This is a genomic window from Peribacillus simplex (assembly GCF_030123325.1).
In the GTDB taxonomy this organism is placed as follows: Bacteria; Bacillota; Bacilli; order Bacillales; family DSM-1321; genus Peribacillus; species Peribacillus simplex_D.
In genome coordinates, this window is the sequence record NZ_CP126106.1 from 1,295,585 (window position 1) to 1,352,345 (window position 56,761).

Annotated in this window: 60 protein-coding genes and 1 tRNA gene (2 of these 61 cut by a window edge); 41 read left to right on the top strand and 20 right to left on the bottom strand. The window is 39.5% G+C overall.

Features of this window, described 5'->3' with window-relative positions:
- The 3 genes from cls to pepF all read left to right on the top strand — a co-directional run.
- Positions 1–596: the 3' end of a cardiolipin synthase gene (cls, locus tag QNH43_RS06235; RefSeq protein WP_283917183.1), read on the top strand. It extends 913 nt beyond the left edge of the window; the window shows 596 of its 1,509 coding nt (coding positions 914–1,509); its start codon lies off the left edge, out of view; the stop codon is at positions 594–596.
- A gap of 93 nt (positions 597–689) precedes the next feature.
- Positions 690–1,898 carry a competence protein CoiA gene (locus QNH43_RS06240; protein ID WP_283917184.1) on the top strand — a complete coding sequence of 403 codons (1,209 nt, stop codon included), beginning with the start codon at positions 690–692 and terminating at the stop codon, positions 1,896–1,898.
- Between the two features lie 190 nt (positions 1,899–2,088).
- The gene (pepF, locus tag QNH43_RS06245) at positions 2,089–3,906 is read left to right on the top strand and encodes an oligoendopeptidase F (protein WP_283917185.1); all 1,818 of its coding nucleotides are present in this window, start codon (positions 2,089–2,091) and stop codon (positions 3,904–3,906) included.
- Between the two features lie 937 nt (positions 3,907–4,843).
- Here pepF and QNH43_RS06250 read toward each other — a convergent pair.
- From QNH43_RS06250 to QNH43_RS06265, 5 genes are all read right to left on the bottom strand, one after another.
- Positions 4,844–5,737 carry a ClpXP adapter SpxH family protein gene (locus QNH43_RS06250; RefSeq protein WP_434060158.1) on the bottom strand — a complete coding sequence of 298 codons (894 nt, stop codon included), beginning with the start codon at positions 5,735–5,737 and terminating at the stop codon, positions 4,844–4,846.
- On the bottom strand, positions 5,734–6,138 hold the full coding sequence (locus QNH43_RS06255) for a globin domain-containing protein (protein WP_076367109.1): 405 nt from the start codon (positions 6,136–6,138) through the stop codon (positions 5,734–5,736). The genes QNH43_RS06250 and QNH43_RS06255 overlap by 4 nt, the downstream gene beginning before the upstream one ends.
- Positions 6,139–6,376: 238 nt before the next feature.
- A complete protein-coding gene (locus tag QNH43_RS27620) occupies positions 6,377–6,742 on the bottom strand; it encodes a lytic transglycosylase domain-containing protein (protein WP_349654804.1) in 366 nt (121 codons plus the stop codon).
- Entirely contained in the window at positions 6,708–7,034 is a 327-nt protein-coding gene (locus tag QNH43_RS27625; protein WP_349654805.1) for a hypothetical protein, read from the bottom strand. Before QNH43_RS27625 ends, QNH43_RS27620 begins: the two co-directional genes overlap by 35 nt.
- Before the next feature lie 31 nt (positions 7,035–7,065).
- The gene (locus tag QNH43_RS06265) at positions 7,066–7,644 is read right to left on the bottom strand and encodes a CYTH domain-containing protein (protein ID WP_283917186.1); all 579 of its coding nucleotides are present in this window, start codon (positions 7,642–7,644) and stop codon (positions 7,066–7,068) included.
- Between the two features lie 317 nt (positions 7,645–7,961).
- On the opposite strand from QNH43_RS06265, the gene QNH43_RS06270 reads away from it, so the two are divergent.
- Genes QNH43_RS06270 through QNH43_RS06280 form a run of 3 tightly spaced genes read left to right on the top strand, consistent with a single transcriptional unit; the run spans position 7,962 to position 10,359 of the window.
- Entirely contained in the window at positions 7,962–8,582 is a 621-nt protein-coding gene (locus tag QNH43_RS06270) for a GTP diphosphokinase (RefSeq protein ID WP_034314484.1), read from the top strand.
- 50 nt (positions 8,583–8,632) lie between these two features.
- Positions 8,633–9,427: an NAD kinase gene (locus QNH43_RS06275; protein WP_283917187.1), complete on the top strand. Its 795-nt coding sequence runs from the start codon at positions 8,633–8,635 to the stop codon at positions 9,425–9,427.
- A 17-nt stretch (positions 9,428–9,444) separates the two neighbouring features.
- Complete coding sequence (locus QNH43_RS06280) at positions 9,445–10,359, top strand: RluA family pseudouridine synthase (RefSeq protein ID WP_283917188.1); 915 nt, start codon at positions 9,445–9,447, stop codon at positions 10,357–10,359.
- Positions 10,360–10,449: 90 nt separating this feature from the next.
- Here the strand turns inward: QNH43_RS06280 and prpE are convergent, their stop codons facing one another.
- Positions 10,450–11,193 carry a bis(5'-nucleosyl)-tetraphosphatase PrpE gene (gene prpE, locus QNH43_RS06285; RefSeq protein ID WP_283917189.1) on the bottom strand — a complete coding sequence of 248 codons (744 nt, stop codon included), beginning with the start codon at positions 11,191–11,193 and terminating at the stop codon, positions 10,450–10,452.
- Positions 11,194–11,315: 122 nt separating this feature from the next.
- Between prpE and mgtE the strand changes: the two genes are divergently transcribed.
- The 11 genes from mgtE to QNH43_RS06340 all read left to right on the top strand — a co-directional run bounded on the left by mgtE (position 11,316) and on the right by QNH43_RS06340 (position 18,489).
- Entirely contained in the window at positions 11,316–12,686 is a 1,371-nt protein-coding gene (mgtE, locus tag QNH43_RS06290; protein ID WP_434060184.1) for a magnesium transporter, read from the top strand.
- Positions 12,687–12,819: 133 nt separating this feature from the next.
- Entirely contained in the window at positions 12,820–13,593 is a 774-nt protein-coding gene (fabI, locus tag QNH43_RS06295; RefSeq protein ID WP_283917190.1) for an enoyl-ACP reductase FabI, read from the top strand.
- A 322-nt stretch (positions 13,594–13,915) separates the two neighbouring features.
- Positions 13,916–14,230, top strand: a complete 315-nt coding sequence (locus QNH43_RS06300) for a hypothetical protein (RefSeq protein ID WP_283917191.1) — start codon at positions 13,916–13,918, stop codon at positions 14,228–14,230.
- Between the two features lie 11 nt (positions 14,231–14,241).
- The gene (locus QNH43_RS06305; RefSeq protein WP_283917192.1) at positions 14,242–14,817 is read left to right on the top strand and encodes a hypothetical protein; all 576 of its coding nucleotides are present in this window, start codon (positions 14,242–14,244) and stop codon (positions 14,815–14,817) included.
- Positions 14,818–14,831: 14 nt separating this feature from the next.
- On the top strand, positions 14,832–15,197 hold the full coding sequence (locus tag QNH43_RS06310) for a DUF1360 domain-containing protein (RefSeq protein ID WP_283917193.1): 366 nt from the start codon (positions 14,832–14,834) through the stop codon (positions 15,195–15,197).
- Positions 15,198–15,487: 290 nt separating this feature from the next.
- Positions 15,488–15,985 carry a YhcN/YlaJ family sporulation lipoprotein gene (locus QNH43_RS06315; protein ID WP_283917194.1) on the top strand — a complete coding sequence of 166 codons (498 nt, stop codon included), beginning with the start codon at positions 15,488–15,490 and terminating at the stop codon, positions 15,983–15,985.
- A gap of 15 nt (positions 15,986–16,000) precedes the next feature.
- Positions 16,001–16,471 carry a stage V sporulation protein AC gene (gene spoVAC / locus QNH43_RS06320; protein ID WP_283917195.1) on the top strand — a complete coding sequence of 157 codons (471 nt, stop codon included), beginning with the start codon at positions 16,001–16,003 and terminating at the stop codon, positions 16,469–16,471.
- Between the two features lie 3 nt (positions 16,472–16,474).
- Positions 16,475–17,500, top strand: a complete 1,026-nt coding sequence (gene spoVAD, locus QNH43_RS06325) for a stage V sporulation protein AD (protein ID WP_283917196.1) — start codon at positions 16,475–16,477, stop codon at positions 17,498–17,500.
- A 16-nt stretch (positions 17,501–17,516) separates the two neighbouring features.
- On the top strand, positions 17,517–17,873 hold the full coding sequence (gene spoVAE / locus QNH43_RS06330; RefSeq protein ID WP_076367087.1) for a stage V sporulation protein AE: 357 nt from the start codon (positions 17,517–17,519) through the stop codon (positions 17,871–17,873).
- Positions 17,874–17,975: 102 nt separating this feature from the next.
- On the top strand, positions 17,976–18,125 hold the full coding sequence (locus QNH43_RS06335; RefSeq protein ID WP_283917197.1) for a YjcZ family sporulation protein: 150 nt from the start codon (positions 17,976–17,978) through the stop codon (positions 18,123–18,125).
- 109 nt (positions 18,126–18,234) lie between these two features.
- Entirely contained in the window at positions 18,235–18,489 is a 255-nt protein-coding gene (locus tag QNH43_RS06340) for a sporulation-specific transcription regulator SpoVIF (RefSeq protein WP_034314458.1), read from the top strand.
- A 283-nt stretch (positions 18,490–18,772) separates the two neighbouring features.
- On the opposite strand, the gene QNH43_RS06345 is transcribed toward QNH43_RS06340, so the two are convergent.
- Positions 18,773–21,046, bottom strand: a complete 2,274-nt coding sequence (locus tag QNH43_RS06345) for an ATP-dependent helicase (protein WP_283917198.1) — start codon at positions 21,044–21,046, stop codon at positions 18,773–18,775.
- Between the two features lie 151 nt (positions 21,047–21,197).
- On the opposite strand from QNH43_RS06345, the gene QNH43_RS06350 reads away from it, so the two are divergent.
- Positions 21,198–21,482 carry a hypothetical protein gene (locus tag QNH43_RS06350; RefSeq protein ID WP_283917199.1) on the top strand — a complete coding sequence of 95 codons (285 nt, stop codon included), beginning with the start codon at positions 21,198–21,200 and terminating at the stop codon, positions 21,480–21,482.
- A 56-nt stretch (positions 21,483–21,538) separates the two neighbouring features.
- On the opposite strand, the gene QNH43_RS06355 is transcribed toward QNH43_RS06350, so the two are convergent.
- The 5 genes from QNH43_RS06355 to QNH43_RS06375 all read right to left on the bottom strand — a co-directional run bounded on the left by QNH43_RS06355 (position 21,539) and on the right by QNH43_RS06375 (position 24,441).
- Positions 21,539–22,027 (bottom strand): spore coat protein, encoded by a 489-nt coding sequence (locus tag QNH43_RS06355; protein WP_283917200.1) that lies wholly within the window; start codon positions 22,025–22,027, stop codon positions 21,539–21,541.
- A 231-nt stretch (positions 22,028–22,258) separates the two neighbouring features.
- Positions 22,259–22,522, bottom strand: coding sequence for a hypothetical protein (locus QNH43_RS06360; protein WP_283917201.1), 264 nt, complete (start codon positions 22,520–22,522; stop codon positions 22,259–22,261).
- Between the two features lie 157 nt (positions 22,523–22,679).
- Positions 22,680–23,108 carry a GNAT family N-acetyltransferase gene (locus tag QNH43_RS06365; RefSeq protein ID WP_076367075.1) on the bottom strand — a complete coding sequence of 143 codons (429 nt, stop codon included), beginning with the start codon at positions 23,106–23,108 and terminating at the stop codon, positions 22,680–22,682.
- A gap of 4 nt (positions 23,109–23,112) precedes the next feature.
- Positions 23,113–23,628, bottom strand: a complete 516-nt coding sequence (locus QNH43_RS06370; RefSeq protein ID WP_283917202.1) for a YjcG family protein — start codon at positions 23,626–23,628, stop codon at positions 23,113–23,115.
- Between the two features lie 90 nt (positions 23,629–23,718).
- The gene (locus QNH43_RS06375; protein WP_076367071.1) at positions 23,719–24,441 is read right to left on the bottom strand and encodes an alpha/beta hydrolase; all 723 of its coding nucleotides are present in this window, start codon (positions 24,439–24,441) and stop codon (positions 23,719–23,721) included.
- Between the two features lie 189 nt (positions 24,442–24,630).
- Here QNH43_RS06375 and QNH43_RS06380 point away from each other — a divergent pair, with 189 nt between their 5' ends.
- Positions 24,631–25,188 (top strand): phosphatidylglycerophosphatase A family protein, encoded by a 558-nt coding sequence (locus QNH43_RS06380; RefSeq protein ID WP_034314446.1) that lies wholly within the window; start codon positions 24,631–24,633, stop codon positions 25,186–25,188.
- A gap of 17 nt (positions 25,189–25,205) precedes the next feature.
- Here QNH43_RS06380 and QNH43_RS06385 read toward each other — a convergent pair whose 3' ends face one another.
- A complete protein-coding gene (locus QNH43_RS06385; protein WP_076367067.1) occupies positions 25,206–25,427 on the bottom strand; it encodes a hypothetical protein in 222 nt (73 codons plus the stop codon).
- 782 nt (positions 25,428–26,209) lie between these two features.
- On the opposite strand from QNH43_RS06385, the gene QNH43_RS06390 reads away from it, so the two are divergent.
- From QNH43_RS06390 to QNH43_RS06400, 3 genes are all read left to right on the top strand, one after another.
- Positions 26,210–26,800 (top strand): hypothetical protein, encoded by a 591-nt coding sequence (locus tag QNH43_RS06390; protein ID WP_283917203.1) that lies wholly within the window; start codon positions 26,210–26,212, stop codon positions 26,798–26,800.
- On the top strand, positions 26,800–27,357 hold the full coding sequence (locus QNH43_RS06395; RefSeq protein WP_283917204.1) for a hypothetical protein: 558 nt from the start codon (positions 26,800–26,802) through the stop codon (positions 27,355–27,357). The genes QNH43_RS06390 and QNH43_RS06395 overlap by 1 nt, the downstream gene beginning before the upstream one ends.
- Positions 27,358–27,851: 494 nt before the next feature.
- Positions 27,852–27,923, top strand: a tRNA-Val gene (locus QNH43_RS06400).
- 367 nt (positions 27,924–28,290) lie between these two features.
- On the opposite strand, the gene QNH43_RS06405 is transcribed toward QNH43_RS06400, so the two are convergent.
- Positions 28,291–29,250: a hypothetical protein gene (locus QNH43_RS06405; protein WP_283917205.1), complete on the bottom strand. Its 960-nt coding sequence runs from the start codon at positions 29,248–29,250 to the stop codon at positions 28,291–28,293.
- A gap of 181 nt (positions 29,251–29,431) precedes the next feature.
- On the opposite strand from QNH43_RS06405, the gene sigH reads away from it, so the two are divergent.
- The 3 genes from sigH to QNH43_RS06420 all read left to right on the top strand — a co-directional run bounded on the left by sigH (position 29,432) and on the right by QNH43_RS06420 (position 31,937).
- Complete coding sequence (sigH, locus tag QNH43_RS06410; protein ID WP_434060159.1) at positions 29,432–30,157, top strand: RNA polymerase sporulation sigma factor SigH; 726 nt, start codon at positions 29,432–29,434, stop codon at positions 30,155–30,157.
- A 515-nt stretch (positions 30,158–30,672) separates the two neighbouring features.
- Complete coding sequence (locus tag QNH43_RS06415) at positions 30,673–31,089, top strand: hypothetical protein (RefSeq protein ID WP_283917207.1); 417 nt, start codon at positions 30,673–30,675, stop codon at positions 31,087–31,089.
- Between the two features lie 677 nt (positions 31,090–31,766).
- A complete protein-coding gene (locus QNH43_RS06420) occupies positions 31,767–31,937 on the top strand; it encodes a hypothetical protein (protein ID WP_155726552.1) in 171 nt (56 codons plus the stop codon).
- A gap of 483 nt (positions 31,938–32,420) precedes the next feature.
- Here the strand turns inward: QNH43_RS06420 and QNH43_RS06425 are convergent, their stop codons facing one another.
- Positions 32,421–33,242 carry an STAS domain-containing protein gene (locus QNH43_RS06425; protein WP_283917208.1) on the bottom strand — a complete coding sequence of 274 codons (822 nt, stop codon included), beginning with the start codon at positions 33,240–33,242 and terminating at the stop codon, positions 32,421–32,423.
- Between the two features lie 492 nt (positions 33,243–33,734).
- Here QNH43_RS06425 and QNH43_RS06430 point away from each other — a divergent pair, with 492 nt between their 5' ends.
- Both QNH43_RS06430 and QNH43_RS06435 read left to right on the top strand, forming a co-directional pair.
- Positions 33,735–34,088, top strand: a complete 354-nt coding sequence (locus QNH43_RS06430; RefSeq protein ID WP_283917209.1) for a hypothetical protein — start codon at positions 33,735–33,737, stop codon at positions 34,086–34,088.
- A gap of 341 nt (positions 34,089–34,429) precedes the next feature.
- Positions 34,430–34,777 carry a VOC family protein gene (locus QNH43_RS06435; RefSeq protein WP_283918297.1) on the top strand — a complete coding sequence of 116 codons (348 nt, stop codon included), beginning with the start codon at positions 34,430–34,432 and terminating at the stop codon, positions 34,775–34,777.
- A gap of 240 nt (positions 34,778–35,017) precedes the next feature.
- Here QNH43_RS06435 and QNH43_RS06440 read toward each other — a convergent pair whose 3' ends face one another.
- Entirely contained in the window at positions 35,018–36,025 is a 1,008-nt protein-coding gene (locus tag QNH43_RS06440; RefSeq protein WP_283917210.1) for an SMI1/KNR4 family protein, read from the bottom strand.
- Between the two features lie 403 nt (positions 36,026–36,428).
- Here QNH43_RS06440 and QNH43_RS06445 point away from each other — a divergent pair, with 403 nt between their 5' ends.
- The 3 genes from QNH43_RS06445 (at position 36,429) to QNH43_RS06455 (ending at position 39,034) form a co-directional block, all read left to right on the top strand.
- Entirely contained in the window at positions 36,429–36,749 is a 321-nt protein-coding gene (locus QNH43_RS06445; protein WP_283917211.1) for a hypothetical protein, read from the top strand.
- Positions 36,750–37,665: 916 nt separating this feature from the next.
- Positions 37,666–38,403 (top strand): tRNA pseudouridine(38-40) synthase TruA, encoded by a 738-nt coding sequence (gene truA, locus QNH43_RS06450; protein ID WP_076367043.1) that lies wholly within the window; start codon positions 37,666–37,668, stop codon positions 38,401–38,403.
- A 106-nt stretch (positions 38,404–38,509) separates the two neighbouring features.
- Positions 38,510–39,034 (top strand): type 1 glutamine amidotransferase domain-containing protein, encoded by a 525-nt coding sequence (locus QNH43_RS06455; protein ID WP_076367041.1) that lies wholly within the window; start codon positions 38,510–38,512, stop codon positions 39,032–39,034.
- A 143-nt stretch (positions 39,035–39,177) separates the two neighbouring features.
- On the opposite strand, the gene QNH43_RS06460 is transcribed toward QNH43_RS06455, so the two are convergent.
- The gene (locus QNH43_RS06460; protein ID WP_283917212.1) at positions 39,178–39,870 is read right to left on the bottom strand and encodes a DUF421 domain-containing protein; all 693 of its coding nucleotides are present in this window, start codon (positions 39,868–39,870) and stop codon (positions 39,178–39,180) included.
- A gap of 252 nt (positions 39,871–40,122) precedes the next feature.
- Here QNH43_RS06460 and QNH43_RS06465 point away from each other — a divergent pair, with 252 nt between their 5' ends.
- From QNH43_RS06465 to QNH43_RS06480, 4 genes are all read left to right on the top strand, one after another.
- Positions 40,123–42,225 (top strand): YhgE/Pip domain-containing protein, encoded by a 2,103-nt coding sequence (locus tag QNH43_RS06465; protein WP_283917213.1) that lies wholly within the window; start codon positions 40,123–40,125, stop codon positions 42,223–42,225.
- 251 nt (positions 42,226–42,476) lie between these two features.
- Positions 42,477–43,319: an ABC transporter ATP-binding protein gene (locus QNH43_RS06470; protein ID WP_283917214.1), complete on the top strand. Its 843-nt coding sequence runs from the start codon at positions 42,477–42,479 to the stop codon at positions 43,317–43,319.
- Positions 43,252–44,004 (top strand): ABC transporter permease, encoded by a 753-nt coding sequence (locus QNH43_RS06475; protein WP_076367033.1) that lies wholly within the window; start codon positions 43,252–43,254, stop codon positions 44,002–44,004. Before QNH43_RS06470 ends, QNH43_RS06475 begins: the two co-directional genes overlap by 68 nt.
- 41 nt (positions 44,005–44,045) lie before the next feature.
- On the top strand, positions 44,046–45,062 hold the full coding sequence (locus tag QNH43_RS06480) for an aliphatic sulfonate ABC transporter substrate-binding protein (RefSeq protein ID WP_076367031.1): 1,017 nt from the start codon (positions 44,046–44,048) through the stop codon (positions 45,060–45,062).
- Between the two features lie 134 nt (positions 45,063–45,196).
- On the opposite strand, the gene QNH43_RS06485 is transcribed toward QNH43_RS06480, so the two are convergent.
- Complete coding sequence (locus QNH43_RS06485; protein WP_283917215.1) at positions 45,197–46,135, bottom strand: DHH family phosphoesterase; 939 nt, start codon at positions 46,133–46,135, stop codon at positions 45,197–45,199.
- A gap of 455 nt (positions 46,136–46,590) precedes the next feature.
- Between QNH43_RS06485 and QNH43_RS06490 the strand changes: the two genes are divergently transcribed.
- The 3 genes from QNH43_RS06490 to QNH43_RS06500 are packed head-to-tail and all read left to right on the top strand — an operon-like array spanning position 46,591 to position 49,333.
- Positions 46,591–47,778 (top strand): CaiB/BaiF CoA transferase family protein, encoded by a 1,188-nt coding sequence (locus QNH43_RS06490; protein ID WP_283917216.1) that lies wholly within the window; start codon positions 46,591–46,593, stop codon positions 47,776–47,778.
- 14 nt (positions 47,779–47,792) lie between these two features.
- Positions 47,793–48,998, top strand: coding sequence for an acyl-CoA dehydrogenase family protein (locus QNH43_RS06495; protein WP_054400504.1), 1,206 nt, complete (start codon positions 47,793–47,795; stop codon positions 48,996–48,998).
- A gap of 23 nt (positions 48,999–49,021) precedes the next feature.
- Positions 49,022–49,333 carry a DUF3870 domain-containing protein gene (locus QNH43_RS06500; protein ID WP_048682993.1) on the top strand — a complete coding sequence of 104 codons (312 nt, stop codon included), beginning with the start codon at positions 49,022–49,024 and terminating at the stop codon, positions 49,331–49,333.
- A gap of 455 nt (positions 49,334–49,788) precedes the next feature.
- Here the strand turns inward: QNH43_RS06500 and QNH43_RS06505 are convergent, their stop codons facing one another.
- Positions 49,789–50,232, bottom strand: a complete 444-nt coding sequence (locus QNH43_RS06505; protein WP_283917217.1) for a hypothetical protein — start codon at positions 50,230–50,232, stop codon at positions 49,789–49,791.
- Between the two features lie 230 nt (positions 50,233–50,462).
- Between QNH43_RS06505 and QNH43_RS06510 the strand changes: the two genes are divergently transcribed.
- Positions 50,463–51,554, top strand: coding sequence for a CotH kinase family protein (locus QNH43_RS06510; RefSeq protein WP_283917218.1), 1,092 nt, complete (start codon positions 50,463–50,465; stop codon positions 51,552–51,554).
- Positions 51,555–51,700: 146 nt separating this feature from the next.
- The gene (locus QNH43_RS06515) at positions 51,701–52,672 is read left to right on the top strand and encodes a TRM11 family SAM-dependent methyltransferase (RefSeq protein WP_434060160.1); all 972 of its coding nucleotides are present in this window, start codon (positions 51,701–51,703) and stop codon (positions 52,670–52,672) included.
- 53 nt (positions 52,673–52,725) lie between these two features.
- Here the strand turns inward: QNH43_RS06515 and QNH43_RS06520 are convergent, their stop codons facing one another.
- Positions 52,726–53,691: an MBL fold metallo-hydrolase gene (locus QNH43_RS06520; protein WP_283917220.1), complete on the bottom strand. Its 966-nt coding sequence runs from the start codon at positions 53,689–53,691 to the stop codon at positions 52,726–52,728.
- A 328-nt stretch (positions 53,692–54,019) separates the two neighbouring features.
- Here QNH43_RS06520 and QNH43_RS06525 point away from each other — a divergent pair, with 328 nt between their 5' ends.
- Together QNH43_RS06525 and QNH43_RS06530 are read left to right on the top strand one after the other, a co-directional pair.
- Positions 54,020–54,997 carry a 2-hydroxyacid dehydrogenase gene (locus QNH43_RS06525; protein WP_283917221.1) on the top strand — a complete coding sequence of 326 codons (978 nt, stop codon included), beginning with the start codon at positions 54,020–54,022 and terminating at the stop codon, positions 54,995–54,997.
- Between the two features lie 533 nt (positions 54,998–55,530).
- A protein-coding gene (locus QNH43_RS06530) for a multidrug effflux MFS transporter (protein ID WP_283917222.1) crosses the window boundary here: on the top strand, positions 55,531–56,761 show its 5' portion. It continues 2 nt past the right edge of the window; 1,231 of the gene's 1,233 nt are visible here — the first part of the coding sequence; it begins with the start codon at positions 55,531–55,533; the stop codon is cut by the window's right edge — 1 of its three bases falls inside, at position 56,761.

The following is a 56,761-nucleotide window of genomic DNA, read 5'->3' on the forward strand; positions in this document are numbered from 1 at the left end:
TCTTAAGTGATGAATATCTCATGGCCGGACTGCCGAATCATCACGGGCATGGCGGAATTCAATTGATTGGCGGCGGGCCTGATAGTGAGTGGGCGATCATTAAAAGCATTTTTTTTAAGATGATCACTTCAGCAGAAAAGTCCGTCTGGATAGCTTCCCCGTATTTCATTCCTGATGACGATATCTTACAAGCATTGAAGGTGGCCGCTTTAAGTGGTTTGGATGTCAGGCTGCTCGTCCCGAAGAACCCCGATAAACGTATCGTATTTCATGCTTCGAGAACTTATTTTCCCGAATTGCTTGCTTCCGGAGCTCGTATATTCCAATATAATGAAGGCTTCATGCATAGTAAAATCATCATCGTGGATGACCAACTGGCATCAATTGGGACAACCAATATGGATATGAGAAGCTTTCACCTGAATTTCGAAGTCAATGCTTTTCTCTACCGGACGGAAAGTACTCAGCAGCTGGTGAATGATTTTTTGGAAGATATAAAGGTATCCCAAGAAGTGGAGATTGATGCGTTTTCCAAACGGAATTTCGGTTTGAAAGTTTTGGAGTCCACTTGCCGATTGCTTTCGCCCCTTCTTTAGATACTTCTCTTATGCCGATCAGGCATTTTTTTTTTACGGATTAAAAGGAATCCTAAGCGAAGCAGGCGAATGTAGTGGATGAGGAGGAGATGTATGCTAACTGCGATAAAGAAGGATGGGACATGGATTACGCTCCCTGATAAGATGCCGGCAAACGTGATTGATGAATGGAGAAAGTCAGCAGAATATTACTGTCCATGCTGCAAGATGGAAATGACCATCAAAGCGGGAAAAGTCAGGATCCCGCATTTCGCCCATAAAAATAGTTCGTCATGCCGCGCTTCTTCAGAACCGGAATCCGCCTATCATTTAATGGGAAAAAGAAAATTGTTTCAGTGGTTTTTATCACATGGTTTTCAAGTGGATCTAGAAGCCTACCTTCCCGAAATTAAGAAAAGGGCTGATATTTTAGCTGTGATAGGAGGTAATCGCTATGCAATAGAATTTCAATGCTCAGTTATCACCGAGGTTGAATTCATGGAAAGGACAAAAGCCTATCAAAGCATAGGCATCAAGCCAATTTGGATACTCGCTGCAAAAAGCTTGAAAAGGAAAAGTTTGTATGAATTCAGTTTATCCCGCTTCCACTGGCTCTTCGTCACCGGCAGCTTCCATCATCCTTTCCTTTGGATGTATTGCCCGGAAACCGATCATTTATCAGTATTGAAGAACCTCACTCCTTTTACCCCCAGAACCGTCTTTGCTGAATTGACAACAGCTTCTTTAAAGCTCCTTCCCCCTAGTCGGGCATTGCCCCAAAACTGCTTTCGATTCCCTTTTCTGCCTGTATGGAGATATAAACGAAATGGCTGGTCCCTCCATCGAGTCAAAACAGCATGGAGATGCGACCCTTTTTTCGAAGGGCTATATTTACATCATATTTCACCTGCGACACTTCCAATTGAAGTGGGTGTTCCCGTCAGGGGGATGCTGTTGATCGAAACTGCCCCGATCGAATGGCAGGCATGGTTATACATGGATGTGTTTCATGAGAAAAGAACAGGGGAAAAGATTTCTATGGCTGATATTGTCCATATTTTTAGAAAGCGTTCAAAAAAAGGGGAAATAAAGTTCAGACCGTTGCCATTGCTTCATGAAAAACCCATCGAGTATCCTGTAGGTCAATATATCATGCTTTTGGAGCAATTTGGTTATCTATCAAAGCTGAAAGAAGGGGTTTTTATAGTTGAAAGGGAATTTACCCTTCCCTTCACCAGTGATCAAGCTCAAATTTTGGAAAAAAGTTTCTATGATAAGCATAAATTGATGATGGAAAAGAGGAATATCCAGTATAATCAGTGATAACATCTCTATTTATCTTGAATTCAGATGAAAGGGCAGGATTATTTTTGTTAATGGAGAAATAGTAATAAGAACTGGGAATTAAGAAAACTTTAAGAAAGAATGAACGCCGAATGAAGTATTGCAGCGTTCGATCCGGTTTAACGAGTCAGCCCGATGGCACGTTTCTATAGAATGGGGAGGAATTTTTATGGCACAGGAAACAAAAGCGAATACATTACCTTCAAGAAGTGAAATAGCTCCTGAAGATACCTGGAGACTGGAAGATATCTTCGCAACCGAGGAAGATTGGGAAGCTGCCTTCAAAGCGGTAAAAGAAGACCTCAAGAAAGCGGAGGCACATAAAGGGACGTTGGGAGAAAGCGCAGAAAGATTATTTGTGGCCCTTCAACTCCAAGATGAGGTATTCGAGAAGCTAGGGAAAGTTTATTCTTATTCACATATGCGCAATGATCAAGATACAACCAATCCTTTTTATCAAGGGATGGAGGATCGGGCAAAAGCTTTATACGCCCAAGCAGCGGCTGCGTTTTCATATATGGTTCCTGAACTATTGAGTATTGATGAAAACAAAGTGGAAGGGTTTTTGGAAGAAAAAGAAGATCTGAAATTATACAAACATTCTTTAGAGGAAATTAATCTTCAGAGACCCCATATCTTATCTGCAGAGCAGGAAGAATTATTGGCGCAAGCATCAGAAGTACTTGATGCATCGGGCAATACTTTCGGTATGCTTAACAATGCCGATTTGAAATTCCCGACCATCAAGGATGAAGAGGGAAATGAAGTTGAAATTACTCACGGAAGGTATATCAGCTTTCTTGAGAGTGAAGATCGCCGTGTACGTGAGGAGGCATTTAAAGGGGTATACAGCAAGTATGGAGAGTTCCGTAATACATTTGCTTCAACCCTGTCAGGTGAGGTGAAAAACCACAACTTCAATGCCACGGTTAGAAAATATGATTCAGCACGCCAAGCGGCGTTAAGTAATAATAACATTCCGGAGACCGTATATGATAATCTCGTTAAAACGGTCAATGACAACTTGCCATTACTGCACCGTTATCTTGATTTACGTAAAAAAGTACTGCAATTAGATGAACTTCATATGTATGATCTATTCACTCCTCTTGTTAAAGAAGTGAAGATGGAAGTGACATATGACGAGGCCAAGGATTATGTCCTTAAAGGTCTTGCTCCGCTTGGGGAGGACTATTTGAACGTTTTGAAAGAGGGATTTGAAAACCGTTGGGTCGATGTGCATGAAAACAAAGGGAAACGAAGCGGTGCCTATTCTTCTGGTACATATGGGACGAATCCTTATATTTTAATGAACTGGCAAAATAACGTCAATAACTTATTCACGCTCGTTCATGAGTTTGGGCATTCGGTCCATAGCTACTATACACGTAAATATCAGCCATATCCATACGGAAATTATTCCATATTTGTAGCGGAAGTTGCATCGACTTGTAATGAAAACCTGTTGAACGATTATTTACTGAATTCAATCGAAGATGAAAAGAAACGCATCTATTTATTGAATCATTACCTGGAAGGTTTCCGAGGCACATTGTTCCGGCAAACGATGTTTGCAGAGTTCGAACATACGATTCATTTAAAAGCTCAAAATGGGGAAGCTTTGACAGCGGATATGCTTACTAAGGAATATTATGAGCTGAACAAGAAATACTTTGGAGAGAACGTGACCATCGATGAAGAAATCGGTTTGGAATGGGCGCGTATTCCACACTTCTACTATAATTACTATGTTTATCAATATGCAACAGGAATCAGTGCAGCAACTGCATTGAGCAAGCAAATCCTTGAAGAAGGAGAGCCTGCTGTCAAAAGGTATGTGGAGTTCTTGAAGTCAGGAAGTTCCGATTATCCGATTGAAGTGCTCAAAAAGGCGGGTGTCGATATGACAAAAGCCGAACCTGTACAAGAAGCCATGAATGTATTCGAAGAAAAATTAAATGAGTTGGAAGAGCTTTTGAATAAATAGGATGTGGAAAGGACCCGAGCACTTCGGGTCCTTTTCAACTTATATGAATGTCCGTCATAATCCTTTAAAACGATTTCTCTGATTTAAGCTATGGAGAATTATGAAGAAAACAAAAAATAAAATAGGGGAGGTAAAATACAGAGGAATGAGGTTCATGATACCGAGCAGCTGGACAAATAGCGACCCTATCAAGAGTATGAGTAGAATAAAGCCTTTCAATTTGGTCACCTCCAACCTGGCAGCAGTAAAAGCTCTTCTGCGCTTTATTAGATAGTATGTTTTAAAATAAGCAGTATTCTAAGAATATGACAATAATGTGAAGTTGCGCACAAAGTTCTTGCAATTAAGGTATATAATCTGCTATAGTACAGATATAGAAGTTATCACATCCCAAACATATACCCCTTTGTTTGTTCGTCGTGAAATTTCTCCTATCCCCTTATTCGTATAAATAGATGAAAACCCCAGCAAATTTCGTGATTTGACGGGGTTTTTCATTTGCATGAAAAGTAAAAGGAACAAAATGATGCCGGTTGTAACAAAAGTTTTACGAAAGATTAGGAAATAAAAATAAATGATTTAATATTTTTTGTGATACATTTCACAATTAGATTCATTCCCAAGCTTATCAGATTTCAAAAACACTTATGGATTTAAATAAAAAGGTGCTCTCATTTAGCTATATATACCAGAAACGTAAGTGAAAAATGAAAAATATATATTGTGAACAATTTGTGAAATATTGCACATATAGTTGAAACATAATTAGGTTATCTGTTATATTGTTTATTGTGAAGTGAATCACAAACAAACTTATACCCCTTTGTTTGATCGTGAAAAATTTCTCCCATCCCCTTATTTTCTTATAAAAAAAACCATGCAATCTTTTGATTTGCATGGTTTTTCCTTTTCATATATAACAAAAAAGCAGTCAAATTCATGACTGCTTCTTTGTATATCTCCAAAACGTTCCGTATTTAGCAGGAATTTTCTCTGCCAACTGTTTTAAAACAAGCTTTTTCATTTCCAACTCGACGTTATTCTTATTCATATTATAAACCGTTTCAATTTCCTTTGTGGCCACTAGTTTGAAACAGCGTAAAAATTCTTCGAGAGAGGGGGGGGTTGCAGGGGCAGGAAGACCATTGAGCATATCTTCTAAAATTTGAACATATACCTCGTAAGAATAGACACCTGAAACTTTTATTCCCTCTTCTTCAATATTTTGATTGAAAAAGACAAGGGAAGGTATTTCAGTCACTTCCATTTCGCTTGTGATTTTCATGTCACATTGAAAGCCTTTGGCTGCACTGGAAGAATTGATGTCATAAAGGAATTCCTCCACATCCAGTCCAACCATTTTGGCACATTCGGTCAAGACATCGATATTGGATATATCCTTTTTTCCTATAAATACATATTCTTGAAGCTGCCTTAAAAAGCGAATGGCCAATTTACGCCCCTGCAATTCAGCTGCTTTTATTGCGATGGAAGCTGTATATGGAGAAGAGATTGGGTTTTCAGACCAAAGGCTCCCGTCGCAGGACATTCCCGAGCGGCTGGCTGTCTTTTCCCAAACTTGAGCAATGTTTTCATAATTTTTATTTTTCCCCATATTAAGAGAATCGATCTTACCGCTTAAAACATGGCGTAAACTGAACAATTGGCCATATTCTATCTGTAATTTCCTAATAATTGGTTCTAAGCCCCAGCATTCGGGACAAAGCGGATCAACAAAAACATAAATTTCAATTGGCTTTTTTCCTATATCATAGCAATGCTGCGTCTTGATCCAATCGGAAATATTGAAAACTGGTTTTTGTGCGCTCAACTGTCTTCTCCTTTCCCGTCAGTTCCGGATGTATTGATCATATGCTGTGCCGTCAAATAGAGGCGGTGATAGAAAAACTCCCTAATCTCACCCTCAAGGCCAACTTCGTCCATAGCTAGATACATGCATGAGAGCCATGCTTTCGCACGTTCTGGTGTAATTTCAAAAGGTATATGTCGAGCCCGCAACATAGGATGGCCGTGCTCTTCGGTATATAAAGAGGGACCGCCTAAATATTGAGTCATAAATTGTTTTTGCTTACGGACCGTTTCAGTTAAATCGTCAGGGAATATTGGCTTCAGATCCGGGTGCTGACTAACGTTGGAGTAAAACACATCAATTAATTTGTGTAATTGCCCTTCTCCAATCAATTCATATGGTGTAGGGTTCCCTTGCATCATGTTGATTACTCCTTTTAAAGAAAGATGGTTGATATTTATTCATATTTTATCAATGACGTACTGATATAACAAATATATAGCTTAAAGAAAATTTTACATCTGTAGTATGACACAGGGGAATGAGCGGAAATTACACCTTTGGGGGGGCTTTCCGATTTGTTTCTTGGGTTCGTGGAAGAAGCATATGTATACATGCAAAAAAAACTGACCCGTCACAAATAAACAGGGTCAGCTTGCATTAACTTGAAAATGTGCCATAAACTTTTTGGACATAATTCTGAGTTTCTTTAAAGGGCGGAATGCCGTTATATTTATTGACGTTTCCTGGCCCTGCATTATAAGCAGCAAGGGCAACCTGGATGTCCCTGTCATATCGTGCCATCATTTGACTTAAATATTTACTCCCGCCCATGATGTTTAGTTCTGGATCGGTTGCATCATCCACCCCAAGGCTTTTTGCAGTTGCTGGCATTAACAGCATAAGGCCAGTAGCACCCGCATAACTGGTGGCTTCAGGGTTGAAGTTCGATTCTTGTTTAATGACAGACTTAATCAGTTTTTCCAGGAGATTATAAACTGGCCGCCTGGCTGATGATGTGATCATAGTTTTTGGCGGTTTCGCTGCTGCTCTGATTGTTAGCATGGGCAGTGGATATCGGGTTGATGTTCATGGATGTTAGGCCGCCGGGTTGAAGAAAGGATTTCGTTTCCGCTTCCACATTGGATAATAAGGAACCCAATGTCTGCGAAGTGCTTTCAAGAGCATCATCCGAAACCAGTTCCGAGAGCATGTCCTGGAAAACGGATCGAGATGAATTTGTACTTGTGATGCTGCCATTTGTGAATTGCTGGATTGCCCGCAATTCCATAAACGTTTTGAAATCTTGGATTTTCAAACTCTCCACCTCCGAATGGATTCAAACAGGGTTATTCCTGGAATTTGGCGCGATAAAACCTCTTAACCTTATTTTCGGTTTCCCTTACCGGAATTTGAAGGGTTTCAAGGAGGGTCAGGAAGTTTTTTTTCCCGGCCATTGCATCCGTCACTTCATATTCAAGCTCAAAGTCTTCCTGATTCAAATACGAACTATGATCTAAAACAAGTAACCCCTCTTTGTAAGGAAATTCAAGACGGTCTGTCTTTAGTGTCCCAAAGCAGGTAAAATCTTTTGGATCAATGCCGCATTCGAGGATAAGATGTTGGATCTCGCCATCAGGGAATGTGTTATGATTCAGAAATGCATATGCGGTTTCTTCAGGAATAGCTTGATTCGTTTCCAATAATCCTTCTGTCGCGGGCTGTTTTAAAGTCAGCTCGAAACGCCCGTTTTTCTCCCGGATCCTAAGCGCAGAATCTTGATTTTTCAAAGTGAATCCGAGTGTATCGAAATAATGATTTTTCTGTGTTTTAAAGTTCGATGCCCCGAGATGAAAGTATTCGATCAGTTGACGAAATTCTTTTTCGCTTAAAAGGTTTTTAAATTCAATTTCAATATGCTGGTTCATGTGTTCCATCCTTTCTGGCTGATTCTTAGGTTAATCATATAAGAACCATTCCAGCTGTCAAATTGAATTCAATAATTTTTTGCTATTGTACTTGAATATTTAGGAATCAATTGCAGGATATGATAAAATATAAACGTTGAGCACGAAAATGGATTATCGTATATATAGAAATTTAATACATACTTATGCTAGAAAAAGATTTAATAGGATCCAGTGGTGAAATGGCTTAAAGTCATGTGACTGCTGGATTTAGGAGAGCGCTCTGCCCATACCAGAGTTGAACAGGCGCTTTTTAGATAGATATAGGTGGTGTGGCAATGGAGAGTTGGGACGATTTCTTGGCGCCTTATACTCAGGCTGTCGAAGAATTAAAGGTTAAGCTAAAGGGATTAAGGAAACAGTTTGAGAGAGAGAATATTCACTCGCCGATCGAATTTGTAACAGGCAGGGTAAAGCCGATTGTCAGCATTTTGGATAAGGCGAGCCTGAAGGATATCCCCATTGATAAATTGGGAACTGAAATTCAGGATATTGCAGGGCTTCGCATGATGTGCCAGTTCGTGGATGATATCGAACAGGTAGTTGAACTATTACGAGGTCGCAATGACTTCGAGATAGTCGAGGAGAGGAATTATATTTCCCATAAAAAAGCAAGCGGCTATCGTTCTTATCATGTTGTAATCCGCTATCCGGTCCAGACGATCCATGGCGAAAAGAATATTCTGGCCGAAATACAAATCAGGACTCTTGCGATGAATTTTTGGGCGACGATTGAACATTCTTTAAATTATAAATATAAAGGCATTTTCCCGGAAGATATCCAACTGCGACTCAAACGTGCAGCGGAAGCGGCCTTCCTGCTTGATGCAGAGATGTCGCAAATCCGTACGGAAATCCAGGAAGCACAGCGTCTTTTTTCCAGGAAGAAAGATTCTTGAACGCATAAATGGGCAAACGAAAAGAAATCTAATTTGTGAGGTGGGATTACATGAAATTTGCGATTACGTCAAAAGGAGATGCGAAATCGAATACTTTAATGCAAAGGATGCGAACATATCTTCAGGACTTTCACTTGGAATATGACGAAGATAAGCCGGATATTGTCATTTCTGTCGGTGGTGATGGCACTTTGTTATATGCTTTTCACCGTTATAAGAATCGATTGGATAAAACCGCCTTTGTCGGTGTACATACAGGACATCTTGGTTTTTATGCAGATTGGACCCCTGATGAAATTGAAAAATTGGTGATAGCTTTAGCGAAAACCCCATTTCAAATAGTGGAATATCCACTGCTCGAAACGATTGTCCGTTATCAGCATGGAGGACGGGAAGCCAGATTTTTGGCTTTGAATGAATCGACGGTCAAAAGTGTGGAAGGGACGCTCGTCATGGACGTTGAAATACGCGGCCAGCATTTCGAGACATTCCGTGGAGATGGTTTATGCATTGCGACGCCATCTGGAAGCACGGCGTATAATAAGGCGCTTGGCGGGGCCATCGTCCATCCATCAATCGATGCCATCCAGATCACCGAATTGGCATCCATTAATAACCGGGTGTTTAGGACGGTAGGATCTCCACTTCTGCTGCCGGCACATCATACGTGTATGTTCAGACCGGTCAATGCGGTCAATTTTCAAATTACGGTCGACCATTTGTCCTTGCTTCAGGAGAATGTAAAGTCGATACAGTGCCGAGTGGCAGATGAAAAGATCCGATTTGCCAGGTTCCGCCCTTTTCCTTTCTGGAAAAGAGTACATGATTCATTTATTGCTAATTAAGGAGATAGATTCACCTCATGTCAAATCAAAACTTTTCTTTGACCTGGTCGGTTTTCGAAGAGGATTCTGGCTCTTTATTGCGAGAGTTTCTCAGCAAATGCGATATTTCAAAACGAGCATTAACGGATATTAAGTTTAAAGGTGGATATATCCAGTTGAACGGCGAAGAAGTAACAGTAAGGGAGCGGATTGAAACGGGTGACATCGTCACCGTCATATTTCCGCAGGAACAGGCAAGCGAAGGCCTTTTGCCGGAACCCATCCCCCTGAACGTCAGATATGAAGATGAGTTTGTATTGGTGGTGGCCAAGCCCCCTTCCATGAATACCATTCCGTCCCGCGAGCATCCCAACGGCAGTCTGGCGAATGGCTTGGCGGGTTATTATAGGAAGACGGGAATACAGGCGACGATCCATATAGTTACACGTCTTGACCGTGACACATCAGGTTTGGTTTTAATTGCCAAGCACCGGCATATCCATCACCTTTTAAGTGAACAGCAAAAATCAGGACAGGTTAAACGGAGATACCAAGCCGTAGCTGAAGGAATCGTTGAAGGACCTGAAGGAGAGATAGTGGCGCCAATCGGACGAAAGTCGACCAGCATCATTGAACGGGAAGTCAGGGAGGATGGCCGGTATGCCTGTACCCTATTTAAGGTATTGGCACACACAGAGTCCCGCACATTCCTTAATTTGGAACTCCGGACAGGTCGTACACATCAAATCAGGGTCCATATGGCGCATATTGGTCACCCGCTGGCTGGTGATGATTTATATGGAGGGAACAGGAGAGGTATCCCTCGCCAAGCCCTTCATTGTTTCGAATTGAAATTTTTACATCCTTTCACCAAGAAGATGATGTTGTTTCAAGAAGAGTTGCCGGAGGATATGACCCGTTTGCTCGAGGAAAGTAAAGGATGGGATTCCTGACTTTATATCCGGTCTGCATTGAAACGAATTCAAGATTATGAAAAAATCGATAGACGCAAAAAAACTCACCAAGATGGCGAGTTTTTTTGGTTAATCAAAAGATGTCCTGAACTTTTCCGCTATATAAGGCATGGAAGAAGGCACCTCTTGAAGATCCATTTCGGGATAACGTACAGCCGTCAATTTTCCACCGAAGACGCAGCCTGTATCAATATTATATGTATGATTGACTCGTCTAGCTTTAGGGACTGGTGTATGTCCATATACGATCCATGTTTTCCCCTTGTAAGATTTTGCCCAGTCTTTCCTGACCGGAGACCCATCGGGATGTTTGGAGCCATTGATATCACCATAGAGGACAAAGGTTTTTACCTTATTGCTATATTGACCAATATAGTCACTGCGAATTCCTGCATGGGCAATGATCAATCGCCCTTCATCAATGAGTTGATAAAGCGGGGAACGTTCATACAGATCCATGAATTTTTTTCGGATCTTCTTCTGCTCCCGAATGTTCAGTGATTCATATTCTGCTACAGTAGTTTCTAAACCGTGTGAAATTTGAACTTTATTGCCTGAAAAATAACGATACAATTTATTGCAGTGGTTACCTGGCGCATACCTCGCTATATTTTGGTTAATGACTAATTCATGGACAACCTCTATTACTTTAAGGGAATTTGGGCCCCGATCGGTTAAATCCCCTACAAAGCCGAGAATCCTTCCAGAGGGATGTACAGGAAACCCAGTCTCCCATGTATAGCCCATTTTTTCGGTCAGCTGCCTGAATTCAGCGAAACATCCATGAATGTCCCCTATGATATCGATGTTCATTTGACACACCCTTTGTTTGTTTTGTATATGTTTATGGTATTAGTATAGTATTATTTAAAAAAATAAAATATAAACGAGGAAATGAAAAAATATGTTTTAGGAGGTGTATGGTTATGGAGGAGATGAAGGACCGGGGGCGGGAGAGCAGTCAAATGAATAACGAGCTTTTGCTTGAAGCGCTTAAAACGGAAAGTCTAGATCAGTTTCGTACGGAGTTCCTTGAAATGCATCCATATGATCAGGCTCAATTTTATACAAGCTTGTCAGATGAATTCAGATCCGTCGTTTACACATATTTGTCACCGGAAGAAATGGCGGGCCTGTTTGAAAATATAGAAATAGATGAAGAAAATTACGAAAGCCTTTTGGCTGAAATGAATCCTTCTTACGCAGCCGATATGCTTTCCCATATGTATGCGGACGATGCGGCTGACGTCTTGAATGAAATCAATGATGAGCAGGCCGTTAGCTATTTGACCATCATGGATGATGATGCGGCAAGTGAAATCCAGGAGCTTCTGAACTATGAGGAATCTACGGCAGGAAGTATCATGACGACAGAATTCATTGCCATTGAAGCAAATGAAACCGCTCGATCAGCCATGCAGATCTTAAAAAGGGAAGCTCCGGAAGCGGAAACGATTTATTATGTGTTCGTTACCGATCAGGATAAGAAGCTGCTTGGTGTTTTGTCGCTCAGGACATTGATCATTGCTGATGAAGATGCTTTAATCGGTGATTTAATGGATGACAGGGTAGTTTCCGTACCTGTATCTGAAGACCAGGAAGAGGTGGCACGAAAAATCAGGGACTATAACTTCCTTGCCGTGCCCGTCGTCGATTTCCAAAACCATTTGTTAGGGATTATTACCGTTGATGATATCATTGATGTCATGGATGAAGAGGCATCAGATGATTATTCTAAATTGGCAGGTATATCTGACCTTGATCATGTTGATAAGAGTCCATTTTCCGCTGCAAAAAAACGGCTGCCTTGGTTGGTCATCCTCTTGTTCTTAGGATTGCTGACTGCAAGTTTGATCGGCCGATTCGAAGAGACACTAAGCCAAAAAGCGATTCTGGCTGTATTTATTCCATTGATTGGCGGCATGGCTGGGAATACAGGAACCCAAGCATTGGCAGTAGCGGTCAGAGGAATCGCAACAGGTGAATTAGAACAGGATAGCAAGTGGAAACTAGTCCTAAGAGAGGCTGGAACTGGGCTTATTATTGGCCTGACATGCGGAATTGCCATCACTTTTATTGTCTATTTTTGGCAAAATGATTTAATGCTGGGATTATTAGTCGGTATTTCGATTTTCATAACTCTGATCGTTGCCACACTTGCCGGTTCAATCGTCCCGCTTCTCATGCATAAAATGAAAATCGATCCAGCAGTAGCTTCAGGCCCTTTCATTACAACTATAAATGACCTTATCAGTATTCTTATTTATTTCGGATTAGCAACATTATTAATGGGCTATTTACTATAAGCCAAAGGAGGCCCTCTTGAAGGGCTATTCCCACAGGACTTTAGAAAACGGTGTTTTTATCAAAGGAAATTTGATATACTGTCATTAGTAGCAGGTACTAATAACTTGTATTAAAAATAGGAGGTCACATACGATGACTTTTTCATTAGAAGGAAAAACGTTTGTCATAATGGGTGTTGCGAATAAAAGAAGTATTGCATGGGGAGTTGCCCGTTCCTTACATAAAGCAGGTGCAAAGCTGATCTTCACTTACGGAAAAGACCGTACGGAAAAAAGCGTTAAGGAACTATCTTCTACATTGGAAGGGGATTCTTCCATTATTTTACAATGTGATGTAACGAAGGATGAAAGCATTGATAAATGCTTTGCGACGATTAAGGAAGAAACAGGTATCATTCATGGCGTGGTACACAGTGTCGCATTCGCTAACAAGGAAGAGCTGGACGGTGAGTTCGTCAACACGAGCCGTGAAGGGTTCTTGCTTGCCCATAATATCAGTTCATTTTCTTTAACGGCTGTAGCTAAAGCGGCGAAGGAAATCATGCCGGAAGGTGGCAGCATCGTCACAATGACGTATCTTGGCGGTGAACGGGTCATGCCAAATTATAATGTAATGGGAGTGGCCAAGGCCTCACTTGAAGCCAATGTCCGTTACCTGTCAAGTGATCTTGGCAAAGATAACATTCGAGTGAATGCAATTTCAGCAGGACCTATCCGGACCTTATCCGCTAAAGGTGTTCGTGACTTCAATACAATTTTAAAGAAGATTGAAGAAGAAGCACCGCTTCGTCGTACAACGACTCCTGAAGAAGTAGGGGATACGGCAGTATTTTTATTAAGTGACATGTCCCGCGGAATTACCGGGGAAAATATCCATGTGGATTCCGGTTACCATATAATCGGATGACAATAAAACAAGGGGGGCCGAAATCGGTCCCCTTTTTTATTGGTTGTCAACTATGCATGTATGAACTGATACATCCTCAATTGATACCTTTCCACCTTTTTTCATCTTCGGAGCTCCTTTAACAGCCATTATTTATTAGTTTTCTCCACCAATCCCCAACATATCCAAGATTGGTTGATTCCTTTTTTGGGGGAGTGGCACATCTCCAGCATAAAGAAGGGTGAATCTCATATAAATGATACATAGAGCTGATATTCATTGTTTGCGAGAATCGGCAAAAACCTGCTTTCAACCCTATTCGTGAAAAAGAAGGAGGGGAATCATGGACGTGAAGAAAGTTGGTCTGCCTTGTGCTGCTGGAAAACAAACCATACACAATCCGCTGAAGAGACATATTAATTTGAATGAAAAAAATATCAGCACTTCATATACTGCCGAGGAATTGGTGGAGCTATTGTCCCGGCTTCCAGCCTTTGCACCTAAACCTGTTTGTAAGTTCATCATCAATGACCGTACACTGTTTGGAAAATTGGAGCAAAAAAAAGAGTCCAGTTTGTTCATAAGGCATAAATTCGGGAAAAAAGTTGTCCAATACCATATGGAGCAGCTGCAGTCTGTGGATATCCTGAAATATTAAGGAGGGTTTTCATGTCAGAGAAAAATGGCGATAAGGAATCCAAACCACTATTATATGTCGATCAAGCAAAAATATCAGATCAGCGTGGGAATATGCAAAGTGATTTTCGAACGAAAAAAGCTACACCTAAAGACAGCGTTGAGCCTGAACCCGAACTACAGGAAGCCGGACAAAAAGAAGAAAAAATCGAAAAAGTCAAACGTGAATTCGGTGTTTATGATGCCATGAAGGAAATTGAAAAAGAGATTACGGGATTAAGGAAAATCACTGAACAATATGTCCCTGAGCAAACTCCGGTTGAACAAATGGAACATCCTGAACAAATAGAACAAGAAAAGGAAAAACCAGTTAAGAGAAAAAGGAAAAAGGTGGAGAAGAAAGAATCTTCCCGCGACATCATTTCCCGCCTATCCAATCATCAAGGTTTTCCAAAGCCATTATGTGAGGCTATTGTTAACGGAAAAACGATTCGGTTTCATGTGTTGGGAATGAAGGGGGAATCTGTGAAGATTAAAAGAGGGAACCATATTCGTTTCGTGGGCATGCCGGATATCATCGATGCCAAAATAATTGAAGAATCTAAGTGAAGGAGCAATATTAAATGTTTCCCCCACAAAGTGAATTTACCTTATTTATAATATTAGGCTTGGCTTCCTTCAGGCTGACACGTTTGATCGTTTTCGATAAAATCATGGAGCCGCTCCGCCGCCCCTTTTTTAAAGAGATAGAGGAAAAAAATGAAGAGGGGGATGTGGAAATATTTTTAATGCCCAAGGAGAAGGGCCTGCTTGGCTGGATTGGACAATTGCTAAGCTGTTACTGGTGCGTGGGTGTCTGGGTAAGCCTTTTTCTGGTTTTCCTTTATATCCAACATTGGTTTATTGGCGATGTATTGATATTAATCCTTGCCGTAGCAGCAGTAGGCGCAATGATTGAGGTCATAATCAGCAAAATTATGGACATTTGATTGGAAACAACTTGTCTCTTCGTTCATATAGTATGGTATAGATCTTAAAGGAGGAGTCATAAATTGAATCAGAAACAGAATCCATGGGCTTATGCAAAACCGATTAAAAAAGATCAACCGATCAAAATCAAGAAAGACTGTGGCTGTAATAATAACAATAAAAATAAAGGCTATTGAGTGAAAAAACCTTTCCATTTCGGAAGGGTTTTTTTATTTCCTAATCCTACCATTCATAAAAAAACAGTTAAACAAGAAAATAACAATAGAACAATAAATTAGGATGTGAATCTATGTTCAGACAAGGAAGATATTTTAAGGGCAGCTTGCTGGTTTTTATGGTTATTTTTTGTGTGCTTACTGGGTGCAGCAATAAGAATGATGGAAAAACGGAGAATTTAGCAATGATTAAACGTACGAATCCTGAACCGATGGATATCATTAATGGAATGGATGGGAAGGATGAAAAGGGATTGATCTCAAAGGTCAAGGAAACAGTTGCTAATGAAGACACCATCTATGACGTGATCGTCGTGAAAAACGAAAAAAAGATTATCGTCGCTTATAAAGTTAAGCACATGCAACGTTTTCATATGAAGAAAATTGAAAAGACTGTGACTGAAAATCTGGAAGAGAAGTTTCCCGATAATGATTTTATCGTATCAAGCGATTATAAAATCTTTTTGGAATCTGTAAGATTGAATGAGTTACTCAAAGAAAAAGATGTACCCGAGAAAAAGGCAAGGAAGAAGTTCAAGGAAATTGAAGAACTTCAAAAAGAATTAATTTAGAAGAGAGGTTCAGCTATGAGCGGCAAGGAGAAAACGACCCCACAGCAGAATGCGTATCAAGAGCTACAAGGGAAGCATGAAATTAAAAGACCAATAGTGAAGAATTGTTTGAAAGCCTTTTTAGTAGGTGGCATTTTCTGCATGGTGGGACAAGCCATTTCCTACTTCTATATTTACTATTTCAACTTTACGGAACAGACAGCCGGAGGTCCTACAACTGCCACCATGGTGTTCCTGGCTCTTTTGATGACCGGTTTCGGGTTTTACGACCGCATTGGCCAGTTTGCTGGGGCAGGAAGTGCCGTCCCTGTTACAGGATTCGGTAACGCAGTCATTTCGGCAGCAATCGAACATCGGACGGAAGGTTTTGTACTTGGTGTTGGATCCAATATGTTTAAATTGGCCGGATCGGTCATTTTATTTGGAGTATTCTCAGCGTTTGTCGTGGCGTTGATAAAAACAATTTATCAAATGTTTGGGGGCTAAGCGGTGTTAAAGGGAGAACAAACATGGCTGTTTACCAATAAACCGGTCATCTTGGAAACAGGGGTAACAGGCGGGCCATTTGAAGCAAATGGAGAAATCGCGGGTGATTTCGATATCCTATACGACGATTTGTGGATGGAGAAGGATTCATATGAGAAGGCACATCGACATTTGATGGAAAAAGCGGTTGAGCTTGCATTGGAAAAAGGTAAGATCAACAAGGAACAGGTGCAATTTTTTTTGGCGGGTGATTTAATCAATCAGGTTACACCTACAAGCTTTGCAGCCAGAACTAATGGGATTCCATATTTCGGCTTGTTTGGAGCCTGTTCCACTTCAATGGAAGGGCTTGCCCTAGCTGCCTTCATCACTAATTATGGCGGGGCTAACTATGTGTTGACAGGCGCCTCGAGCCACAATGCAGCTGTTGAAAAACAATTTCGCTATCCAACTGAATATGGAGGGCAAAAACCACCTACAGCTCAATGGACGATAACAGGAGCGGGGGTGGCTCTGGTTGCTCCCGATGGAAGCAAGCAAGGGGAATTTCCCCATATTGTCTCGGCCACTATCGGAAAGGTCATTGATATGGGATTGAAGGATCCTTTCAATATGGGGGGAGCGATGGCACCGGCGGCCGTCGATACGATACTTGCCCATTTCAAAGATACTGGTTTGACCCCGGATGATTATGATTTCATCATTACTGGTGATTTAGGTCAAATAGGGAGGGAGACAGCCATTGACTTATTAAAGCAAAAGGGCTGTGACATCAATCAGGAAAAATTCAAGGATTGCGGATTGATGATTTTTAAAAAGGATCAGCCTGTTTTGGCTGGCGGGAGCGGTGCGGGATGTTCGGCAGTGGTTTTATACGGTCATATATTAAATGAGATGATTTCCGGTAAATATAAAAAAATCCTGCTTGTCGCAACAGGAGCATTACTATCGCCACTTTCCGTCCAGCAAAAAGATACAATTCCATGCATTGCACATGCTGTGGCCATTGAATATGGGATGAATTCATGAGAAAGGAGAGATTTCGATGTTAGCAATGTTTTTTTGGGCCTTTGTCATCGGTGGCTTGATCTGTGTTGTCGGCCAGCTTCTTTTCGATGTTGCTAAGCTGACACCAGCACATACGTTAAGCTTGTTCGTTGTAATAGGAGCTGTTCTTGGCGGATTTGATTTATATGAGCCGCTTGTTGACTTTGCCGGTGCTGGAGCAACCGTACCGATCGTTTCGTTTGGGAACTCGCTGGTGAACGGTGCAATGATGGAATCGGAAAAACATGGGCTCGTTGGCGTACTGACAGGTATGTTTGAAATTACGAGTTCCGGTATCTCTGCAGCAATCGTCTTTGGATTCATAGGAGCCTTGGTTTTCAGACCAAAAGGATGAAATAAGCGGAAATAGGCAGCCTGGACTAGGACATGGCCTATACATATTTGTCCAGACCTACATATGTTATCAGTAAGCTTTAGCGAGAGCGAGGTGATATGTATGTTTGGTTTTGGTGGCTACGGTTGTTGTAACGGCAGCGGTTATGGATATGGCGGCGGTTATGGCGGAGGATGCGGTGGCGGTTCCACTTTTGCGATAATCGTTGTATTGTTTATCCTATTGATCATTGTGGGGGCTTCTTTCTGCTAAGGTAAATGGAATGGGCAGAAGAAGCCTATTCCATTTTTTTTTGTTTGGGCCAAGCACCATTTTTCTGATAATGCCATAGGATAGGTACAGAAAAGGGAGGGGCTTAGGTATGGATAATAACTTTTTTAAAAACATAGAAGGTAAAACGGGCGTAAATATGAAAGATGTATTAGAATTGGCAAACTCGCTGCAAGGAGCCAATTTCAAAGATGAAACAACTGTTAGAAATGTCATTAAGCGTGTTTCAAAAATAGCGAACAAACCAGTCAATAAAGAGACGGAAGATAAAATCGTCCATTCCATCGTAGCAGAAGGGAATAAACTGGATTTCGGTACTATTTCTAATATGATAAATAAAAAATGAAAAAAGGCCTGCTATCATGCAGGCCTTCAGACTGTAGAAAACTCTAAGAAAATCGAGTTTGCCTGCAGTTTTTTTAAAAAAAGTTGTAGTTGATTCCATAGATATGCCGACTGCTTGCCAAGCCTCCTCGCCGAAAGCATCTAACGTGTCCCGGCAAGCCAGTTTTTCGGCAGGAGTGTCGAAATTTCAAATATAAATTAGTCTTTAACATGGTTCGGGATAGACCAGTCCGAACCCCATCTTTTTTTTCTTCCATTTCCTAAAATGGATAGCATGCTTTTGGTCAAAGCTTCAGAAAACGTGATGGATGGGCGGTACGTCCGCGTCTAGTTTGCAGGATGGAAAGGTAAAGGTCCTTTTTAGCCCTGGTTGCCGCTACATAGAGCAATCGTCTTTCCTCTTCAAGAGGGGAAAGTTCCCCTTTCCGGTAAGATTCAAGTGCGAAATCATGAGGAATGCTGCCATCGACAGCAGCAAGAACATATACGGTGTTATATTCAAGCCCTTTGGAACGGTGTATGGTGGTAAGCTGTATGGCATCCTTAAAATGTTTCGATAGCTGTTTAATCTCCTGGACCATCGCTGTCATATGATCGACATGTTCAAGGAAAGCGGCGACGGTGGGAAATCGATTTGCTGCCACCTTTAAGTCACGGATGTCATCGGACCCTTTTTCCAGGTTCGCATCATTTCCGCGTTTTTTTACATATTCCTGGTATCCTAAATCTTTCTCGATAATTTCTAAAGCTACGAGTGGCGACATAATTTTTAAAGAGCGGATCTGTCCTGGAATCGTTTTTAATTTTCGTTCTTGAAAAGCATGTCCTGTCTTAACAAAAGCAAATGCATCGATAAAATCACAATCCTGCAATATTGTCATTGCTTTTAACTCCTGTAATATACTTTGCTTTAAGAATAAGGAGGAAAGGACATCAGATGCTGCCTTGCTGTCATGAGGAAACAAACTCAAGCGCATAAAGGCAAGCATGCCGCGGATGACCTTGCGTTGATAAAACGAGTCCGCATCCTTTTCAATGACGAATGGCAGGTTGGAAGCGGCTAGCCGTTCAAAAATGGCCCTGGACATCGTGTGTGTCCTGTACAAAACTGCAAAGTCCCCAGGGTTTGCTCCCTTGGATATTTTCTCTTGGATATCGGATACGATCATCGTTGCTTCCAATTCCTCATCATAAGGATAAAATAAAACAGGGGGATTTCCTGAATCATGCTGTGCCCTCATCTTTTTCTCCATCCGGTTCTGGTTGCGCTTGATCAATCGGTTCGCTGTAGCGACAATTTCATGGGAAGAGCGGTAATTCTCCGTCAGCTTCACAACTTGGGATCGAGGGAAATCATGATTGAAATTCAAAATATACTTCGGATCGCTTCCCCGGAATGAATAGATGGATTGATCATCATCTCCAACTGCACATACATTTTTTGATTCAGCAGAGAGGAGTTTTATCAATTCATATTGAACTTTATTGATATCCTGAAACTCATCTACCAAAAAATAGTTAAACCTTTGTTGGTATTTCTTTAAAAAATCCGGGTGATTTTTTAAAAATACATAACAGCCTACAAGCATATCATCAAAATCATACTTCCCTGTTAGCTGTTTATATTCCTCATATTTCTTATATAAAAATAAACACGATTTCTCCCAATCGTCCTTAGGGTGAATATCTTCTGGAAAGGCCAAAGAGTTTTTCCAAAGCCCGATTTGTTGAAGGGCTTGATCATATGCAAATTCCTTATCATCAAGTTCCAATTCCCTGCCAGCCTGTATCAATATCTTTTCTTTTTCCCACTCCCACTTCAATAGGAAATCGCGCTGCCATTTGGCTGGTTCATGGAAAATCAGGATTTTATAAAAGATGCTATGGAAGGTCCCGCTAACGATTTGAGAAACAAGGGAAGGCTTCATATAAGGATAGCCGAGCAGACGCTGCTGCATTTCCTTTGCGGATTTAGCCGTAAATGTTACAAGCATGATACTTTTTGGATCAATTTTTTTCACTGTAAGCATATAGGCAGTGCGTACCGTCAATACGCGGGTTTTCCCGCTTCCTGCTCCTGATAGGACGAGAATTGGACCATCGATCGTCATTACCGCCTTGAGTTGCTCTGCATCGAGTACAACCCCTGATGAGGATAATTCTTGAAAGTATGGTTCCTCTGATTGTGCCAGACCATATGATTTATCTGAATATTTCGGATTGCCGGTTATGGGCCTGCTTTTAAGGAAAGGTTCTGTAATGGTCTTTGTTTCCGTAATGGTTCGTGATGTTGGAATCCTAAATCCATTCTGTTCCATATATTCCAATGGCTTGTCCTCGTTCACCGGTTCTGAAATTGGCATTTCACAGGGTCCCTGCGATGGGTCACTATGATAAAAATAAGGTGTCTCATGGATGCCAATAAATAATTTCACTGGTTTATGACAAATGATACAAGAAAGCTGATCACGTTTTCCTTTTTCAAAAAGTGTCTGCAGCTCACCAGCTGAAACGGTATGTAAATGTACAATTTCATTGCCAGATTTTGCTTGATTCATATAAATGGATACCTCTAATCTATAAAAATATCGGCAATACTCATCATACCAGAAGATTAGGAAAAAAGAATGCAGAAATCATGTTTAAATTATGGTTCCGGATGTGTAATTAAATGACAGCATAACTATTTAAATAAAAGGAGGGGTTACTATGGGATACATAGCACCTGTCAGACAATTTGATTATATTCAATATGCCAACAGGACGGTCGAAGCTGCAGAGAAAGTAAGAATTGTTAAAGGAACGACACCCATTCAACCTATCCGTTTTGATCAGGTGTTGGAAAGGGAAAGCATGGGAGGATTACTTCAAATACGAGATAATGATCGGGTAAGTACATATGGAGCAGGCACATATCAAATGGGCATGAGGGTCAGTGAAGGTTTAGCGGCTGGAATGACAGGAAAAGGAAGGTTTATCAACAAAATTGTCTAGTTTCTCCATGAAAGACAAAAGAGGACACGTGAAGTGTCCTTTTTGTGTTGATTTTATTAAAGAATGTCAATTTCCACGATTAGAGCTAACAATAGTTGCAATAATAGTTGGATGTTTAGGGCGATTTGTGCATCAGTTGTTGTAATGTCGATATCACGGCTGTTTTCAACAATTGTTTTTTGGCGCGTGATTTGTTTAACATTAGAAGATTGGATTAATTCTTGAGTGATCTTTTCAGCATTATCAGCATCCGCAATGGAAATGCTTACGATGACCGCAATAGCAGCTTGCAGGGCAGCTTGCAGAGAAAGGGCCGCTTTAACATCCGTTGAAGTGATATTTACATTACAAGAATCTTTAATGTAAATAAGTTCTTCAGAAAGCTGTACTTGATTATTATCCTGTCTTGCCTCTTGGCTAATCTTTGTGTCATCGTCGTTACAGAATCCAGACAGGGGATGTCTGGAAGCGGAATCTAGAGCCGACCATGATCTTTCAGAATCGTCATGTGTGTTACAATTGCTACGATATACATTTTGGTTCATGTTGTTTTTTCCTCCTTAGGTTTTATTCCCTATTAAAATATGCTTTGTTGATTAATCGGGTTGGACGAATAAATCAGTTAATTCGTCTATTTTTTTATACTTAGAGAAAGTATTGGTGTGTGGGGATGAATAATAAAGAAGCTGGAGCTTTAGGAATGAAATGTATGTGCTGCTATGTCTCGGTTTACTTATTTCTCGCCAGCAAGTAGGGTGATTAGGTGATATGGTGCGTCATTTATCTTTGGAATCCGTGAATTTGTTGTGGATGGAATTTGTAACTGGATTAACATCATGTTCCGTGATGTTCTTTTCTTGGTTTATGATTTTTAGTGATTGCTCTTGTAAATAACGAATGGTTTCTTTAAGGTTGTTTTTCTCTCTTTCAGTTAGATCGACTTTTTCCTTCTTGAAACCATGTTTTCTCATAGTCCTCGAAACCAGCAGTTCCATCAGTCTTTTTTGAGACTCCTCCAGGTTAAATTCATTGTTACCCATAAAATTTTCCCTCCTTCTTGCTTTCTATATATAGACTATGTATTTTTGGGGAGTTTGCCATTGAACGCAAATGGTTTTTTTTATAAAACGTTATTTAAGTCCATGAACGAACAAAAAAGCTGTCCAATCAGAAGACTGAAAGGACAGCTTTTTTATATCATAAAATGGTTTTCTTCATCGTCTTATGAGGAATGCCAGCATCCATGAATTCGTCGGAAACGATCTCATACCCTAATTTTGAATAAAAAGGGATAGCATGCACCTGGGAATCAAGCTTCAATTGAGGCACTTCCTGCTGGATTGCGAATTCCTCGATAGCATTCATGATCATGGCGCCGGCACCTTTCTTACGGCCCGATGTAAGTACACAAATGCGCTGGACTTTACCGATGTTGTCAATGACCCTGAAGCGGCCGGCACCGATTGGCTGATGCTGCTCATCATATAAAACGAAATGTGTGGACTCGTTTTCATATTCATCGATCTCTTCTTCAAGAGGGACGTTTTGTTCTTGGACGAACACTTTTTTTCGAATCATATATGCATTTTCAAGCTCTTGGCTGTTCTCTGCGATTTTTACAAACACGAAATCATTCAGCTCCTAATCTAAATGTTTCATAAACGGTCCATGCCCCGTCTTCAAGTTGATACAGCAAGTGAACTCGTTTAACTTCTTCTTCATGGCTGATGTCAAGCATGCTTAATTGGCCTAAAACATCAGAATGCTCATTATCGGATAAATCTTGAGCGATGGTAATATGCGGGACAAATGCATGTTCACTTTCACTTTTCATGAAGTCCTCATTGTTAAGTGCATCATGAAGCTCTTGAAGCCCTTCGGATAATTCCACTTTGAAATAAATGGTATTGCTTACGGGTTGGAAAGACTTCGTTTTCGTTACGCTCATCGTAAAAGGGTTGCACTTTTGAGCAATGCCTTTTAATTGCTCCGCGATTGTTGAAATTTCCATATCCGTCGCTTCGAACGTTGGTTTCAGCGTCAGATGCGGTGGTATGAAAGCATATTTCGTATCATACCGTTTGCGATAGGAGTTAGCTAAATCTTGAAGTTTTTTTGAAGGGAAAATTGCAACACCATATTTCATGAATAAAACCTCCTGATAATTTTTTATTGTTGTATTATAGTTGGACATGTTTTTACTTGAAACCATCTCAAAGAAATGATTTAGAGTAAATTAAAACATTTCCAATAGTGCTCGTTTTAAATCTGCCTGCCAATATTTCCAGGTATGATTACCTTCAAATTCTTCATAGAAGCAAGGAAATCCTTTTTGGTTTATTAATTTATGCAATTCCCTATTTGGTTCTATGAAGTTTGCCTTGTTGCCATCCGTCGTCGGAACATCTGTTTCTCCAGTCCCGATCACATGATAAAGTTCGAGGAGATGCGGATCCTCAAAATTACGTACAGCATCCATTACTGCTTCATTGGCAAGTGGCGACTGCATGATGCATTTCCCGAATGTATGCGGGTACTGCAAAGCGGCCAATAAAGAAACTGTACCGCCAAGAGAATCACCGATCAAAGTTCGACCATGTCCCATTTGATAGGTTGGGAATTCATCATCTAAAAACGGGACAAGTTCATGGGCAAGAAAACGTATGTATGCTTTGTGCTGTTCCCCGTCAGGATGATATTTGCGCCTGCGGTCAAAGCGGTCTTTATAGGGAATGCCGACAATGATGATATTCTCGATCTCATCGTTCCCTAACAGTTCATCTGCTACCCGACCAATTCGTCCCATTTGAAAATAATCACGGCCATCCTGAGCAATCACAAGCGAATATTTATACAATGGCGAAAAATTAGCAGGCAAGTAAACAAGTAGTTCCAATTCTTCTGCTAAAGCTTCGCTTTTAAACATGTACTCTTTAATTGTGCCTTTGCGTAAACTCATTCTCCCGCACCTCAATGATAAAAAATAATGAAAAACATCTTACTTGATTATTTTAGCATAGCCTTGCGACTTTTTCCCGTGACAAGAATTTGGAATATAAAATTTTCGTTATATTTTCTAAAAATTTAAATTATAAGATGCTATAATACATGGATATAGAAAAATAATACAAAAAAGGTGGCGAATAAAATGGCAGATGTACACGTACACAGCAGGGAAGTAACAAAGGCGGCTAAACGAACATTATTAGAGCGTGGTGTCAGTGTGGAGGCTATTGCAAAAATCGTTTATGAATTGCAGTTCCCGTACAAAGCTGATCTTAAGCTGGAGGAATGCATCCACAGCGTTGAGCGTGTATTGTTGAAAAGGGAAATTCAACATGCCATTTTAGTCGGTGTGGAGCTGGATAAGCTGGCAGAGCAAAAAAAGCTATCAGAACCCCTGCAATCGATTGTTGAGTCTGATGAAGGGCTATTCGGAGTGGATGAAACGATTGCCTTTGGTGCAGTACTCGGTTACGGTAGCATTGCTGTAACGACCTTTGGCCATTTGGATAAAAATAAAATAGGCGTCATACACGAACTTGATAAGAAGCAAGAAGGAATCGTGCATACCTTCCTGGATGATATCGTTGCAAGCATTGCCGCGAGTGCCGCCTCAAGGTTAGCTCATCGTCTGAGGGATGAAGAAGAATCATTAACTGAACAGGAAAAGGACATCCAGGAAGAAGAAGAGTTAATAGGTTGAACCTTGATTAACAATCGTCATCCAGACCTGTCAAACCTGGCCTTAATGAGGCGGGCAGAAAGGATATTCGCCACTTTAAATGTCCGTTTTGTCTGCCTTAGAAAACAGAATGCGTGAATATGGCCTGGATAAATCTCAAGCACCTGAATTTTCCGCTGCGTAATCTTACCTTGTTCGGAGAGATAAATTATCTCCAATGGAGCATTTTCTTCCATATGTTTACGAAGTATATATTTCATTCTCTGTCACTCCTTTGCTGACTTGCTTACTATCATTATATGCGAACGTACGTTTTATATGCAAGTGTAAAGGGAATGTTTGTTCGTTTATTGTGGAGAGATAATCCTTTTTTAATATAATGCGTTGAATTTTTAACAAAAAAATATGTACTAATGTTTTGTAACATCTTCTTTAAGTTCTTCAACTTCACTTTCTGACCTTTCTTCTAACGATCCTCGCAGAAGTACAATAGCCGCTTCTTCATCAATCATAACTGAAGTGCATGATACCTCATTTCATTGTCAGATGGAGATGAGAGAATCTGTTTCCACGATTAACATCCACAAAAATTCCTTCCCTATTATTAGTTTCGTAGAATAAATTTCTGCCCATCAGGTAACGAAAGGAAGTTTAGTGTATCCATTTTTATAAATACATTGAGCGGATTTTTGAAAAATAAAAGAGAACACTTTTTGTGTTCTTCTTAATGAACTAGCTTACCTGATAGTTGATGTTTGAAACAAGTTAAGAAGTTAATTTTCTAATATAACTTCACCCCTGTTTGTTAACAACCCACCTTCATAAAAACGGTATATAAACCAGTGGATTTTTGCTGTTTGAGTTAGATTTATTTTTACTTTTGTACCATATTGTACAAACACCTTTTCTTTTAATGAATAAAATAACCAGAAAATAAAAAAGAAAAAGGTGATTATAATTAAATATCATTTTCCTATTTCACATTGTAATTCCTTTGTAGACACCACATATCTTAATAAGAAATGTATTCAAAAGATTCCGGATGACTGTCATTCTTGTCACAAGAAACACAATGACTGTATTTGTATCCAAAAGAAACCGGATGATTGTCATTCTTGTCATAAGAAGCACAATGACTGTATTTGCATTCAAAGGAAACCGGATGATTGTCATTCTTGTCATAAGAGGCACAATGACTGTATTTGCATTCAAAGGAAACCGGATGATTGTCATTCTTGTCACAAGAAACACAATGACTGTATTTGTATCCAAAAGAAACCGGATGATTGCCATTGTTGTCATAAGAAACATGATGACTGTATTTGTATTCAAAAGAAACAGGATGATTGCCACTGTTGTCATAAAAAGCACAATGATTGTATTTGTATTCAAAAGAAACCGGATGATTGCCATTGTTGTCTTAAGAAGCACAGTGACTGTATATGTGATCAAAAGAAACCGGATGATTGTCATTGTTGTCATAAGACACACAATGACTGTATATGCGATCCATGTCATTGCTGCCATAAGAAGCACAATGACTGTATATGTGATCAAAAGAAAACCGATGTTTGTCATTTGTGCCAGAAGAAACATAATGACTGTCACTGTGATAATAAGAAACATAATCTAGTGAGAGCATCTGCGTTTAGGGCTAATAAGAACACACCACAACTTTACAAAGCAGCGGTTACGCCCTCTGTAAAAGTTTTATACCAAACTGAACAATTTGATTTAGCGAATGAATATAATCCGCATATATCAACATTTATTCCAACTGAGAATGGAATTTATGAGATAACAGCAAAAGTCTCATTTTGTCCGTCAAAAAGAAAAAGAGATAATTCCCCAAAAACCCAAAAAGATAATTGCAAATGTGATTATTGCAAAAGAAATAGTTGCAATTGTGATTATTGCAAAAAAAGTCATTCTTCAAAAGAGAAAAAAAGGCATTCTTCAAAAGAAGGATTTGCCGCATCCATTTCAATTAACGTAAACGGAGATGATTTAGATATTGTTAATGACTTCTTTGGAAAATCAAGACCTATTGGACTATCGGTAACTACAATCCTTCAGTTACAAGCAGGAGATCGGGTACAAGTAATATTTAGCGCAGGTGTAAATGGAGAGATTTTAGCAGATGCACCTTTAACTAACTTTCAAGCTGCTAGATTCCCCTCTCCAATGTAAAGATCTTTTTGCTTAGCTTAAGACCTAGATTGAGCACATAGACATCATTTGTTAATTAAAGTTGAGAAAATCTTATGTGTAGGAGCCTGGGTTTCTCCTCATAAATGGTCGGGAAAAAAGAGTAAACTCTATTGAACAAGTTCTTAAAAGCAATGACCATACTCAGTGTCAGCTCCCAGTGGTATGACTAAAATAAAGACGACAACAGTATCGGACTACAAAGAAAAGATACCTTCTCAATTGGGCTGCTTTACGAAGATCTAGAGATAACGGATATAGGGAACTCTTTTAGATGTAATAGCTTAAATTTGAATGATTCTTACAAGCTTGCAACTTTCAAGGATTAATTTCCCAGGCCACTTTACGATAAAAACTTTTTTAACAAAACTACTTGTTTTATTTTGAATACCACTATATAATAAATCTTGTCCAGTAAAGAAGTCAGTAACTAAGCAAGGTTTAAAACCAAGCTCTAAAGAGCTTGATTTACATACGACTTGTTAGCTCAGTGGGAGAGCACTTCCTTGACAGGGAAGGGGTCGTGGGTTCGAATCCCTCACAGGTCATCAACTACCAAAGGTTCAAATCCTTGATATAACAAGGATTTGGGCCTTTTTTTGTTTTGTCTTACTGGATGCGTTTAGATCATCGATAGTGATTTGCTCACATTTTGCTAACGGGACTTCTGAAGGGCGTTGTGGAAAATATCAGCCACTTCATCATCTTGGTTGGGCATCATATGGGCGTAATGCTCTAACGTGATGCTAGGTTTCGAATGTCCTAAACGAGCTTTATTCAATCAACTACCTTTTGGATTTATAGTTTTTAGTTTTTACTATGGCTAAAAAAACTATAAATCCAACTATACCCGAAACCTAATATATTAATTATAGTAGACGTAAACAAACCGAATCTTCCTTTCTGTTGATAATCTTATTCTTTATCTTGAATCACAACCCTAAAGGATCCGAAAGTTTGTTGACTCTCATAATTATCAGGACTTACTTCATAAGGAGATGGAAAGGCGATGAGTTGGAAATTTTCTTCGCTTTCAACTTCAGGTAGTTTAAAATCAAAAAGATGTCTAGTTTCTGGGGGAATAGTGGTATATAAGACGTCTTTGTTATCTTTAACTGCAACTTGTTCCCAATCTTTTAAAGCTATGATTGCATATCCCATCTCAGCATTCGTCTCATTTCCGGCAGAGAACTTAAGCTTCTTGTCTTCTTTTTCAGTCATGATTGATTGCAACTTTTCCTGACTATTTGTGATAGATATATTTTCATTTAAACCATCCTTCACAATAGCATCAGGCTTTACTTTCTTTACATTTTTAACATTTTTCCCGCTGTCAGCTTTGTTGATGGAAAACCGCATACTTAAAACTTGTTCCAAAATTCCTGCCTTAATTAGATCGAGCTCCTTCAATTTATACTCTGGCTTTTGCACGATTACAAAAGTCAATTCACTGGAGTCGGAACGAATAGGAACGGAAACAATGATGTTTATGGAGCTGTTAGGTTTCATATCAAAGAAAAATTTATTTACGTCCTGCTCCTTATTTTTAACTTTAAATTTTACTTGTTTATAATCTTCAAAAACAAGTAAAGCATACTTTCTGTCCTCATCAATGTCGTTGTCTACTGAGGCAACAACTGACACTTCATTGTCTGTACTATTAAGTGTACTTCCTTCATCGATAACTTTACCTTTCAAATTTTCCAACCCATATCCAATCGAACCATAATCAGCCGCATTCGTTACTTCACTTTCTTGTTCAATTTCAACCATATCAGAAGTGCTTAATTCTTTAGGTGAAGATGAAGAATAAAACCAGTAAAAAACTCCAAGCAATAACAACATTGATAACGCAACTATGTAGTATTTTTTCATATACCAATCTTCTCCTAATTAAAAGAGATATGCAATAAAGCAGCCTAAAAAGAGGGGGTAAACGGTTCCTTCAAACTAAACGAAGGTGTATAGGAATGTAGTTAATTGTCGAAAGAATCTAATATCTTCGGAGATTGCTAAAGGTTATTATTAAATAAACTGGTAACATATCGCATATAAAATGGTCGTCTGTTTAAACAACAAGGCTCAACTGAATGCAGCCGGTGGAGGGATTTTTGTGAATATAGCTATCGAAGAAAAACCGTCATTCCTATGTGCTAATTTTGAAGATGGAGTATTAATAGAAAAGGTCCGGCAGGGAAATATGGACGCACTAGAAGTTCTGATGAAGAAATATCAATCTTTTGTAAAGATTAAGGCTAACAGATACTTTTTAATTGGGGCAGATAGAGAAGATATTATCCAAGAGGGGATGATAGGATTGTTCAAAGCCATCAGGGATTTTAATGGCGAGAAACAATCTTATTTTAAAGCGTTTGCAGAACTATGTATCACGAGGCAGATTATTACAGCCATCAAGGCAGCTACTCGTCAAAAACATACTCCGTTAAATTCTTCTATTTCGCTTGATATGCCTATTTATGAAGAAAATCCGGATCATACTCTTATGGAAGTAATGACAGACACCGTTATTTCTGATCCCATTGCGATATTGATAGATAAAGAATCTGCTGATGACTTGGAATTAAAATTATCTGAGGTTCTAAGTCCGTTAGAAAAGAAGGTTTTGGCTTATTACTTAGAGGACCTTACTTATATAGAAATGTCTAATAAATTAAATACTCACGCCAAGTCTATAGATAATGCGTTGCAGAGAGTGAAGAGAAAATTGGAGAGTTTATTGGAACTTAGAAATAGACAAGCAATAGAAGGTCACATTCAATAGATAAAAGAGCCATTTACTAGTAAGTAGCTCTTTTGGCCAAAGGGTTTTATAACCCTTTGGCTTTATGTGTTTGAAAAACTTTAATAGTATTTCATAGTGAAATTAAAAATACAACAAACACGTATGGAAGGACACATTTGCTAACATAATTATTTCATTGAGCTTTATTTATTTTACTGAGCTGATATCAAGACCTTACAAAACCTTGAGAAATCAACCTTCTTTACACTTATTTAATTCAGTTAAACCAGTTTGATTATATGAAACAAAATTGACAGGGAAGGGATCGTGGTTTCGAATCCCTCACAGGTCATTAACCAACAAAGGCTCCAATTCTTGATATAACAAGGATTTGGGTCTTTTTTGTTTTTAAAGATATAGTTCATTATGTATTATTAACTTAATTGGTGGCGGATTGAGAAGGATTTAAACGTACTATAGGTCAATTATTTGAGGAAGAAGAATTAATCTACTACTATAATGAAGTAAGTCTTTAAAAGGGAAGTGATAGTTAAATGCTTTATATAAGCGATATCGAAAAGATAATTAATAACACATTAGATGAGCATAATTTGGATATCATTCATGAATTTGACAATAATCTAAGTGCACCTATGAGTTATAACGTATCGACCAATACTATAAAATTCAATTACCTTCAAGTTAACGGTTATAAAGGGAAAATTAGAATTAAAGAGACAGAGGAAGACTTTGTTAAAATTATTCTTTATCGTATGATTGGTTATTATTTAGATTTTAAGAAAAATAAACATGATTTAAGGATTTTAATGTATGGTCACGAAGAAGAAAAAGAAAAGCTAAAATCTGAAATAGAAACTAATGCTTGGGATTATGGGAGAACATTAATACCTGAACAATTATTGGAGTCATATGATAAAGTTCGTGAATTAGATAAAATGCTAATAAATTAAGTACTCTAAGAAAATGGAGACCCGGCTTTAATCTAAAGGCTGTTTTCGCATACTTTGTTGCTATTTACCAAGTAGTGCGGTGTGGTTGATTTCCCCTCCAGATGCTCGCTTTCCGCGGGGCGGGCGGTGAGCCTCCTCGGCGTAAACGCCTGTGGGGTCTCACCTGTCCCGCTGCTCCCGCAGGAGTCTCGCACTTCCGCTCCAATCAACCTTAAATCGTTTCGTTTTAAAAACAACAATCTTTACGAAAGAGCCAATCTAAAACAAGAAAAAGAAGCCTTCTTGGAGAATCTCTCTGGAGTTGACTTTTGAGTGAGGAATTAAACTGATATCCAATAAGACAAGACCTAGAGAAAGATGAGTTGTCTTAGAAAGCTTGATGAATAAACAAAATATCTATACAAGTAAAGCCTGGTGGGTATCCTACCGGGCTTTTGTGTATTCTTTTGAAGGAAGTGAGGACTTATGTAAAAGGCTTATGTAAAAATCAAATACTCAGTACAACAAGGACCAAATAATCATATAAACTATGATAAACTGAAAAATAATTTAATCGCGCTTTAACTCAATTGGATAATTATGTTAATATTAACTTGAGTATTCTGAACGATCGAAACATAGTAGTAATAAGGTTCTTAAATTCAAGGATGTTGACAAATTTATAAAAGGGGTAAGTGATGAGTAAAAAAACTGAAGAACAAAGTAAAATACAAAAACCTTCCCTGGATAGAGCCGGTCAAAGAGCGTTTATGGGGAATCCTGAGGAATTTAAACTTTCTTTTTATGGGATCTTTATGGCTCTCATTCCCATCATCATATTAGGAATTATCGTTTGGTTAAATTGGTAATGAACCAACACTAATTTAATAAGGTATTTGAATGGACGAAAATTGGAAGCAACGTATAAAAGGCCTTTTTGTATACTCGCTAACAACGTACCTTTTTAATGAATAAGAGGAAAGTAGTGTGGTAAATCCTCGGAATTCGGTATTCTATAAACGAGTCGCCGAAGAAATTGATTTTACCCCCTACAATAAATAATTGCGTCTCCATTTTAGCAGATAGCTTTAATCAGGGGTTTCACAGTTTGTTTTGTCAACTCTCTTATTCATCTATGGGTGCCGTAGCTGAAAATTGGAGGTGTTTAAGGCAGCTCTTTCTTTATGCTACTATAAGGCAGTGTAGTTGAAGAAGAAAACGAATGAATTAAATACCTAACTTTAGTTTTTATAATGTAACTGCCGTGCAGGAACAAATATTTAGATAGTGGTCAGAATATATTGAATAAGAAAAAAGAGTCGGCAAAGCGACCCTCCTCTACGATTCCGTGTTTAACTTAATAAGTATTTATTCAATGCTTGTTGTAAAGTTCCCAATGTTTGTGCTTTTTCATTTACTCTCATTCCTATGTTTATCATTTTTCTAACCACTTCAGCTCTTAACCCGGTAATCACAGTAGTACATCCCATTAATGAAGTGCCGTCAATAATCTTCATTAAATGATCAATTACTTCAGGCTCCATTTCCATAATTCCAGATAAGTCCATAATCAATGTTTGAATACGTAATTTTCCAATCTCTATTAAAACTTTTTCCTCGAGAATATTCGTTCGGTAAAGATCAACCGCACCAATTAGAGGCAAAATGCATATAGTGGGGGTTATTGGTATTATAGGCACCGAAAGATTTTCAACCAATTCTTTTTGAGCCATTATCAACGAATCTTTGTATTGAGAATATGTGATAAAAAAAACATTTAAAAATCTGTCTACTTGATTATTAACTTGTTTTTCTACCGAAAAAAATTCTTCAGTAATAACCTTATTCTTTACCTCATTAAATTCTTGTAGGAACCTCCACAAGGTTCTTCGAATGGCTTGCACCCACTCTAATTTGAAAGATAATGGTATTGCGTGTGTCGCCCAAGCTATACCTTCTTGCTTAGCGAATGATTGAAGTTCTTGTTCTTTAACCTCAATAATGTATTGAACCAGCTTATGGGCATTATTTATCAGGTCAATATTACCGACCGTTAAAATTTCTTCAATTTTGTCTTTCACATTAAATGCTTCGTTTAATAATGAATCTTCAAAATCCGCTTTATTTTCTTGGATGAATTCCAGTAATTTATAAGTATCTAGTAATCCCTTCATAATTTAATCCCCCTATTTTTTATATGCCAAGACTACTATTACCCTGATATAATAATGACTAAACCAATTTACACTATAAGCATCTAATTTAAAGGGGAAATGGTTGTATTTTTGTTAAGTAATATTGTGAAGATTTCCACTTAAACTAGCGTGTGCTTTACCTCAGTAAAAACCACAACACTCCAACCTTATAAATCATGTTAATAACTTTGTTTTCTGTTCATAAGATGAATTTTGGAGGGACCGCCTGTTGGCTTAAATAAGAGAAAACCGAAATTACAGATGTTTTCGGTTCTTGAACTTTATTTAAAAAAGGTTGATGAAGATGACGCGGCCAAAAGATGTTTGAACTTAAGAAGCTTTGGTTATTTTTAACTATTTTAATTATTAGTTTATTCTGATAATATAAAATAGATAAAGATTGGAGGAGGAAATAACATAAAAAGCTTATTTTTAATCTTAAGTACCTTTGTGTTAGTTCTGGTAGGTGGAATGGTATTAAGTACTTCTTCTGCTCAAGCAAGTGTTCCTCAGTATTCTTTTCAAACAGAAGATGGAAAATGGGATGGTGAAATTGGAAATCCTAACAAAGGTAGTGACTTAGAGGTAGAACTGGTTTCCCCGATCTATTTAAAGACCTCTTCTAAAAGTATTTTATTGACTAATTATAGTAACTTATGGGCTCGTCTCTGCAATGCAAGTACTGGAAAGTGCACAGGCTATCATAGCTTAGCAGGTGGAAATACATTATTCACAGGTATGAAAATAGGTAAATTTTATGTTGATGTGAAAGATGGATATTCCTCTGGCAAAGTATATGGAAAACTACAAATTATTTTCAAATAAGTCGTATTACTTGCTACTCATTCTCAATGGGTAGCATTTTATTTGAAAAGTTTCGAAAATAAAAATATAAATATATTTGTATAATTTACTATCATTGATTTTTACAACTGCCCTTCCAGGGAAGAAGGGAAGATTACTGGCATAACTAGCATGTTTCACCAACGCTACAAAGGATACGAGCCACAATACTACAAGATACAGGAAATGTTGTTTGTGTGACATGAAATATTGTTTGAGACTTTGTTATTGAACTAACGGGGCAGGATAGTGAAAGAAGGAATTCGCTTTCAAAACTAGAATTTTATATTAATAACTAATGGGTTAGGAAGGGGATTCTTATGATAATAAAGGGTTTTGGAGGAATCTTTTGGAGGACTAAAAATCTAGAGGAAATAAAAAAATGGTACAGTCAAGTCCTGAAAATTGAAATAGAAAATTGGAATGGTACCATTATTACACCACAACCAGGCAATGAAACTATCTTTTCCTTCTTTTCTGAAAATGACCGCTATTTTCCAACAGAACAACAAGTGATGTTAAACTTTCAAGTTGAAAATTTGGATGACAGTATCAAACATCTGGAAAAAATGGGTGTTCCCCTTGTTATGGAAAAGACGATTAATGAATTTGGAAAGTTTATTTGGATTGAAGATCCAGAGGGAAGACGTATAGAGCTTTGGGAGAAGTAATAGGATAATAATAAATTTTGTTGTTGAATTAATGGGTGTGTTAGTTCAGTAAGCCTACAAGCTATGGCCGTTTATTTCGATCCGTTCTTAGGCACTGTTCATGATTATGTCCTTATTTTAAACCAAAGGAAAAAGCTCTCCGGAACCGGACAGCTTTTTTGTTTTATCAAGTATCAACATATACCACAGTGACTTAAGACTAATTCGATAGAGTGACTTAGCCAACAGATAACGAATAGACTAATAAGCCTTTTTAATATGGCTCCACCCTTCTTGTAAAGACTTCCCGTCGATCCTGGATTGTTCTAATAATTCATCTGCTGAATCAAACGACTGTTGCGTATCTGTTTCGTAGTCAGCTAGATGCCATTGATTGGACTCTTCAATAACGTGATAAAGTTTATCTTGAAAAGCAAGACTGATCCTTTCGCCGTTATAGACATCCTCTTTAAGTTGTTCGAAGGAATAGTTCATTTTTTCAAGAATAAGTTCGGCATACATTTGAACTTCACTATCGACATCCTTCTTAAAATTTTCTATCAATGAATGTAGAATATCCTCATCTAATCTATGTGTAAGAGAATTCCAAACACTGTTAGCAACACAACATCTAATATATCTGTCGTGATAATTACTTAAAGTTAAAAGTTGATTACCAAACCACTTCAAATCCACATCGCCTTGTGCTAGGTCCGGTATAGCATAAGTTAATTCCTCTACATTATCTTCTTGTATAAACGTTTCAAAGTCCTGTTGACTGTATACCTTTACCTCCATTCCCTCAAAATCAAATTCCTCATTTTCAAAGTATAGGTTTTTGAGAAATTCATCAAAGCTATCCGCGATTTGTATGGTTTGTTCCAAATCAACGTCTACATAAACAATGGGGGGAGCAGACGTGGCATCGCGGTAATCAAATGCGAGCCAAGTATGACCGTCTCCATTGAATAAAATAAGTCCTTCCGGCAGTTCCCACTCTTTTATGTAATAATCATTTTCAAGAATTCCGTTTCCGGAACCAATCCCTTTAATGTGTTCCACTATAACAAAAGATTCACCCCAGACGGTAGGAACAGGAGACGGATGAGCATTACAGATTGGTTGTCCTCCATTTTGTTGCTTAAGAATAGCAATGTACGAGTTTGGTAACGTTACATTAAATAATTCTTCTGCCTTTTTTACAATTTCGTCTGTTAATGGTTGTAACATATACTCGTCATTACTTGCTTCCCATATACTTTTTACCAAAAAATTCACCTCATAATTGTTTAATTATTATTTGATCTGCCGGCTCTTGCTTGTACAAACTTTCCTCCGTAGTTGAAAAACCACTATTGCAACAATCTTATCTTTACGAAAAAAGCCTTCATTAACAAGGCTAAACTCATAACTCTATCTTCTATACATTAGCTGTATACTGTGTGAAATTGGAGTAAGTTTATGATGAAACCAAAATATATCCCAAATTGCGAAAAAAACTTGTTGATGAATCTTTATAATAACACTTTAACAAAGGGTTGCTGCGGTAACCTTTTTCTTATTCAGAAAACTGGGCAGGTTAGTTGAAGATGATTTTCAAGCAAATGACATATATAAGCCATTTCCATACAAAGATGTTGTAATATTAAAGGACAAGTAGGAGGTTGAGAAGATGAAAACTTTTGAATTAAAATCAGGAACAAAAGTAATAATAGATGAAAGTAGAATAGTAATAGAAAGAACAGGTGGAAAAAGTGCAATGAAGGGTTTGTTTGCGGGGCGAGCAATGGGGCAAATGACCATAAAAACGTCAGCCGTGACTGGTTTAATTCACTTTGCTGACTATTTAATGATTTGTGCTTCTGGACTCCCTACTCCCAATGATTTTAAATTATCCAGCGTGGCAGAGATAAAACAGTACCCTAACTGTATTGTGGCAAAAGAAAGCGAATTAGAAGAGTTATATCAATTTCTCAATGGATTTATCAAGTAATGATTCCACAAAAGCCTTAACCTTTAAGGCAAGCCTTTTTGTTTAGAGGTTTCGATATAGAAAATAAAATACAGCAATGAAAGCAGTTGATTTCACCTGAGAAATACAGATGCTTTTAGTTTTTGAAAAGGTAATTTACGTTATAGTGGTTGTCATTTGAGCAATTATTAAAATCGAAGCTCCTGTTCCCTAACTGGACAGTGGAAGTGAAACGATTAGTCACAATGATAATTGCAGCAGACCATCTGCTCACACATGTGCTAACATAATTATTTCATTGAGCCTTATTTATTTTACTGAGTTGATATCAAGACCTTACAAAACCTTGAGAAATCAAATTTATTTACACTTATTTAAAGCAAATTACCAGTCTATTATATGAAGCAAAATGGTCAGGGAAGGGGTAATGGGTCGAATCCCTCACAGGTCATCCACTGCCAAAGGCTCAAATCCTTGATATAATAAGGGTTTGGGTCTTTTTTATTTTTCATTTCTATTTATTGTTCCTGTGTGTTTATGCATTGCACAAAGTTGCATAGAAACTGCGCGTGACGGTGAATCGTTCGTTGCATGACAATCCCCGCTTTGGTACACTATGCAGAAGTGCATTTCACTTTGATAGCTAGGGTTTACTTCGAGTGGCATAGATAAGATGCATGATTATTACATAAATCATGGTCCTTGTAAGCGGTGGGAGCATCTTTACTGCATTCACTGCAGACTTGTGGAAGTAAGGGGATAAAGGGATAAAACCTCATTACATTATCATACAAAACCTTAACGACTTAACAATTTAAATGTGTTTCTAAGAAAAGGCCATCTGTTCCCTCATACAGCAGGAGTTGTATGGGGGCTTGTATTTTATCAAGAATTTTCTGTTTAGATGACTATACAGTAATAAAATAAGGAGGAAGCAATGAACAATTATAAATTGACCATTCAATATGATGGCGGGCGCTATAAAGGCTGGCAACGACTCGGTAATAGTGATGATACGATTCAAGGAAAAATAGAAAATGTATTAACGGAAATGGTGGGGGAAAAAATCGAGATCATCGGATGCAGCAGAACGGATGCCGGTGTACATGCCCTTGCTCAAATCGCCAACTTTAAGATTGGTGAAAATCTGACTGAAGCTGAAATCATGAATTATTTGAATAGGTATTTACCAAGAGATATCAGCATTGTCGAGGTTAGGCTAGTTCCTGAGCGTTTCCATGCCCGTTATAATGCTAAGGATAAAACCTATTTGTATAAGATCTGGAACGAGCCATATACAAATCCTTTCATGCGGAAATATAGTATGCATGTAGAGAAAAAGCTGGATATCACAAGAATGAAAAAAGCATGTCAACATTTTATAGGTGAACATGATTTCACGGCATATTCAAATGCAAAGTCCAAGAAAAAATCCATGGTGCGTGAAATATATTCCATTGATATTGAGGAAAATGCCGGATTCATCCAAATTACAGTGCGTGGCGATGGATTTCTTTATAATATGGTTAGAAAGATTGTCGGGACGTTGATAGAAGTGGGGTTGGGGGAAATAGATGCTGAAAATATACCAAGCATTTTAGAGTCAAAAGAAAGAATCCAAACGGGCCGTATGGCGGAGGCAGCTGGGTTGTACTTGGTGAAGGTTGATTTTTAGAATATTGATGCATCGGTTAACGCATGTAAAGTGTACAGGCAGTAGATAAAGGGAAGTAATAGGGAAGAATGGTAAAGGGGAATAGAACGAAAAAGGAGAGATTTTCATGAGATTAGCAGGAAAGAAAATAATCAGTCTAGTGCACCATGATTTTGAAGATTTAGAGCTCTGGTATCCGATTTTACGATTAAAAGAAGAAGGAGCGATTGTTCACCTTGCGGGAGAAAAGGCGAATGAATCATACATTGGAAAATATGGTGTACCAGCTATATCTGATTATGAGTATGGCAGTATTAAAGCTGAGGAATATGATGCCATTCTTGTACCGGGGGGATGGGCACCTGACAAAATTCGCCGGTTTCCCGAAGTGATATCACTTATCCAAAGCATGGAAGAAAATAAAAAACCCATCGGGCAAATTTGTCATGCTGGTTGGGTGTTGATCTCCGCTAAAATTTTAAAAGGGAAGAATGTTACAAGTACACCGGGCATTAAAGATGATATGGAAAATGCAGGGGCGACTTGGATAGATAAGCCCGTCGTCGTTGATGGTAACCTTGTATCAAGCAGGCGTCCGCCTGATCTGCCGGATTATTTAAGGGAATTGATAAACGTGATTGAAAAGAGTTAATTCATAATAGGCTGAAAAAGTGGTTTTTCTTCTGGAAAAACCACTTTTATTTTTTGTTGCCATCCAATTATTCAATGCGATATTAACAAAATTGATAAGATATTTTTAAATCTTGTTTATGATTCTCGCTGAAATGCTAAGGATTATTCCCTTGAGTGATCCTTAATCAAATCAATATACAAATTTCCTTTTGTCCCTACGACAGCATACGAGATATCAAAAACAGCAAGATTTCTTTTTTTGAGTTCAGCCATTAACCACTCGTCATCGTAGGTGTGTTTGGATAAGTTTTCATATAAGATCTTCCCGTCATAGACCAGTTCAATCGGTACAGTTCCTGCTGAGGGCAGTAAAGGTAAATCCTGCTTGGTGGCATTTTGGTATTGTTCTTTTTTTAATACAGAAAGGGAACCATTGATCTCTAAAATGGCACATTCCACTTCATCTATGTTGAAGATATCTTTTCCACGCAAAGCCTGTTCAAGAGAATCCAGTGAATACCCCATTCGTTCCATTGACTCTTCGAGAATTTTCCCTTTTTGAATTACGGTAGCAGGTTCTCCGGCGATCCATTTCCCGAAGCGCGGATTTCGCACCGCTAGAAGATTCAGCATAAAAACGACGGTACCCATAATAATGATTGCTATGATAAAATACAGGAATTTAATTTTAATATTGAATGCTAGATTTCCTGCAATTGTCCCCAACGTAATTGAAGCGATATAAAGGTGGTAAGTCCTCTGGGCAATCGTCTGTTTACCGAGGAGATGGACAAATATCCATAATGAAATAAAAGAGGTAATGGTTCGAAAGATGATTTCAACAGCTTCTGACATGACTATATCTCCCTTACAAAACTCCCTGCAGTTAGTTTGTGATAGTATGTTCTTGCACTTTGCCGTTTATTCTGTAACTAAAAATCCGTCTTTGAATTTGAATCCCATCTTGCATGAATCGATAGATTGATTCAATGGGTGCGATAGATCATGAATAGTTGTTTCAATAAATCCATGGATATGTTTACTTAGTATCGATTAAGAAATTTCTTCGAATAATAGTATCAAAATACATTTGCACGGGGGTATGTTTTGAGAAATATTCGGGAAATTTTCATCGACGATTTAAAAAGCATTTATAAAAATTTCTTTGTTTGTATCGTAGTAGTTTTTCTCATGTTCATCCCTTCCATTTATGCGTGGTTTAATATTGTCGCATCTTGGGACCCGTATGCAAATACGGAAGGAATTCTTGTCGGTGTTGCCAATAATGATAAAGGTGCGGAGTTAAATGGCGAAGCCGTGAACATAGGCAAGGAAGTCATAGAGGGGTTAAAGGAGAATAAGGATTTAGGCTGGAGATTCACTTCGGAAAAAGAGGCAAAAGCTAAGGTGGAAAAGGGGGATTATTATGCATCCATAATCATTCCGGAGAACTTTTCTAAACATATTGCGACAATCATGACCGATGACCCTAAAAAGGCGGAGATTGATTACTATGTGAATGAAAAAATCAATTCCATTGCTCCTAAAATTACGGCAGCGGGTGCAAACAGCATAGTGGACAATGTGAGCAAAACCTTTATCAAATCGGCCAGTGGGAGTATCCTTGCAATCTTTAATGAAATGGGAATCACATTGCAAAACGAGTTGCCGACAATTCAAAAAATGAAGAATATGGTGTATTTATTAGAGGGTCAACTACCTGAGCTTGAACAAAATATCAAAACCGTTCAAACACATGTTAAAAAGGCTGAAGATATCATTAAGAAGGTCAATGATGGATTGGATTCAATAGAAGGGATAACGTCGCAGAAGGACAAATTGGTATCGGACGTTTCTAGTTATGTAGATTCAACAAGGCAGGCATTCGAAGGAATCAATTCCCTCTTGAAAAATGATATCGCGAACATCAGGAGCGATAATGAATCCGTTTTAGTCCTGGCGAACCGGTTAACGGGTCAGGATTTGCCAGACAATGAGTCGAATCAGCTAGTGGAACAAGGGGTAACGAGGCTAAATAAAGAGTTGTACCTTTTGGACAGTATGTATAATTTATTGGTGAGAGTCAATCAATTTAATGAGAAAAACTTGCTTCAGCCAGAAATACAGCTGGTTGATGAATTAAGGGATAATACTTCGAACCAACTTCAAGCGCTGAATAACCGAGCCTTCGGCAATCTTATCGAACTTGGCGGGAACAATGATCAAGTTTTGGCAAGCTTTCAGGAAAGTTATTCAAAGGAAACAGGGCCAAAATTTAATGAAATCTGGAACGAAACGGAATCAATATTGAATAATGTCCAGCTCACGATGGCGGAGGGAACCAAGGTTCTTCCTGAGGTGAGGATGCTGTTGAATGAGACCAATCGAACATTGGAAACACGTACAGGGGATATCGATAAGTTAATGAATAAGTTTCCGGAAATCGAAACGAAAATAAAGGCACTAGCTTCTAAAATGAGGGAAATCGATAAGTCTTATGATTTGGAAGAAGTGATCGATTTCCTAAGGAATGATATTGAACAAGAAAGTGAATTTTTTTCAGAGCCAGTGCTGCTCAATAAACACAGTCTCTTTCCGATTCCGAACTATGGATCCGCCATGTCCCCTTTCTTTACGGCACTTTCCCTTTGGGTCGGCGGTACAATATTGATTTCCATGCTTAGCGTGGGCGTTTCTCAAAAAGTCTACAGCCCGTATCAAATTTATATCGGGAGGTATCTTATATTTTTCATCATTGGGGTAATGCAGGCTCTTAGTGTTTCCATTGGGAATATCATCCTTATCGGTGTTTATGTAGCGGATAAATTTGAGTACATCCTGTTTTCCGTTCTGATAAGTACAGTATTTACACTCATTGTCTACACCTTCGTTTCCGTTCTTGGAAATGTTGGAAAAGGGATAAGCGTCGTCTTGATGGTCCTTCAAATATCAAGTTCAGGCGGCACTTTCCCCATTCAAGTCACACCGCCCTTTTTTCAACATATTAACCCTTTCTTGCCATTCACCTATGCTGTGGGATTACTTCGTGAATCTGTTGGGGGAATAACATGGAGCGTAGCTGGCAGGGACATTTTTATCTTGATTCTCTTTTTAATAATCACACTCATATTAGGTATCATTTTGAAAAAGCCACTGCATGCAAGGACACAAAAAATGAAGGATAAATTGTATGGAAGCAGGATTTTTTAAGAGTATAAAAATGGATATTAAAATTAGCCTGAACCCTTACAAGGGCTCAGGTTTTTTATTTGCTGAACGGAATTTGCCCGTATGCATTTTTGTGTAAGTTTGGAATATTTATCAATACAATGACAGTTGAATAGAAAGATGCCGATAAATTAGAATTTTTGCATTTTTATAGTTGACAAAAACCATTGGATTAATCATTATTAAGAAATAATGTTTAGTAAATCGATGCGATATAAAAGTGGGGTGACTTTATGTATTTAACAATAGATGGCATTGAAAAAAGTTTTAAGAATGAAAAGAAAGAAAGCATAAAGGTGCTCGATAAGATAAACATAGAGGTCGAGAAAGGAAGCTTCGTTTCGATCGTCGGCCCTTCTGGATGTGGTAAATCCACACTCCTTTATCTGATTGCCGGCCTTGATAAGGCAGATGCGGGTGAAATACGTGTAGCTGGGAAAAAAGTGATGAAGCCAGGGCCGGAACGGGTCGTAGTATTTCAAGAGGCGGGGTTATTTCCTTGGTTGACGGTACTTGAAAATGTTACATACGGATTGAAGTTAAAGAAAATTCCCAATGAAGAGGCTAAAGCCAAGGCATTGGACATTTTAAAAATGGTTCACCTCAGCCGATATGTTGACTCCTATCCACATCAACTGTCAGGGGGCATGAAACAGAGGGTAGCCATCGCAAGGGCGTTGGTGATGGAACCGGATATCCTGTTGATGGATGAGCCATTCTCTGCGCTGGATGAGCAAACGAGGATGGTCTTGCATAAAGAACTGCTCGAAATCTGGAGAAAAACTAAAGTGACAATCTTTTTCGTTACCCATAACATTCGTGAAGCTGTTCAGCTTTCCGAAAAAATTATCGTCTTTGCAACCCGTCCCGGGAAAATTAAAGAGACGATTTCCGTCCCTTCCATGAAAGATGGAGTTATGCCGGATAGTGTAACTTTGCATACAGAACAAAAGGTTCTATCGATTTTACAGGAGGAAATTGAAAAAGTGCTGAAGGAGGAAATGGGGAATGATTACAGCTTTAAGACGAATCATATTCATCGCGATGATAGCGGGGATATGGGAAGTCACATCTAGACTTTCCAGTCTTCCGGAATTCATGTTCCCAAGCCTGACCCAGGTTTTGGAAACTCTGTTTAATGGACTGATGAGCGGACAAATAACTGAAGCCATCGGAAAAAGCCTTGGCCGTATCCTGATCGGCTTTACGATTGCCATTATAGTAGGTCTAATATTAGGATATTTCATTTGGCGCTTTAAATTGGTTGAAGACACTTTAGGATTCGTCGTGACGGCATTACAGTCCATCCCGAGTATCGTGTGGTTCCCTTTAGCGATCATTTGGTTTGGATTGAATGATTTTTCGATTCTCTTTATTGTCACCATCGGCGCAACTTGGACGATGACGGTTAATGCAACAAGTGGTTTCCGGAATGTCCCCCAGTTGTATCAGCGGGTTGCCAAGACATATGGATCGACCGGGTTTCATTTTCTTCGCACCGTGATTTTACCAGCATCCGTCCCGCAAATAATTTCCGGTCTCCGAATTGCATGGGCCTTTTCCTGGCGTGCACTGATGGCAGGTGAATTACTTGGCGGGGGAGGCGGTCTTGGACAATTGCTGGAAATGGGCAGATCACTGGGACAAATGGATTTGGTCATCTCCGTGATGATCATCATCGCCATCATCGGAACAATCGTGGATAATGTCGTCTTTTCCCGCCTTGAACGTAATGTTCAACTGAAATGGGGAGTGAAGTAACGATAGTTTAATAAAATAATAGTCCAAAAGGAGAGAAAAATATGCTGAAAAAATCATTTTTTGCCCTTATTTTGTCTGTGTTGTTAATCGGAATAGTAAGCGGATGCACTCAATCCAGCAGCAATGATGAAGAAGGAGAAGGTTCGGGGGGGAAATCCGTGAAAATTGGATATTTTCCTAACTTAACCCACAGTGCAACGATCATTGCACTCGAAAAGGGCTTTTTCGAAGAAGAGTTCGGTAAAGATGTTAAGATTGAAACCAAGACAGTGGCCAATGGCGGATTATTCATGGAAGCAATGGCTACAAACGCCATTGATGTCGGAACGGTCGGGCCTGGTCCATTGCTTAACTTTTACGTAAAAAACCCTGAATACCACTTGATCTCCGGGGCTGTTAATGGAGGTGCCGTACTTGTGGCTAGCGAGGGCAGCAAAGTTACGGATTTAAAAGATTTGGGCGGTAAAAAGGTAGCGATTCCCGTCATTGGAAGTACACAGGATGTCATGCTTAGGAAGGCCCTTCAAGATGTTGACTTAAAACCGACTACGAATGGGGGGACAGTCGAGCTGTATGCGGCAGCACCTGCTGACACAACCGCACTTTTTGTCCAAAAATCTGTCGATGCAGCAGCAACCCAGGAACCATGGGGTTATGTATTGGAAAACCAGGCAAAAGGAAAGTTATTGCTTGACTGGGATCAATTTGCATGGGGGAAAGATTCACCTAACACGGTAGTGGCTGCAAGCCAGAAGTTCTTGGATAAAAAGGGGCTCGCTGCTTCTTATTTGAAGGCGCATGAAAAAGCGGTGAAGTTTATACAAGACAACCCTGAAGAAAGCCAAGAGCTGGTTATTAAGCATCTGAAGGAACTGACTGGAAAAGAATTAAGTAAAGAAGAAGTGGCTTCAGCATTTTCACGCCTTGAAGTGACAACTGAAGTTAATGAGCAAGTCATTCAGGAAATGGCAGACATAAGCAAAGAAGCTGGTTATATCCCTAGCAATGATATAAAAGGCATGATCGATTTATCAATTCTTGAAGAAGTGTCCAAATAAGTTGAAACAAGCAAGCGCCTCAGCCATCCTGGCTTTGGCGCTTTTTTGTAATCAGGTCAAGGCTGAAAATCCATCGTATTGCGCCGGGGAATATAATCATACATATATAACCACGGCAGGTCATGAATTCCTCGCTATGGGCAGACTTGATCCAATGCTTGGATAACATGATCAACCTCATCCCAGGAATGGATGGTAGCGCCTGAAGCCAGTGAATGTCCTCCACCATTGAATTGACGTGCGACTGAAGCGATGGGAATATTCCGTGAACGTATCCTGACACGGATTTCAGAAGGATATTCGATGAAGAAAGCCCAGATTTTATTGCTCCTGACATTCGATAGTGTATTAACTAAATTCGAAGCTTCAATTCGATCCACGCCATACATATTTAACAGATCCTCCGTAATAATGAAGTAAGCTACCCCTTTATCGGTCACATTGAAGCTCATGAGGATGTCCGTTTGAAGTCTTGACGCGTTTTTCGTCTTTATATTAAGGCTGTTATGGATTCTTTCTGGATGAATATTATAAGTTCTTAAGTGCGAAACCATTTTTAATGTCCTGGAAGTTGTATTCCCATTCATGAAATTACCTGTATCACTAAGTATTCCTGCATAAAATGATTTAGCCGCTTCTTTATTCATGATAAAGCCTTCTGGAAATTCCAAGAATAAATCAACAAGCATTTCACTGGCAGAGCTATAAGAAGGGTCGACCCAGGAAAGATCACCAAATTGCTCATAATCGGGATGGTGGTCAATTTTGATTAGCATGTCCCCGTGATCATATCGGGTATCACTGATCCGTGAAATGTTGGCAGTATCACAAACAATCACTAAGGCACCTTTGTATTTCTTATCGGAAATGACATCCATATCACCAATGAATAGTAGCTTATTCACTTCCTCGCCTACCGCATAGACTTCTTTAGAAGGATAGGAATGCTTCAATAGCTTCTTTAAACCGATTTGTGATCCCAATGCATCCGGGTCCGGATGAACATGGCGATGAATGATAATTGTGTGGTATTTCTTAATCGCTTCGATTATTTCCGCTTTTTTATTGTCCATATCGCCATCTCCTTTTAATCTTCCCTTGTCCGTCGAGAGGTAATCGATAGTATGAATTATTCATATATTGACAATTATGCATATTCAATCATCCCATGACTCACGAATAAAGGCAATTTCCGATTACTCTGGATTGAGGGATGTATTTTTATATTTATCGGGAAGTATGCTAAAGCGTATTTCAATGGAAGTAATGAAAACACCTGAACAAAATTATTGCAAAATTCAAAAAATGATACTATACTTAATTTACCAAACCGATGACAGCAAGTTACCTTGCTGCATGGCCGGCTTGTCATAAAACTGGAATCCATAAAAATTGACTTGGTTCACTTGATCTTCCTTTGCAGGAAGACAGTTCGTGGATAAGGGTCAGTGAAACATTCAATGTAATGACATTGTTGGTTTTACTGGCTCTTTTTTGTGTATCCCGACAGTTTGAAAGGGGTGATGATATGAATGGAGCTTTGGAAGGAGTCAGGATTATCGATGTATCCCGTGTTTTGGCGGGGCCGTATTGTTCAATGATTCTCGGTGATATGGGTGCCGATGTTATTAAAATCGAGCATCATGAGGCAGGGGATGAGACGAGAGGATGGGGTCCGCCATTCGCCCAAGGAGAAAGCGCTTACTATTTATGTGCAAATCGAAATAAGCAAAGCATGACCTTGAATTTAAAGTCGGAACAAGGGAAAGAGATCTTCCGGAAGTTGGTGTCTTCAGGGGATATAGTGATTCAAAATTTCAAGACGGGCACGTTGGAAAAAATGGGGTTAGGTTTTGAGGATTTAAAGGAATGCAACCCCAAACTGATCATGGCCTCGATTACGGGATTTGGTTTAACCGGACCTTATAAAGATTTGCCTGGCTATGATTATATCATTCAAGCGATGAGTGGTTTGATGAGCATCACAGGGGAAAAAGATGGAAGCCCCGTGAAGGTCGGGGTGGCCATAGCTGACATATTGACTGGGTTGTATACATGCATTGGCATTTTATCCGCATTGCATCATAGGGATAAAGCGGGGGAAGGACAGGAAATTGATATTTCGTTAATGGATTGCCAGGTTTCTTCATTGGTGAATGTCGCCAGCAACTATTTATTCAGTGGCCAGACCCCTGAACGAATGGGAAACCAACATCCCAATATCGTACCATACCAAACGTTCCGGACAAGTGATGGGGAGCTTGTTGTGGCTGTAGGAAATGATGATCAGTTCAGGAGGTTTTCAGCCGTTATAGGCAGACCTGATTTAGCAGAGCAGGAACAGTTTAAGCATAATGAAAAACGTTTGCTGAACAAGGAAGGATTAATACCGATAATAGAGGATTTGTTGAAAGGAAAGACAAAGAAAGAATGGAAAAGGCTATTTGATGATGCAGGGATACCCAATGGTCCGATTAATGATATCGCTGAGATGTTCGAGGACCCGCAAATCATCGCAAGAGGCATGTTGGTGAACATGGAACATCCCACAATCGAAGATCTTAGAGTGACGGGATCGCCTCTGAACCTTTCAAAAACGCCGGTTACGATGAGAAAGCATCCGCCACTGTATGGTGAGCATACCGGTTCCATTTTGGCTGAAATTGGATATAGTCCAGACCAAATAAGCGAATTCAAGGAAAATAAAATTATTTAGGAGGAATTTAAATGATGAATTTCGAATTAACAGAAGAGCAGCAAAGTGTGAAGAAAGTGGTAAGGAAATTTGTGGATAAGGAAATTATCCCATACATTCAAGAGTGGGATAGGCAAGGTCAATTCCAGCCGCATATTTTAAAAAGGTTAGCGGAATTGCAATTGATGGGCGTTTGTATACCCGAAGAGTATGGTGGAGTCGGAATGGATTACAATACCCTTGCCATCGTTTGTGAAGAGCTGGAGCGAGGCGATACGGCTTACCGAACTGCAGTTTCTGTACATACTGGGTTAAATAGCATGACCTTGCTGCAATGGGGGACGGAAGAACAAAAACAGAAATATTTAGTACCGCAGGCAAAAGGGATCAAGATTGGCGCTTTTGGGCTGACTGAACCGAATGCAGGGTCTGATGTTGCGGCAATGAAATCAACGGCAAAACGTGTTGGGGACCATTATATCTTGAACGGGTCAAAAACATGGATTTCGCTCTGTGATTATGCAGATCATTTCCTCATTTTCGCCAAGACGGATCATGATGCCGGTTCAAGGGGAATCACTGCTTTTATTGTGGAACGAACTTTCGAGGGAGTGGAGTCGAAAGCCATTAAAGGGAAATTAGGAATTCGTGCCGGGAATACAGGCGAAATCTTTTTAACGGATGTAAAAGTTCCGGTGGAGAATAGGCTTGGTGAAGAAGGTGAGGGCTTTAAAATTTCCATGTCGGCATTGGATAGCGGCCGGTTTACAGTGGCCGCCGGTGCTGTAGGGTTAATAGAAGCAAGCCTGGAAGCAAGCTTGAAGTATTGCCATGAACGAAGTACATTCGGAAAAGAGATTGGCAGGCATCAGCTCGTTCAACAGATGATTGCCAAGATGACCGCAAATTTAGAGATTTCCAGATTGCTGGTCTTTAAAGCGGGTACCTTAAAAAATCAAGGTAAAAGGAATACGAAGGAAACATCACTTGCAAAGTGGATATCATGCAATGCTGCTAACGAAGCGGCCAATGATGCGGTTCAAATTCATGGTGCCTACGGCTACTCGGATGAATATCCAGTGGAACGCTTTCTGCGGAATTCAAAAGCCCCGGTCATTTACGAAGGAACCCGTGAGATTCATACTGTAATGCAGGGCGAATACGCACTTGGCTACAGACAAGATAAAGAGCTTCGTAAGCAATTGCCTGCATGGCCCTTCGAGCAAGTTTCCGTCCATTAACTATAGATAGAGGAGATCAGATGATGAACACATACTTTATTGCAGGGCATGCAAAACTTCCACAAGGGATGGCAGCGAGAAATATATATGATTCCATCACGATCACGGTAGAGCTTGACTTTAAATATGGTGTAATAGTCGAGGCTTCCTGTACACTTGCTACAGAACATGGCAGGGAATTCATTCGTCAACTGCTGCGCGGTTATTGTCTGAAAGATGGTATCGAAGAATTGATTGATCGTGTGCAGATGCATTATCGTGGGAAGGCTGGTCAAGCCATTCAAGCAGGGCTGAAGGATGTGTATGCACAGTTCGAATTGGTCTCCGTTAAATAAGAGAAACTGGAAGGATCCTACCGTATGTAAAAAGGGTAGGATCCTTTTTTTATAGGTTCAGGTACATGGCAAATAAGTCCACTATCAGTATAAATGGCAGTGTTTTTTATTGTTTAAGGAACTGGACATTTGAATGGATATATCGATCGTTGTTTTTAAAACGAAACGATTTAAGGTTGATTGGAGCGGAAGTGCGAGACTCCTGCGGGAGCAGCGGGACAGGTGAGACCCCACAGGCGTTTACGCCGAGGAGGCTCACCGCCCGCCCCGCGGAAAGCGAGCATCTGGAGGGGAAATCAACCACACCGCTTTACTTGGTAAATAGCAACAAAGTATGCGAAAACAGCCTTTTAAAAACACAAAACTCGCCCAATTTACGACGAGTTTGTGTTTTTTTATAGAAATTGGACTTTAAAGTGAAGCTTACTATCCAGTAAAAAAATATTAGTTGTACATTAAAACGGAACCATGAAACTAGAAGCACCGTCTCCGTCTATTGCGAAAGTTATTGCCGCAAAGCCAACTGCAGTGGTTTCTGTTGGAGCGCCTTCGTCTGCTGCAAGTGGACCTCCTCCTGCTGGTGCGCCTTTGTCTGCTGCAAGTGGACCTCCTCCTGCTGGTGCGCCTTTGTCTGCTGCAAGTGGACCTCCTCCTGCTGGTGCGCCTTTGTCTGCTGCAAGTGGACCTCCTCCTGCTGGTACGCCTTTGCGTACGGCAAGTGGACCTCCTCCTGCTAGTGCGTCTATGCGTACAGAAAGTGGACCTCCTCCTGCTAGTGCGTCTTTGCGTGTTGCGAGTGGACCTCCTCCTGCTAGTGCGACGTTTAGTGCTTCTGCGGCGGGAAGTTCGCCTATTATTGTTGTTTTTACGTGAAGAACGGCCTTTTGAACATGGGTCATTATGCATGAAATCGCCTAACCCGAAGGAATTGGCTCTATCCACCGCAACTTGTATATTTCGAATGATGTCAGACATATTTATTTATCCCCCTTTCTATACGTTAAACTATGCGCTTGTACGTAATATGCCAGAGATAATAGCACAATTTTTAATAAAAAATTTTTTTGGTGACACTCCTCGCTTCTTTACATAATTTAATATGAAAGTGAACGTGAAAGGGAAGGGTTATATGAATTCTGACAAGAAGCTGCCTGTGTACCAGCTTTTTATTCCACCAGTTAATTTAATGGAACTTCGCAGAGATATATGGTGCAATGATCCTTTACCGGCAAAGTTAACACTTAACAGAAAAAAACTTGATATTGATATTGTTTACCGTGGCTCACATATCCGCGGTTTTCGCAAAAAATCCTATAATGTAGTCTTTTATAAACCTAATACTTTTAGGAATGCCAAGGAAGTTCATTTAAATGCCGAATATAAAGATAAATCTTTACTAAGAAATAAATTATCTTTAGACTTTTTTGCGGATATAGGCACCTTATCACCGAACTCCCAGTTCGTTTTCCTGAATCTGAACGGAAAGGACGAAGGGATCTACCTAGAATTGGAATCGGTGGATGAATATTATTTGAAGACAAGGGGGCTGCCCAAGGGTGCCATTTTCTATGCAGTGGATGGTGATGCCAATTTCTCATTGATGAGCGATTTGGATAAAGGAATCAAAAAATCATTGGAGATGGGCTATCAAAAAAAATGCGGGACAGAAAAGGATGAATTATATTTACAAGAGTTGATCCTCCAAATCAATACAATTTCAAGAGTGGATTTTGAAAAGGAAATCGTAAAATATGTCGATGTGGAAAAGTACCTGCGCTGGCTGGCCGGTGTCATATTCACGCAAAACTTTGATGGGTTCGTTCATAACTATGCCTTGTATCGAAATGGAGATACTGGACTCTTTGAAATGATTCCATGGGATTATGATGCGACATGGGGCAGGGATGTTAACGGGAAAGTGATGGAAGAGGATTATGTGGGAATCGAGGGATTCAATACATTGACTGCTAGAATCCTTGATGTAAGGGGATTTCGTGTCCGGTACCAAGAACTTCTAAAGGAGATTTTGATCAATCATTTTACCGTGGGCTATATGGAACCTATCATTCACGAAATGCATGATCAAATAAGACCTTATGTTTCAAAAGATCCATATATCAAGGATAATATTGTGGAATTTGATAATGAGCCCGCATTCATCCTGAAATTCATTGAGGCCCGTGCAAAGTATATAAATAGCCGTCTGCATAAATTGGATTGATAATTCCTTTCCTTTAGTGATGGAACAATGAAAAATATGACAGCAGGAGTGTTGAAAGAAAAGCATTCCTGCTTTTTTCTATCCGATTCCATTTGCTTTTCTATACTATTACAGCTATGTTTGATAGAAAGATATAATCTAAAGTAATGAAGGATGGGAATGGATTGACTAATCATAGCCGCAAACCGGCATATATATATACGTTTACATGCAGCCCTGACGAACGCTCATTATCTAAAATGGAGATGCGCTCGTTCTTTGGCTTTGAGACTTCGGGAAATATTTTGAAAAGTGATATAGCAATTGAACCGAGCAGAAGCCCTTTTATAAAAGGGAGGGTCGACGTCATGTTTGAAGGGGAAAGCATATCCGAAATCGTTGAGCAAGTGAAAGGTATTCATTTGCCTGATTCGACGTTCAAAGTATTATTCGTAAAAATTAATGATTTGAATAAAGAAGCAAAAATAGATTATGATGGACAGCGAGAAATTGAACGGGAGATTGGCTGGCATATTCAGGGGGATGCAGATGTGCGTAATCCTGATCAGGTCTTTGGAATCGTGACCCTTGGCGGACGTTGGTATTTTGGGGAATATGTCAAACCTGAAGCGGTTTGGTTAAAACATATGAAGAAGCCCCGTGAATATTCAACAGCGCTTAGCACAAGAGTGGCGAGGGCCATTGCCAACATAGCCGTTCCGCATCCGGATGGAGTGAAGGCAATTGATCCATGCTGCGGAATTGGAACGGTATTGGTAGAAGCCCTGTCGATGGGGATCAATATTGATGGCCGGGATATAAACCCGCTTGTTACCGACGGTTCCAGGGAGAACATTGCCTATTTCGGACTAGAAGGTGATGTAACTACAGGTCCGATTTCGGAGGTCACCAGTAAATATGATGTAGCGATTATCGATATGCCGTACAATTTATATACACATGCGACGCCGGAAGATCAGCTAGCTATCCTTAAACATGCCAGAGGCTTTGCTGACAAGGTCGTCGTCGTAACGATCGACACGATGGATCATATGATTGAAGAAGCAGGATTTGAAATTGCCGATCGCTGTGTAGCGAGGAAAGGCATTTTTTCCAGAGAGGTTGTAGTGTGCGTCTAGACTCCGTCTACAAGAAAGGCTGAAATCTTTAATGATTTCAGCCTTTTTTGATGTCATTTAGCTTGATAATGTACTACATTTTCAACGAGTTGTTTCGTGACCTTCCCCTGATATTCTAAATAATCCAAATGGCCAATGATTTCTGACATGACGAGCGGGAATTCCACTATATACTTTTGTTTGTAAAACTCCTTTGCCAGTTCATTGCCGGTAGAAATTCCGGATTCTATCAAGTTCAGGATTTTTTGTGATTTTCTCTCTATGCTGTTGAGTCTTTTTTCAATCAGATGACCAGGTTGTTCAATGATGTTACCATGACCAGGAAAGAGGAGATTCACCTGTAATGCTAAACATCGTTTTAATGAATCGATATGATCTACAAGAGTCAGCATTCTATTACCGTTTTCATCAGGTTCGATCAAGGCATTGCTTGATATATGTTCTATCAATAAATCACCGGCAAGAAGCCGTTTCCCTTCCTGGTCAAGGAAAGCAATTTGATCCGGGGCATGCCCGGGAAATTCGATCACTTCAAAATTCATCCATTGTTTTTCCGTGATTGCGATGATGTCACCATTCAATTTTTGATCTTTATTATTATCGACCGCGTTGAATAGGTAAGCCACTTGTTTATCTCCCAGTTCACCACAGCCCATCTCAATGTAAAGCTGCTTATAGAATTCAATTCTCATACTTAAGAAGTAAGGGTCCCTTTTTAAACGGGGAATGGATTTAGAATGGGCATAAACGGGAATCGGATGGAGTTCGGTAATCCGGTTGACCAAACCAACATGGTCTCCATGGTGATGGGTTAATAAAATTTCCGTGATATCTCCAACGGTAAATCCATTTTCGTGTAATGTTTGCTGAAGGGCATTCCAGCAGACGTCATCATTCATGCCTGCATCGACTAATGTTAAAGATTCATCCTGTTTAACTAAATAAAAGTTTATACTTTTTAAAGATAAAGCGCTTGGAGCTATGATTGGATAAATATTAAATGTTGTATTCGTTTTCATGAACGTCCCATATCCTCCTAAATCGAGATAAACTTCATCTGGAAAATTGTTGCATTACTAATGACCGAATAGATTTAAAGGGTAATTATTCTATGATTAGTTGAATGAATTGAAACTGTCAAGCTGAAGCCTCCTTATAATAGAGAAAATTAATAGTAGAATGATTGGAAATGGATGGTCTATTTATCTAGTTTATTTTAAAATTGAATAAACAAGCTAGTAATTTAGCCAATATTCTTATAATTAATTGTTGGGTAATGAAAACTGAAGGTGAAAAATGGTGCAAGAATGCGTTACATGGAATGAAATGTTATAGGAGGGTTATAGTTTGAAGCCAAAAATTTATATTACAAGGAAATTACCGGAACAAATCATCGAAGGTCTTAGTCGGAATTATGATGTCAGGATGTGGGATCAAGAGGATATACCGGTCCCTAGAGAAGTCCTTGAAAAAGAAATAAAAGAAGTCGAGGGGCTGCTTTGCTTATTGACGGAACAAATCGATGAGTCACTGATTGAACGGGCGCCTAACCTGAAAATCATCGCGAATATGGCAGTGGGCCATAATAATATTGATCTTCAAAGTGCAACAAAACGGGGCATCATGGTCACGAACACACCGGGGGTTTTAACGGAAACGACAGCTGATTTAACCTTTGGCTTACTGCTTGCAACGGCAAGAAGGATGATGGAGGCAGAAGATTATTTAAGGAGCGGAAGGTGGGAAACATGGTCGCCGATGCAGCTGACCGGACAAGATGTACACGGCGCAACGCTTGGTATAATCGGATTAGGCAGGATTGGGGAAGCCCTTGCAAAAAGAGCTAAGGGATTTGATATGAACTTGGTTTATTTTAATCGAAGCCGTAAATATGAACAGGAAAAAGAATTAGGAATTGAATATCAGCCCCTTGAAAAATTGCTCCAAATATCCGATTTCGTTTGTGTCATGCTGCCGCTCACACCGGAAACCACTTATATGATTGGCAAGGAGCAACTGGAATCAATGAAAGGGACGGCTGTGCTCATAAATACCGCAAGAGGCGGGATTATCGATGAAAAGGCGTTGTACCAGGCGCTGGAAAACGGAGAGATTTGGGCGGCTGGATTGGATGTATTCGAAGAAGAGCCCGTCCCTGTGGATCACCCGCTGCTAACATTGCCCAATGTCGTTACGCTGCCGCATATCGGGAGTGCCAGCATTGCCACAAGATTGAAGATGGCAGCTCTTGCGGTACAAAACTTGATGGATGGATTATCTGGTGATACTCCGCGTAATTTAGTTTTGTTGAATAAAACAAAATGACCCTGAAATGGGGTTCGGAATGTCCTCATCCCGAATCCCTTACACGATTTTAAAACAGGACTGCCTTACTAAATTGTAGAAATTTACGACACTCCTGCCAAATAACTGGCTAGCCGATACCCCCCAGGCGCTTGCTTTGATGAGGCTTGGCAAACGGTCGGCGGAAAGGGAGCGGATTTCTGAAAACAACTGGCACATTTTTTAAAGAAAAAAACTGTAGGTAAACGGGCTTTTCTTCTAGTTTGTCTACAGTCTGAAATGACTCCAAAATGGGGTCATTTTTTATGGGGAATTGTTTGGAACTTTTATAGCCTTACTTTGGTTCGCAGTATCCTCAAATATATTTCCTGATATATGATTTGTCCTTTTAAGAAGGATTCAGGGTTTTGATGCATGTGCTTAATTGAGTGCTGGAGGGAAGAATCCAATTCAAGGGAAGCAAACTTATCGTAAATTGTCCGGATCTTTTGTAAAATAAAGAGAATCGAGTTTTATTCAGGAAAAACAAATAGTTGAAAGGGATAGGGTTTACAATGTTTGAAGTGAAGGAAACGATATCATCAGGCAACGAAATGACTAAATCCAAAAGGCTGTTGATGGCTCTTATGCTGGGGTCTTTTGCAGCAATTGGACCACTGTCACTTGATATGTATTTACCGGGTCTCCCTACACTGGCGGAGGATCTGGAAAGCAGTACGTCTTTAGCGCAGCTGAGTTTGACGGCCTGCTTGTTAGGGTTGGCGTTAGGGCAAATTTATTTAGGGCCGCTAAGTGATGCAAAAGGAAGGCGGACACCGTTAATCATATCTTTATCCATTTATTGCATTTCCTCTCTGTTATGCGCTTTTGCTCCCACCATTGAATTGCTTTTATTATTACGTTTTATCCAAGGTATTGCGGGAGCGGGAGGCATTGTCATTTCAAGGGCCATAGTTCGTGACCTTTTTTCAGGATCGGATTTGACCAAGTTCTTCTCCATGTTAATGCTGGTGAATGGGGCGGCGCCGATATTGGCTCCGGTTTTTGGCGGTCAACTTTTGCAGTTCACGTCTTGGCGGGGAGTCTTCGTTGTCATTTCAGTATTAAGTATCATTATGGTTGCGGCCGCATTTTTTGGGATAAAGGAAACTTTAACGTCTAATCTCAGAAGTGCAGGTGGGGTAAATGATACTATCAGGACATTTGGGAACTTATTGAGAGATCGTGTTTTTATGGGCTATGCTTTTTCACAAGGATTCATAAGTGCCGCTATGTTCGCTTATATTTCCGGATCGCCTTTTGTTCTCCAGAACATTTATGGGGTTTCCCCACAGATCTTCAGCCTGATTTTTGCAATAAACGGAATTGGGATCATCATCGCTTCACAAGTTGCCGGAAAGCTGGCAGGGAAGGTTAAAGAAGAAAAACTGCTACAAATGGGATTATGTCTAGCTTTGTTTGGGGGAATATTGCTTCTTGCCTCAGTCCTTCTCGAAATTGGGTTGGCAGGAATCCTGGTCGCATTATTCCTCTCCGTCTCCAGCGTCGGTATTGTCGGTACAACGAGTTTTTCTTTAGCGATGCAAAATCAGAAAAAAACAGCAGGCAGTGCTTCGGCTTTAATTGGCCTGCTTCCCTTCATATTAGGATCACTAATGGCTCCCTTGGTGGGACTAGGTTCAGGTGAGTCACCCTTGCCGATGGGAATTGTGATGGTAAGTTGTCATGTCATCGCCATGTGCGCTTATTTACTCCTTGCCCGCCGCGGGTTAAGGCGAGTTGCTT

Excerpts from the sequence above, each read along its gene's own strand:
- QNH43_RS06240 (WP_283917184.1), top strand. The coding sequence starts at position 690 with ATGCTAACTGCGATAAAGAAGGATGGGACATGGATTACGCTCCCTGAT.
- QNH43_RS06470 (WP_283917214.1), top strand. The coding sequence starts at position 42,477 with ATGTATTTAACAATAGATGGCATTGAAAAAAGTTTTAAGAATGAAAAG.
- QNH43_RS06515 (WP_434060160.1), top strand. The coding sequence starts at position 51,701 with ATGAAGGATGGGAATGGATTGACTAATCATAGCCGCAAACCGGCATAT.
- QNH43_RS06490 (WP_283917216.1), top strand. The coding sequence starts at position 46,591 with ATGAATGGAGCTTTGGAAGGAGTCAGGATTATCGATGTATCCCGTGTT.
- QNH43_RS06375 (WP_076367071.1), bottom strand. The coding sequence starts at position 24,441 with ATGAGTTTACGCAAAGGCACAATTAAAGAGTACATGTTTAAAAGCGAA.
- QNH43_RS06415 (WP_283917207.1), top strand. The coding sequence starts at position 30,673 with ATGCTTTATATAAGCGATATCGAAAAGATAATTAATAACACATTAGAT.
- QNH43_RS06345 (WP_283917198.1), bottom strand. The coding sequence starts at position 21,046 with ATGAATCAAGCAAAATCTGGCAATGAAATTGTACATTTACATACCGTT.
- QNH43_RS06420 (WP_155726552.1), top strand. The coding sequence starts at position 31,767 with ATGAGTAAAAAAACTGAAGAACAAAGTAAAATACAAAAACCTTCCCTG.
- QNH43_RS06495 (WP_054400504.1), top strand. The coding sequence starts at position 47,793 with ATGAATTTCGAATTAACAGAAGAGCAGCAAAGTGTGAAGAAAGTGGTA.
- QNH43_RS06520 (WP_283917220.1), bottom strand. The coding sequence starts at position 53,691 with ATGAAAACGAATACAACATTTAATATTTATCCAATCATAGCTCCAAGC.
- QNH43_RS06340 (WP_034314458.1), top strand. The coding sequence starts at position 18,235 with ATGGATAATAACTTTTTTAAAAACATAGAAGGTAAAACGGGCGTAAAT.
- QNH43_RS06480 (WP_076367031.1), top strand. The coding sequence starts at position 44,046 with ATGCTGAAAAAATCATTTTTTGCCCTTATTTTGTCTGTGTTGTTAATC.
- sigH (WP_434060159.1), top strand. The coding sequence starts at position 29,432 with ATGGTCGTCTGTTTAAACAACAAGGCTCAACTGAATGCAGCCGGTGGA.
- pepF (WP_283917185.1), top strand. The coding sequence starts at position 2,089 with ATGGCACAGGAAACAAAAGCGAATACATTACCTTCAAGAAGTGAAATA.
- QNH43_RS06305 (WP_283917192.1), top strand. The coding sequence starts at position 14,242 with ATGTCAGAGAAAAATGGCGATAAGGAATCCAAACCACTATTATATGTC.
- QNH43_RS06430 (WP_283917209.1), top strand. The coding sequence starts at position 33,735 with ATGGTATTAAGTACTTCTTCTGCTCAAGCAAGTGTTCCTCAGTATTCT.
- QNH43_RS06355 (WP_283917200.1), bottom strand. The coding sequence starts at position 22,027 with ATGAACCAAAATGTATATCGTAGCAATTGTAACACACATGACGATTCT.
- truA (WP_076367043.1), top strand. The coding sequence starts at position 37,666 with ATGAACAATTATAAATTGACCATTCAATATGATGGCGGGCGCTATAAA.
- QNH43_RS06255 (WP_076367109.1), bottom strand. The coding sequence starts at position 6,138 with ATGATGCAAGGGAACCCTACACCATATGAATTGATTGGAGAAGGGCAA.
- QNH43_RS06315 (WP_283917194.1), top strand. The coding sequence starts at position 15,488 with ATGTTCAGACAAGGAAGATATTTTAAGGGCAGCTTGCTGGTTTTTATG.
- QNH43_RS27620 (WP_349654804.1), bottom strand. The coding sequence starts at position 6,742 with ATGATCACATCATCAGCCAGGCGGCCAGTTTATAATCTCCTGGAAAAA.
- QNH43_RS06405 (WP_283917205.1), bottom strand. The coding sequence starts at position 29,250 with ATGAAAAAATACTACATAGTTGCGTTATCAATGTTGTTATTGCTTGGA.
- spoVAC (WP_283917195.1), top strand. The coding sequence starts at position 16,001 with ATGAGCGGCAAGGAGAAAACGACCCCACAGCAGAATGCGTATCAAGAG.
- QNH43_RS06280 (WP_283917188.1), top strand. The coding sequence starts at position 9,445 with ATGTCAAATCAAAACTTTTCTTTGACCTGGTCGGTTTTCGAAGAGGAT.
- QNH43_RS06370 (WP_283917202.1), bottom strand. The coding sequence starts at position 23,628 with ATGAAATATGGTGTTGCAATTTTCCCTTCAAAAAAACTTCAAGATTTA.
- QNH43_RS06390 (WP_283917203.1), top strand. The coding sequence starts at position 26,210 with ATGACTGTCATTCTTGTCACAAGAAACACAATGACTGTATTTGTATCC.
- QNH43_RS06510 (WP_283917218.1), top strand. The coding sequence starts at position 50,463 with ATGAATTCTGACAAGAAGCTGCCTGTGTACCAGCTTTTTATTCCACCA.
- QNH43_RS06300 (WP_283917191.1), top strand. The coding sequence starts at position 13,916 with ATGGACGTGAAGAAAGTTGGTCTGCCTTGTGCTGCTGGAAAACAAACC.
- QNH43_RS06475 (WP_076367033.1), top strand. The coding sequence starts at position 43,252 with ATGATTACAGCTTTAAGACGAATCATATTCATCGCGATGATAGCGGGG.
- QNH43_RS06460 (WP_283917212.1), bottom strand. The coding sequence starts at position 39,870 with ATGTCAGAAGCTGTTGAAATCATCTTTCGAACCATTACCTCTTTTATT.
- QNH43_RS06380 (WP_034314446.1), top strand. The coding sequence starts at position 24,631 with ATGGCAGATGTACACGTACACAGCAGGGAAGTAACAAAGGCGGCTAAA.
- QNH43_RS06455 (WP_076367041.1), top strand. The coding sequence starts at position 38,510 with ATGAGATTAGCAGGAAAGAAAATAATCAGTCTAGTGCACCATGATTTT.
- QNH43_RS06425 (WP_283917208.1), bottom strand. The coding sequence starts at position 33,242 with ATGAAGGGATTACTAGATACTTATAAATTACTGGAATTCATCCAAGAA.
- QNH43_RS06335 (WP_283917197.1), top strand. The coding sequence starts at position 17,976 with ATGTTTGGTTTTGGTGGCTACGGTTGTTGTAACGGCAGCGGTTATGGA.
- mgtE (WP_434060184.1), top strand. The coding sequence starts at position 11,316 with ATGAAGGACCGGGGGCGGGAGAGCAGTCAAATGAATAACGAGCTTTTG.
- prpE (WP_283917189.1), bottom strand. The coding sequence starts at position 11,193 with ATGAACATCGATATCATAGGGGACATTCATGGATGTTTCGCTGAATTC.
- QNH43_RS06445 (WP_283917211.1), top strand. The coding sequence starts at position 36,429 with ATGAAAACTTTTGAATTAAAATCAGGAACAAAAGTAATAATAGATGAA.
- QNH43_RS06275 (WP_283917187.1), top strand. The coding sequence starts at position 8,633 with ATGAAATTTGCGATTACGTCAAAAGGAGATGCGAAATCGAATACTTTA.
- QNH43_RS06360 (WP_283917201.1), bottom strand. The coding sequence starts at position 22,522 with ATGGGTAACAATGAATTTAACCTGGAGGAGTCTCAAAAAAGACTGATG.
- QNH43_RS06385 (WP_076367067.1), bottom strand. The coding sequence starts at position 25,427 with ATGAAATATATACTTCGTAAACATATGGAAGAAAATGCTCCATTGGAG.
- QNH43_RS06265 (WP_283917186.1), bottom strand. The coding sequence starts at position 7,644 with ATGAACCAGCATATTGAAATTGAATTTAAAAACCTTTTAAGCGAAAAA.
- QNH43_RS06500 (WP_048682993.1), top strand. The coding sequence starts at position 49,022 with ATGAACACATACTTTATTGCAGGGCATGCAAAACTTCCACAAGGGATG.
- QNH43_RS06270 (WP_034314484.1), top strand. The coding sequence starts at position 7,962 with ATGGAGAGTTGGGACGATTTCTTGGCGCCTTATACTCAGGCTGTCGAA.
- QNH43_RS06485 (WP_283917215.1), bottom strand. The coding sequence starts at position 46,135 with ATGGACAATAAAAAAGCGGAAATAATCGAAGCGATTAAGAAATACCAC.
- spoVAE (WP_076367087.1), top strand. The coding sequence starts at position 17,517 with ATGTTAGCAATGTTTTTTTGGGCCTTTGTCATCGGTGGCTTGATCTGT.
- fabI (WP_283917190.1), top strand. The coding sequence starts at position 12,820 with ATGACTTTTTCATTAGAAGGAAAAACGTTTGTCATAATGGGTGTTGCG.
- QNH43_RS06350 (WP_283917199.1), top strand. The coding sequence starts at position 21,198 with ATGGGATACATAGCACCTGTCAGACAATTTGATTATATTCAATATGCC.
- QNH43_RS06310 (WP_283917193.1), top strand. The coding sequence starts at position 14,832 with ATGTTTCCCCCACAAAGTGAATTTACCTTATTTATAATATTAGGCTTG.
- QNH43_RS06505 (WP_283917217.1), bottom strand. The coding sequence starts at position 50,232 with ATGACCCATGTTCAAAAGGCCGTTCTTCACGTAAAAACAACAATAATA.